This window comes from Mesorhizobium sp. LNHC232B00, assembly GCF_000502435.1.
GTDB lineage: Bacteria > Pseudomonadota > Alphaproteobacteria > Rhizobiales > Rhizobiaceae > Mesorhizobium > Mesorhizobium opportunistum.
Genome location: NZ_AYWP01000040.1, coordinates 1 through 42,063, shown reverse-complemented (window position 1 = coordinate 42,063; position 42,063 = coordinate 1). Strand labels below are relative to the sequence as shown.

Below are 42,063 nucleotides of genomic sequence, written 5' to 3'. Positions count from 1 at the left end.
AGCAGCACGCCGCGGCCGCCATTGGCCTTCTGCAGCGCCGTCGCGCCGGCCTGGATCGACAGGCGGCCGGCGACTTCCGACATCGGCGCCAGCAGCGGCAGGCCGCCACGGTCGTCGGTCACGGTTTCGTAGGCGATCGCCGTCACGCCCGAAGCGAGCAGGCCCTTGGTCTGCTCCGGGTCTGGAGCCAGGTGAAGATAGGTGTACAGGATCTGGCCGTCGCGCAGCTGCACCCACTCATTGGGCTGCGGCTCCTTGACCTTGACGATCATGTCCGACTTGGCGAACACGTCGGCGGCGTTCTTGGCGATGGTGGCGCCGGCGGCACGGTAGGCGTTGTCGTCGGCGCCGATGCCGGCACCGGCGCCGGTCTCGACCAGCACTTCATGGCCATGGGCGACATATTCGCGAACCGCTCCGGGTGTGAGGCCGACGCGGTATTCGTGGTTCTTGATTTCCTTGGGGCAGCCGACGCGCATTTTTCTTCTCCTGATCCGGCCCCTTAGGGGCTCACTCCCTGTATGGACAGAGTGAACCATGAATCGGCCTGTAGGTGTTTGCGAATGCGCTTGCGTGAACCGGCATGTTTCGATAATCGTTGCGCAAAACAGCCGGATATTCGCAGGATTCACGAAAAATGCCGCTCGACAGGATTGATATCGCCATTCTCGAGAGTTTGCAGAAGGATGGCCGGATACCCAACGCGGCGCTTGCCGAGAAGGTTGGCCTGTCGCAATCCGCCTGTTCGCGGCGGCTTGATAATCTGGAGAAGTCCGGAACCATTCGCGGCTACCACGCCCGGCTTTCCAATGCAGCGCTCGGCCATCAGATGACGGCGATCGTGCATATATCGCTGTCAGGGCAGTTCGAGAAGACGCTGTCGGATTTCGAGGCGGCGATCAAGCGTTGCCCCAACGTGCTGTCCTGCCACCTGATGTCGGGCGAATATGACTACATCCTGCGCATCGCGGCGAAGGACCTCGTCGACTATGAGCGCATCCACAAGGAATGGCTGTCGGCCATGCCGCATGTGACCAAGATCAACTCGTCATTCGCCTTGCGTGAGATCGTCGATCGGACAGCCATGGGCATGAAGCCGGAAATGGCCTAGCGCCAAAGGCACACCCGGACGTCCTTGCCGACATAGCATGCGCCTTCGCGGCGAAGGTCGCCCCAATCTCCGGGTTCACCGTGCGTTGCCCGAACGTCCGAGTTCCCATAGCCTTCCCAAAGATCACCGTCCTTGTATACGACGGCCCAGTAATCCTTGGACATTTCACCGGCCCCGCTGTTCGTATCGGGATAGTCGATACCTGCAAAAACTTGCCGAGGCCCCTGGATATTAAAACCGCCGCCCCTCTCGATTTGATAGGAGCATCTTCCGGATATGCGTGTCTGACCGTTAACAGCAAGCAGGCAGCGGCCCCATTTATAACCGCTCGGCAAACGATGCCGTGGTTGCGCATGCAAGGGCGAAACGGAAAACGCAATTGCAAGGGCAGCCGCTACAGTTCGTCCGATCATCGTGTCACTCGTCGTGAACCGGTCTCATTTCCCAAACAGGTTTTTACACCTCCGTCACGATCCGATCCATCGGGACGTCGTGCGGCTGCGGATAGATCGTGGCGATGCGCTGCAGTTCGTAGCCGACGCCGATGACCAGCGGCTTGAACGGCATGGCGGCCAGCGTGCGGTCGAAGAAGCCGCCGCCATAGCCCAGGCGATAGTTTGCCGGATCGATGCCGACGATCGGCGAGATGACGATGTCGGGCAGCACCGGATCGCCCTCGGCCGGGATCGGGATGTTCCAGACGCCCTTTTCCAGCCGGTCGCCCGGTTTGTAGGCGCGGAAGATCAGCGGCTGTCCTTTCTCGATGACAATCGGCAGAGCGGTGCGGCCGCCACGCTCATTGACGGACGCCACCCATGGCCGCAAGTCCGGTTCGCCGCGAAACGGCCAGTAGAGGCTGACCATGCGCCCGGTGATGTCGCCGATGATCGCGTCGAGCCCATCTGCGATGCGTTGCGACATGGCCGTTCGCTCGTCGGCCGAAACCGCGAGTCGGGCGGTGATCAGCCGTTCGCGCTCGGCCTTGCGCCAGCGCCTCACATCGATCCAGTCGGATAGCGGCGCTCGGAACTCCGGGTCGAGTTCGTGCATGAAGCAAGGCGGCGAGGAGTACTGCGCCGGACCCGGGTCGTCATGATCATTGGCCATGCGTTACCTCGTAAGCGTGTTCGATGACGCTATACCTCGCGACACGATACAACATGTGCATTCACGACATGCAACGACGAGTCCCGGGCACTGTCCTTCTGTTGCTGCATTGCACAAAAATACCTACGTCTGGGCTAGTAATCTAGCTGTCAGGGTGAACGAAATGAGCCAAGCCAGCCATCATGTCGTCGTTGTCGGCGCGGGTTTCGGCGGCCTCGAATTCACCCGTGCGCTCGCCGGCGCCCCGGTGCGCATCACCATGATCGACAAGCGCAACCATCATCTGTTCCAGCCGCTGCTCTACCAGGTGGCGACGACGGCACTGGCGACCTCCGAGGTTGCCTGGCCGATCCGCCATCTGCTGCGCAAGCGCAAGGACGTGACGACGCTGCTCGCCAATGTCACAGGGGTCGACCGCCCCGGCAAGCGCGTGCTGCTCGATGACGGCAGCGCCATCGCCTACGACACGCTGGTGCTCGCCACCGGTGCCCGCCACGCCTATTTCGGTCACGATGAGTGGGAGCCGTTCGCTCCAGGCCTGAAGACGCTGGAGGACGCCACCACCATTCGGCGGCGCATTCTCCTGGCCTTCGAACAGGCAGAACGGGAGACCGATCCCGCCAAACGCCAGGCGCTGCTGACCGTCGCAATCGTTGGCGGTGGGCCGACCGGCGTGGAGCTGGCCGGTACCATCGTCGAACTGGCGCATGACACGCTGCGGGGCGAGTTCCGCAACATCGACACGCGGCAAACGCGCGTGGTGCTGATCGAGGCCGGTGACCGCATCCTGGCCAATTTCGCGCCAAAACTCTCCGATTACGCCAGCAAGGCGCTCGAACGGCTTGGCGTGACCGTCGAGCTTGGCCGGGCCGTGACGCGCTGCGACGCCGAAGGTGTTGTGTTTGGCGACAAGCAGCTGGCGGCCCGAACGATCCTGTGGGCAGCCGGCGTTGCCGCTTCGCCAGCCGCCGAATGGCTGGGAGCGAAGGCGGACCGCGCGGGCAGGGTGCTCGTCGAGCCCGACCTCAGTGTGCCCGGCAGCCCCGAGATTTTCGTCATCGGCGACGCCGCGCTTGTGCTGCGGCCCGATGGACGGCCGGTACCCGGCGTGGCGCCTTCCGCCAAGCAGGAGGGCCGACATGTTGCGGCCACCATCAAGGCCAAGCTCGGTGGTGACACGGCAGCGCGTCCTTTCCGCTACAAGCATGCCGGCGATCTGGCGACGATCGGCAAACGCGCCGCCGCGATCGATTTCGGCTGGATCAAGCTCACGGGCTGGCTCGCCTGGTGGCTGTGGGGAATTGCGCACATCTATTTTTTGATCGGTTTCCGCAACCGGCTTGCGGTTTCCCTGAGCTGGCTATGGATCTACGCCACAGGCCAGCGCAGCGCCCGGCTGATCACCCAGGGCGACGACGACAAGACCTGATTTTCTTCACTGCTCCCTTCATCCGCGCGTCATCTGTTGCTGATTGGCTGGCGCTCCAATGCACGCGACTTCTTGAATGGACTTGAGCCGATTTCAGCGCGAAGTTCGCTTCGGGGCAGGGCTTGTTACGTCGAACTAGGAGAAAACATGTCGCAGCTGCTCCATCCCGTCTCTCGTCGTGGTCTCCTCGCGGGCGCCGCCGCCACAGGGGCGCTGATCATGCTCCATCCCTTCTCCGCCCGCGCTCAAGCCAACCAGGCGCATCTTCGGATCATGGAAACCACCGACATCCATGTGAACGTGCTGCCTTATGATTACTACGCCGACAAAGCCAACGACACGATGGGCCTGTCGCGCACGGCATCGCTGATCGACGCGGTGCGCAAGGAAGCCGTCAATTCGATGCTGATCGACAATGGCGACCTGCTGCAGGGCAACCCGATGGGCGACTACATCGCCTATGAGAAGGGCCTGAAGGATGGCGATCTGCACCCGATCATGAAAGGCATGAACCTGCTCGGCTATGAGTGCTCGACGCTCGGCAACCACGAGTTCAACTATGGCCTGTCGTTCCTGGACAAGGTGCTGGCCGGCGCCAACTTTCCCTTCGTCTGCGCAAACCTGATCCGGGGCACCCAACTTGCCGCGAACCCACGCGACGACAAGCTCTACCTCAAGCCGTATGTGATCCTCGACAGGAAGATCGAGGACGGTTCGGGCGCCGAGCACTCGATCAAGATCGGCATCATCGGTTTCGTACCGCCGCAGATCATGGTCTGGGATCTCAAGAATCTCGAAGGCAACGTCAAGACGCGCGACATCGTCGAGACGGCCAAGGCCTGGGTGCCGCAGATGAAGGAGGAAGGCGCCGACATCGTCATCGCGCTCTCGCATTCCGGCATTGATGTGCAGCACGGCGACATGATGGAGAACGCCTCGTTCTTCGTCGCCGGCGTCGACGGCATCGACGCGGTGTTCACCGGTCACCAGCACCTGGTGTTCCCCGGCAAGAAGGATTTCCAGGCGCTCGAAGGCGTCGACACGCAAAAAGGCACGCTGCAGGGCAAACCCGCCGTCATGGGCGGTTTCTGGGGCTCGCATATGGGGCTGATCGACCTGATGCTGGAGCGCGACGGATCGAAATGGAAGGTTGTTTCGGCGACATCCGAGGCGCGGCCGATCTTCGAGCGCGTCGACAACAAGAACAAGCCGACTGTTCCCGACGACAAGCGTGTCATCGCCGCACTCGAACAGGACCATCAGGCGACCCTGGCCTATGTGCGCCGTCCCGTCGGCAAGACGTCCGCGCCGCTCTATTCCTATTTCGCGCTGGTCGCCGACGATCCGTCGGTGCAGGTCGTCAGCCAGGCGCAGACCTGGTACCTCAGGGACATTCTCAAGAGCACGCAGTGGAAGGATGTGCCGCTGCTGTCGGCCGCCGCACCCTTCAAGGCCGGCGGGCGCAACGGCGCCGACTACTATACCGACGTGCCGGCCGGCGATATCGCCATCAAGAACGTCGCCGACCTCTATCTCTATCCCAACACCGTGCGGGCTGTCGAAATCACTGGCGCCGAGGTCAAGGAATGGCTGGAAATGTCGGCCGGCATCTTCAACCGGATCGAGCCGGGCAAGGCCGACCAGGCGCTCATCAACACCGACTTCCCGTCCTACAATTTCGATGTCATCGACGGCGTCACCTACAAGGTCGACCTGTCGCAGCCGCCGAAATACGACGCCAAGGGCGGCGTCGCGAATGCCGGCGCCAATCGCATCGCCGACTTGATGTTTGGTGGCAAACCAATTGATCCCAATCAGAAATTCGTCGTCGCCACCAACAATTACCGCGCCGGCGGCGGCGGCAATTTTCCCGACATCAATGCCTCGAAGATCATCTACGAGGCGCCGGACACCAATCGCGACGTCATCGTCCGCTATATCGTGAGCGAGGGCACGATCAACCCGTCGGCCGACGGCAACTGGTCGTTCGCGCCGCTGCCCGGAACCAGCGTCGTCTTCGAGACCGGCGTCAAGGCCAAGGATTTCATCGCCGATGTGAAATTGCTGAAGATCGAACCGGCGGGCGAGGGTGAAGCCGGATTTGCCAGATATCGCATACTGCTCTGATAGGGCCATTTGAGGCGTTCCAGGCCACGCCGCCGTGTGCGGCGTGAAGCCATGTCATGACGAGATCCGGCGCATCCGTGGAAATGCCGCCGGAATAGCCGTCCGGCAACTGGTCGATGAGCTGTGGGTCGTCCAGTCCTTCCGAAAAGCCGCCGCCCGAATAAGGGCCGAGCAGGTAGACCTGTGTATCGACGGCCTGCATGCGGTCGAGAAACCGGTTGGGCCAACCCCACATCCATTTCGCGATATTGATCGGGATGAGCAATGTCCCCTGGCGGCAAGCATCCGGGACATAACCGCTCCAGCCCAATGCGGCGTATCGTGCGATGCACTGCGTGAGCGACGCGCGGCTCAGTGTATGCATGTCCGCAGCGCCGCCTTGACCGCGGCAATCGGCTTGTCGCCGCCACAGACTGTCCCGGCCCTCGCGTCAGGCGGTTATCGAGCACGCGCAGCGAGTTCCTCGAAAAAGACCTTTAGCGAACGCGGTTCATGCCCGAGTATCGCGCGTAGAGTCAGCGGATTACCGAGCAGGTTGTAGTGGTCGTAATGCTCGAACATAGTCCTTTGACCTGGACCAACTTCGCCGAGCACACCTGGATCACGGCGCTCCCTGATCTCCCGCCCGAGGACCTCACCCAACAGAGTGACCACATCGTGACGATTGTGCCACCCGGGCGCGCATAGCTCGAATGTACCGTAAAGCAGACGATCCTCGGTTAGGGCAATGGCGGCGACCTCCGCGATGTCACGATAGTCTACAAGAGAGAAACGGGTCTCGGCCGACCAGGGCTCGGCCAGCACGCCGGTTTCGATGACCTTCGGCCAGAATGCCTCATAATTCTGATAAAAGCGGGATGGGTGAAGGAAGGTGTATTCCAGCTTCGAAGTCAGAATCGCTTCCTCGACCGGGGCTTTCGCTATGTGGTTGCCCAGCACGGAAAGTACCGGATGGATGACAGACGAGAATACAAGCCGACGGACACCTGCGCGGATCGCGGCGTTGACCAAGCCTTTGCCGACTTCGGCTTCCTCGGCCATGAACGCAGGCGCGATGTAGAACACAGCTTCGATATCTTTCAGAGCTGCGTCCAAGCTGGCCCGGTCCCGAAGGTCGCCGACAGCCGTTTCCGCGGCACCATGCTCTCGTACTTGAGCAATTTCTTCCGGCTTTCGCACAAAGCCGCGCACACGGGCGTTACGCTGGGCGAGAGCCGGGATGACATTGCCGGCAAATCGGCCGGCAGCGCCAACAGCAAGAATCGTCATCGTTATCTCCTGTGTTTTTTCTCGTCTCCTGAGGTTTCGCGTTCCCTGGTCCAGGGTCACCTGCTCCAATAGATTGTTGTGCATCCCAAGCGGTCAAGACGACCGCTGCCGCAGCAGATCGGGCACGGTGGGTCGAGAGCTTAGCGTGGTCGCAAGTGACCTATCGCAACAGCTTTTGCGGGCCTTGGATGGGGCGCGGCGGCTTTTGGAGCCCGGCGACGGAAGTTTCAAAGCGCTTCGCCGGAAAAGCGCATGGCGCTTTTCCTTGGGAATTACGTAAAACAAAGAGATAGGTCTCCGTTTCCGTGAAACGGTGAAATGCTCTAAGCCTTGTAGACCACCTGGCGCACGTCGATGTAGCTGGCACGAAAGCCGGCTTCGCAATAATGCAGGTAGAACTCCCATAGTTTCTTGAAGCGATCGTCGAAGCCGAGCGGCACGATCTTCTCCCACGATACCCAGAAGCGCTGCCGCCATTCGGCGAGCGTGCGCGCATAGTCATCGGGAAACACGCGTTCGCGCAAATGCGCAAGGCCATGATCCTTGCCGAGCGCTTTCAGGATCGACGGCGTCGGCAGCATGCCGCCCGGAAACACATAGCGCTGGATGAAATCCGGCCTGGCACGATAGGTGTCGTAGGCGGATTCGTTGATGGTGATGATCTGCAGCCCCGCGGTACCGCCGGGCTTCAGGCAGGCCTTCATCTTGCCGAAGAACACCGGCCAATATTTCTCGCCGACCGCCTCGAACATCTCGATGGACGCAATGCGGTCGTAAGTGCCTGTTTCGTCGCGATAATCCTGCAATTTGATGTCGACCTTGTCGGCAAGTCCAGCCTTGGCGATGCGCGCCTTGGCGAAGTCGTGCTGCTCGCGGCTGATGGTCAGCCCGGTAACCCGGCAACCGATCTCGCGCGCGGCGAATTCGGCAAAGCCGCCCCAGCCGCAGCCGATCTCCAGCACGTGATCCTTGCGGCCGATGCCGATATCCTTGGCTAGCGCCCGATATTTGGCGGCCTGCGCGCTCTCCAGATCGTTGGCGCCGTTGGCATAGAGCCCCGAGGAATAGGTCATGCTCGGGTCGAGCCACTCCTTGTAGAAGGCGTTGCCGAGGTCGTAATGCGCCGAGATATTGCGTTTCGAACCGGTGCGTGTGTTCTCATTGAACCAGTGGCGGATGCGCTGGATCGTATTGATCAGCCAGCTCGCGCCGCCGGCGACCTTCTCGCCAAGGGCCGAGTTGACCACGAACAGTTCGAGGAAACTGGTCACATCAGGGCTTTCCCAGTCGCCGTCCATGTAGGATTCGGCAACGCCGATCGTGCCGCCGGAAAAGGCGCGGCCCGGCAGGCGCCAGTTCTTGAGCACCAGTTCGGCGTCGGGACCTGGTCCCTTGCCTCCGACCAGGACGGAGCGCCCATCCGGCATCCTGACTTTCAGCGAACCGCGCGGCAGGTTCATCGCCGCCGACAGCACCAGGCGCGCCTTGGCCGGCAGGCCCTTGACGATCTCGGCGAAATTGAACTCGTCGAGCCTGACCGCTTCGGCAGGCATCGTGCCAGACTGTTCGTTGTGACCCATGTCCCGCCCCTGGACTTCCGCGATGCCGGCTGACAATTGCCGGTTCCGTTTCTTGCGGTTCATCGCCGGGTTCGGACGTTGCCTGATCCCCGGATCAGCCACGTACGGATCCGAACAAAAGCGCATCCCTCGAACAGAGTTTCGGCGCTTCCCAGTGAATCCCTGCGACAATCTTCCACGTCATCGCCGGGAACTTCAAGAGGCAAGCTGCGAGCTGGGCTGTGCCACGTGCGCCGGCGGATGTCGAACATATCAAAACGCCTATCGTCCACACCGTGCTTGTGCGATAGCTTTAACCATGCGTTATGTAATCGTCATTGCCGCCATCGCATTCTTCCTGATCTGGGACGGCCTGTACAATCAGGGCCACTACCTCGACCTCTCGGTCAGGGAGCTCAATCACGCCGTCCGCTATGTCACCGGCAAAGCCTGATACCTTCCAGAGGCAGTAGCCCGCGCTGTGCGCGGTGTGCGGCGGCCGAAGCGCGTCGCATGGACGCGTGGCGCCGTGAACGGTTGACGCGAAGAGACCGCCGTCACAAAAGACCCCGCATTCAGATCGAGGAGGCGGGATTGATCCGGCATATCGTTTTCTTCAGCGCGCGGCGCAAAGAGGATGTGGAGGCGGTGCGTACCGGGCTGCTGGCGCTGGGCAACATTCCCCATTCCAGTCTCTTCGAGGTAACCCTCAACACCAAGGTCGACCCGCTGTCCGACGAGATCGATGTCGTCGTCTATGCGGAGTTCGCTGACGACGCGGCGCTGGCCGCCTACAAGGCGCACCCGCTCTACGCGCAGACCACCAGCAAGGTCAGACCCTTGCGCGAGTTGCGCTATTCCGCCGACGTCGTGGCCGGGAGCTGATCCAGGGCCTGTTCCAGCCGGTGCCTTTTTCGACGCCCCACGAAATAGCCGGGTAGCACATGAAGGCCGCCGGGCAGATTGTCGGCTTTCCGCCAGGCCTGCAGTTCCGCCAGCACGATGCTGAAATGGCCTTGCATGGCCGCTTTCAGCGCGCCGCGCACCGTCAGATAGCTGAGGATCGACTCGTAGCCGCTTGATCGGTAATCGGGACAGCGGCCGACGAAATCGTCCAACCCATTGATATAACCGGCATGGGTGCGCGAGATCGAGTTCGCCGACCGGTATTTGAGGACGTCGGTGGCCGTGCCGAAGGCGATGCGATGCTGTCTCGCCAGGCGCAGCAGCAACTCCCGGTCCTGATGGCGGCGCAGATCCGGATCGTAGCCCCCGACCGCGTCGAAGGCCGCGCGGCGAACCGTGACGGTCGAGTTGGTCAGCGGAATGCAATGGCAGAGCAGAAGCTGCCGCAGTGTCTCGCTATCGGGGGTAAGGCGGGGCAATCGGTGTATTCGTTCGCCGCGGTCCGAAATGTCGCTGAAGCCGTCGATGGTGCAGGCGACGTCCGGGTTCTCGTCGAAGAATGTGATCAGCCTGTCCACACGCCCGGGGCGGAAGGCGTCATCCGAATCTAGAAAAGCGATGAGCGGTGCGCTGGACAATGCCGCGCCCTGGTTGCGAGCTTGGTTGGCACCGGCCGCTACCGGTATGCGGCGCCATTTCAGGCGCACATCGTCGAGCGAGGCCAGATAGCTTTCGGTGCTGTCCGTCGATCCGTCATCTATCACCACCAGTTCGATATCGGTTCGCGCGGTGCAAAGCACGGATGCCAGCGTGCGCGGCAGGCTTTCACGGCGATTGCGGGCAGGCACGACCACGGCAAGACGAGGCGTGCCGACAAGGCCCGCTTCCATCGCAAGATTGGTCGGCAGGACTGTCATGGCCGGAACTCGTGCATGGTGGTGCGGGTGCAGCCGAAGTCCGCCTTGAAGGGTTCGTCGCCGATGGTGAAATCGAAGGCTTTGCCGCCCTCGGCGGCCCAGGCCGCCATGACCTGGTCAAGCATCACGCGGCCCGGAGAATGGCGCGCATGGGCGCGATAGTCGCAGGCCAGTAGGATGTAGCGAAAGCAGTCGCCGTCGACCAAGCCGAAGACAATAGCGACCGGACCATCCTTCGAAGCGAGGCGATAGGTTCGTGCAAGGCCGGAGCGTGCGCCGTTCGTAGCGACATCGATGTAGAATTCGAGGCCGTGCGGCGTTTGCATCGGATCATCCGGGAAGCGCCCGGCGCGGAAGTCGCGCGCTGCAACCAGGGCCTGACGCACACTGTCGGGCCCGACCAGCTCCAGCTTCAGCCCGCCAGCTTCGGCAAGCCTGCGCGCCTTACGGTCAAGGCTTCCGGCGCCGCGGCAGCCAAGGTTGGTTTTGCGCCATTCGGCATAGGGAAAGCCGTAGCGCACGGCATGCGCGCCGAAATCGAGCGCGGACGGCTCGGATCCCAGCAACTGGCGCCATTGATGCAGATGGCTGTGATGAACAGGTCCAATTCTCAAATCCGCATGGTGCCCAAGGACATCGCGAAAATGCCGCCTGGTTTGTACGCCGACTGTCACGCCCCTGGCCACGATCGGACAGGCATAATCGGTGACGCCCAGGAAGGCATATTCGATCGCCCGATCGCAGCGCCGCACCAGCGGAACCACCAGTTGGAGTTCGCCGTCGCTGTCGCGGCCGGTGATCACCAGCGGCTCGGCGCCATGCGCCGGAGCGATGTTGCGGTAGAAAGCCGTGAGCCAGTCGGGATGCTGGAAGGCCGATGCCGATGCGCCGCAGAACAGCCGCCGGTATTCCACCGAGCCGAAATCGAAGCTGTCGGACGCCTCGATCACGATCGGCCGATCCGAGATCGGATGTCCTGGCGCGGCGCGGTCAAGCACGCTTCAGCCCCGTGAAAAGTCTCCTGAACGCCTGTTGCGGGAGAAGGGCGGGGTCGTCGAGGCCGATGCGGCCGCCGGCCGGCAGGTCCACGGCCCGCAAGGCGGCGTACAGCCTGTCCTCGGAAAGCTTCTGGGTTTCGACCCGTCCGGGGTGCGTTTCCCGATAGATCGTGCCGTGGGAGCCGTGCGCCGGATTGGTGTTGATCTCGAAGATTTGCGGATGCCCGTCGACCAGCGAGAAGTCGGCCCGCCCATAATCGATGCCGGCGAGTTCGAATGCCCGGCGCAGCACGTCTTCATAAAGGTTGCCAACGACGAACCGGCGCTCGTTTTCGAGGAATGTCGTCAACATGGGATGGGCAAGCAGACGCTGCTTGTCCTGCACGTCCTTGGCCGCCCAGCGGAAATCGACGACATTGTGATGGGCGATCAGCCGATCGCCGACGCGATAGGTGGCAAAGCGCTGCCAGACGCCGGGGCTGACCTCCTGGCCGGCATACTCGATCACCAGCTTGCCGGCCAGCGGTATGCCGTTCGCTTTCATCCGGCTCAGCGCCGCCTCGAGCGCCGGCTGGTCCGCAATCAGCTCGAAGTCCGCGGAAAGGTGATCGAATTCGTTGCGGATGAATACCGGAAAGGCGTTCGGACGCGGCTGGCTTTCGCAACGCCAGGCCGAGAAGCAGTTGATGCCGGCCGCGTGCAGGGCTTTCAGCAGATCATGACGGCCAAGCACACGGGCGGGATGATTGAGAACGTGTGCCCCGCCGCGCTCGAGCCGATTGGCGACCCCGGCGGCCAATGCGATCTCGAAGTGCGAAAGCCGCTCGTGATCCGTGAAGACCCAGGTGCCGGAGCGCAGCTCCTTCTGCCGAAAGAGGCGCTCGTAGCTCCAGTGGCGTGCGTTGCCCAACTGGCGGATCAGATGGCGAACGGTATAGCCGTGGCTGCGCGTGGTGACGAAGTTGATCAACCGCCATCCGGCGAGCCGCCGTCCTCCTGCAAGGTGAGAACACCGGCCGGCTGCCGTGATCCGTTCACCGAGCCTGCGAGGACCGAAGCATAAAGGGCAAGGTTGAGCGCCACCGCCGAATCCAGCGAGAAATCCCGTACGCGCCGGCGCCCTCGCGCGATGAGGGTGTTCCTTTCCTCGCTATCGGCAAGCAACCGAAGCGTCAGGTCGGCGAGCGCTTCGCGCCGTCCTTCCGGTACCAGCGCCAATGCCTCTGGACGACCGGCGACGTCGGTCACGCCGCCGACGCCATAGGCGACCACCGGTACTTCCGCCGCCATCGCTTCGAGCAGGACGCTGCCGAACACTTCGCGCCGGGAGGGCAGGATCATGACGTCGGAGATCTTGAGTGCCTTCTTGACCTCGGCTGGCGAGACGAATCCGGTGATTGCCCAGCAGCCTGGCCTGGAGATCGCGGCGAGCGCCGCTTCAAGCTTTCGGCGGTCGGGACCGTCCCCGCAGATCAGCAGGAACACATTTTTCCCTGACAGGCGCTCGACGAGCGCGGGCAGGTCCTGCCAACCCTTTTCACCGCTGATGCGGCCGATAAAGCTGACGATTGGCCGTTCGTCCGGGATGCCGTGCTCACGGCGAAAGGCCCGAAGCAACCCAGGTGCGACTGGACGGAGGAACGCTTCGACATCAACCGCATCGGGGATCACCTCGATGCGCGAGGCATCGAGCCCCAGCTCCGAGGCCGCGCTCCTGCCATATGTATCTGTGAGCACGACGACCCGATCGGCCGACCTCAAAGCCAGGCGTTCGAGCCACCGGGTGACGTCGTAAGATTTGCCCTTGAGCCGAAGCGCGCTCTGAAGCCCAGACCAGAGCGGCGTGTTCATCGAAACGACATGCGGTATCCTCAGCCTGCCGACAATGACGGCGATGATCCTGCACCAGACCGAGTGGTTGAAATGGATGTGGACCACATCGTAGCGGCGTCGGGCTCGAAGAAGCTCCGGGATCGCGCCCAGAAACCAGCTGAAGCAGAGCATCGGCCCGGCCAGGAACTCGGGCAGCCGGAAGCCTGTGCATGTCACCCGCATGGTCGCGGATATCCGCACATGCCTTGGGCTGCCTGGAATGTAGCTGGTCAGAACCGTCTGGGTCGCGCCGGCCTTGTCCATGGCTTGTGCGATCGTCCATGTCTGGTTCTGCAATCCGCCGACAGGATCGAACGCGATCGGCCAGTTGCCTGGTCGATAGAAATGCGGTGTGATCCGCAAGATCCTGAGCATGCCGTTGCCCGCCATTCGTCGTTCCAGCCATGCACGCAGGGCAATGGGCGCCATTCGACGTCGAATCGCGACGTCACGACAGTCGTCCAAGACGGAATTCGCAGCATCCCCCATGCGGGGGATATCCTTACGTGAAATACTTTCGCTGCAGAAGAGAAAAGCGGGCGGCCATTTCTGGTGGTTTTTGCCATGCTCTGGCGCCAGGGCGCGCAATCACGTCTTGAACGGCTATACGGAATGATGCACATCGCGCCTGCATGACCCGTTCCACAGCCGCCGGAATTCATCCGCTCGACCATCTGGTGCTGCCGACGCGGAGCCTCGACATGGCGCGCGCCCGGCTCACTGCGCTGGGCTTCGTCGTCGCTCCCACCGGCATCCATCCCTTTGGAACGGAGAATTGCTGCGTTTTCCTCGCCGACGGCACCTATCTGGAGCCGCTCGCGATCGGCAGCGAACAAATAGCATTTGACGCGGCCGCCGAGGGCAATGCCTTCGTCACCCGCGACCGCATCTATCGCGACAGCCGCGGCGACGAGGGGTTTTCTGCGGTGGTTCTGGGCACCGACAATGCCGATGCCGACCACGCGCGCTATGTGGAAACCGGCCTCTCGGCGGGCGACACGCTGAGCTTTTCGCGCGCTTTCACCGACACGGCGGGCAAAAGCGATACCGCGTCATTCAAGCTCGCCTTTGCTTCGAGCCGCGGCGCAAAGGATGCTTTTCTTTTTGCCTGCCAGCGGATCAACGCACCGAAAGTGGATCGCGCGGCCTTGCAGGCCCACCCCAATGGGGCCACCGGCATTGTGGAAGTGGTGGCGGTCAGCGACCGACCTGACGAGCAGCGTCGCCTGATCTCCGTGGCGGTGGACGATCCCGCCGCCATTGGGCAGGAGGGTGCGTTCCGCCTGCCGAATGCAGTTTTGAACGTCCTCGATCCCGCGTCTTTCACTGCCCGCTTCGGCATTCCGGCTGGCATGCCCACCGAACTTCGGTTCGCCGCGGTCGTCTTTGCGGTCCGCGATGCCGATGCCGTTTCAAGGCTGCTTGCAGCCAACGCCGTCCCGCACGATATAGCGGGCAATGATATTGTCGTGCAGCCGGCATCAGGCCAGGGCGCGGCTTTCATCTTCCGGGAGATCCCATGAACAAGCCCCCCAATTCGATGGCGCCCAATTCGGCGGTAACCGTCGGCAACGTCGTTTTCGACAACAAGGCGGCCTTGGCGCTGATCGCCGGACCGTGCCAGTTTGAATCGCGTCAGCATGCTTTCGACATGGCCGGTGCGCTCAAGGAATTGACCGGCAAGCTCGGCATAGGCCTCGTCTACAAGACCAGTTACGACAAGGCCAACCGCACCTCGCTGTCGGCGACGCGCGGCGCCGGCATGGAGGCAGCACTCCCTGTCTTCGACGAACTGCGCAAGGAATTCTCGCTTCCCGTGCTGACCGATGTCCACACCGAGGAGCAGTGTGCCATCGTCGCGCCGCATGTCGATGTGCTGCAGATTCCGGCCTTCCTGTCGCGCCAGACCGATATGCTGGTCGCCGCCGCCAGGACCGGCAAGGTGATCAACGTCAAGAAGGGGCAGTTCCTCGCGCCCTGGGACATGAAGAACGTGGTCGCCAAGATCACCGGTTCCGGTAACCCCAATGTCTTGACCACCGAGCGCGGCGCCTCGTTCGGCTACAACACGCTGGTGTCCGACATGCGCGCTCTGCCCATCATGGCCGAGATCGGCGCGCCGGTGATCTTCGATGCCACGCATTCGGTGCAGCAGCCGGGCGGGCAGGGCGGGTCTTCGGGTGGCGAGCGGCGTTTCGTCGAGACCTTGGCCCGCGCGGCGGTTGCTGTCGGCGTTGCCGGCGTCTTCATCGAGACCCACCAGGATCCGGACAATTCGACCTCTTCCGACGGCCCCAACATGGTGCCGCTGAAGGACATGCCGGCACTCCTGGAGCGTTTGATGGCGTTCGACCGCATCGCCAAGGGCCGCTGAGGCGGCGCTTCTCGTCGGTGGCAAGATTGCTGCCTATCGCGTCAACATGAAGGTGACCTTCATTCTCGCGGAGTGATCGGCCGACACCGTAAAAACCCGGGAACTTTCGCCCGCCTCCGTCATTGTCGAAGCAGAGTTTGACGACAATGAGGAGCACATCATGACAACTCAAACAGGCCACACCCAAGCCATTGCCGCTTCGCGCGTCATCGGCACAACAGTTTACAATACCGCGGGCGACAGCATCGGCAGCATCGAGGACGTCATGCTCGACAAGACCTCGAACGGCATCATGTTCGCAGTCATCGGTTTTGGCGGTTTTCTCGGCATGGGCGAGAAGTATCATGCCATTCCTTGGGCAAGTCTCGATTATGATCAGGACAAGGGCGGCTATGTCGTGCCCTTCTCCAAGGAACAGCTGAAAGCGGCGCCCGCCTATTCGATCGATGAATTGACCGGCGAGGATGGCGAGCGCGCGCGCGACGCATCCTACGAGTATTACAACGTCAAGCCATACTGGCATTGATGTGACAAAAAAGGGCCTCGCTTCGGCGGGGCCCTTTTTGATTCAACGCAAGGCCCGATGGGCTTGCCGGGCCTTCGGGGCTATTGGTTGATGCTCAAGGCCGGCAAAGGCGCGACTGCCTTTGGCGGTGACTGCTGGTTGTCGCACGACGTCAGGAACGCCGCCGCGATCAGGAACAAACTCACGATACCGCTCAACTCGGACATGGCGAAACTCCTCCTGTTTCGCCCCGCGCTTCGAAACCATATCTCGAAACGGGCGTCTGGCAGCATGACTTATGATGACAGGAATTTGCGCTTCGTGAATCAGGCGGGCCGCACTATTTGGCCATGGCCCGATTGCCTTTTGCGGCGCTTTGGCTAAGACGGGCGCGACCTTTCTTCATATCAATCGGGGACATCGCAATGACCGCCATCGTCGATATTGTCGGGCGTGAAATCCTGGACAGCCGTGGAAATCCAACCGTCGAGGTCGACGTCGTGCTCGAAGACGGCTCGATGGGCCGCGCCGCGGTGCCCTCGGGCGCATCGACCGGCGCCCATGAGGCCGTCGAGCTGCGCGACGGCGGCGCCCGTTATCTCGGCAAGGGCGTGCTCAAGGCCGTCGAAGCGGTCAATGGCGAGCTGTTCGAGGCGATCGGCGGCATGGAAGCCGAAAACCAGATCCACATCGACCAGACCATGATCGAACTTGACGGCACGCCCAACAAGAGCCGGCTCGGCGCCAACGCCATCCTCGGCGTGTCACTGGCGGTTGCGAAGGCGGCGGCCGATGCCTCCGGCCTGCCGCTCTACCGTTATGTCGGCGGAACCAAGGCACATATCCTGCCGGTGCCGATGATGAACATCATCAACGGCGGCGCGCATGCCGACAATCCGATCGATTTCCAGGAATTCATGATCCTGCCGATCGGCGCGCCGACGCTGCGCGAAGGCGTGCGCTGGGGCTCGGAAATCTTCCATACGCTCAGGAAGAAGCTGAAGGACGCCGGCCACAACACCAATGTCGGCGACGAGGGCGGCTTTGCCCCGAACCTGAAGAGCGCGCCGGTTGCACTCGATTTCATCATGGAATCGATCGAGAAAGCCGGCTTCAAGCCGGGTGAGGAGATCGCGCTCGGCCTCGACTGCGCCGCGACCGAGTTCTTCAAGGACGGCAATTACGTCTATGAGGGCGAGAAGAAGACGCGCGATCCCAAGGCACAGGCCAAGTATCTCGCCAAGCTCGCCGCCGACTATCCGATCATCTCGATCGAGGACGGCCTTGCCGAGGACGACTGGGAAGGCTGGAAGTATCTGACGGACCTGATCGGCAAGAAGACGCAGCTGGTCGGCGATGACCTGTTCGTCACCAACACGGCGCGGCTGCGCGACGGCATCCGCATGGGCGTCGCCAATTCGATCCTGGTCAAGGTCAACCAGATCGGCTCGTTGACGGAAACGCTCGACGCCGTCGAGACCGCGCACAAGGCCGGCTATACCGCCGTCATGTCGCACCGCTCCGGCGAAACCGAGGATTCGACGATCGCCGATCTCGCTGTCGCCACCAACTGCGGACAGATCAAGACGGGGTCGCTGTCACGTTCGGACCGCATGGCCAAGTACAACCAGCTGATCCGCATCGAGGAAGAACTCGGCAAGCAGGCGCGCTACGCCGGCAAGTCGGTCGTTAAGGGCTGATCCGGAACGCGCGGGTCCGCGATATCTGGGAAAGGGCGGGATTATTCCCGCCCTTTTTCATTTGGGCACGGCCTAATGCATGTTGCCCGAAAGTGAACTCGGTTTTGGGAGAACGACATGCATAAAACAAAGGCCTAAAGCCGCTGTCCGTAACCGTCCGTTAAGCACAATCGGGCGAAAAGGTCGTGAGCCGCCTGAGTTCGCGGTCGCGAGGGAACGGGCGATGTGGACGCGTCAGCACAAGCAGAGAAACACCGGCCGGCTGATCATCCCTTCGCTTTGCGTGGTATTCCTGGCCTATTTCGGCTTCCACGCCTATCACGGTGAATTCGGCATCAATTCGAAATATCAGCTCGAGGCCCAGACGGTCGCGCTGCAGGCGCAGCTCGATGCCGTCAAGGCGCGCCGCATGGAGCTTGAACGGCGCGTTCGGCTCATGCATGACGGCACGCTGGAGAAGGATATGCTCGACGAGCAGGCGCGCAAAGCGCTCAACCTGTCCCAGCCTGATGAAATCACCATCATGTTGCCGGCCTCGTCGAAGTAACCGAATTTCAGTTAATCAGCAATATTTCCAACGATTTTAATCGCTTAGGCGCATGCCAGCTATGCAAATTCGTCATGGCGCAACGCTGTAACGCGTGTTAGCCTCCCATAAATCGGTGGGGAGGCTGATCTCCCCGGGAGCAGATTTCCTCTAGCTCCAATGTCCGCAAAGAGACGCCAACAGGGAGTGATGCATGGCCACCGCAGCCAGAAAAGCGCCTGCCAAAACGAAATCCGACGGCAAATCGGGGCTTTCAGCACCCAAGCCTGCTGAATTCACCAAGGACGAAGAGCTTGCCGCCTATCGGCACATGCTGCTCATCCGCCGCTTCGAGGAAAAGGCCGGCCAGCTCTACGGCATGGGCTTCATCGGCGGCTTCTGCCATCTCTATATCGGCCAGGAAGCCGTCGTCACCGGCATGAAGATGGCCCTGATCGACGGCGACCAGATGATCACCGCCTATCGCGATCACGGCCACATGCTGGCGATGGAGCTTTCGCCGCGTGGTGTCATGGCCGAGCTGACCGGACGCCGCGGCGGCCTGTCCAGGGGCAAGGGCGGCTCCATGCACATGTTCTCCAAGGAGAAGCATTTTTACGGCGGCCACGGCATTGTCGGCGCGCAGGTGTCTCTGGGCACGGGCCTTGCCTTCGCCAACCGCTATCGCGAAAACAACAATGTCTCGCTGACTTATTTCGGTGATGGCGCGGCCAACCAGGGCCAGGTCTATGAAAGCTTCAACATGGCCTCGCTGTGGAAGCTGCCGGTGATCTACATCATCGAGAACAACCGTTACGCCATGGGCACCTCGGTCTCGCGCTCGTCGGCGGAAACCAATTTTTCGCATCGCGGCGCTTCGTTCAAGATCCCGGGCATCCAGGTCGACGGCATGGATGTGCGTGCGGTCAAGTCCGCCGGCGACCAGGCGACCGAATGGTGCCGTGCCGGCAACGGGCCGATCATTCTCGAAATGCAGACCTATCGCTATCGCGGTCACTCGATGTCCGACCCGGCGAAATACCGCTCCAAGGAAGAAGTCCAGAAGATGCGCTCCGACCATGACCCGATCGAACAGGTCAAGGCGCGGTTGACGCAGAAGAAGTGGGCGACCGAGGACGAATTGAAGGCCATCGACAAGGAGGTGCGCGACATCGTCGCCGACGCCGCCGAGTTTGCCCAGAACGATGCAGAGCCGGATCCGTCCGAGCTCTGGACCGATATCGTACTGTAAGGGAGGGCGAGGAACATGCCGATCGAAATTCTCATGCCCGCTCTCTCGCCGACCATGGAAGAGGGCAATCTTTCCAAATGGTTGAAGAACGAGGGCGACAAGGTCGTCGCCGGCGACGTCATCGCCGAGATCGAAACCGACAAGGCGACGATGGAAGTCGAAGCCGTCGATGAAGGCACGATTGGAAAGCTCCTGATCGCCGCCGGCACCGAAGGCGTCAAGGTCAACACACCGATCGCGGTTTTGCTGCAGGACGGCGAAAGCGCCAGCTCCATTACCTCCCCCTCTGATGGGGGAGGTCGCGCCGCAGGCGCGGAAGGGGGTGACGCCGCCGCCGCGCTCCCCACCCCGGCCGGCGAGCCGGCCGACCCTCCCCACAAGGGTAAACAAGCACCTGTCGCGGCCGCTCCGAAAACGGAAATCGCCGCCGATCCCGACATTCCGGCCGGCACCGAAATGGTGTCGACCACGGTGCGCGAAGCCTTGCGCGACGCCATGGCCGAGGAAATGCGCCGCGACGGCGATGTCTTCGTCATGGGCGAGGAGGTCGCCGAATACCAGGGCGCCTACAAGATCACCCAAGGGCTGCTGCAGGAGTTCGGGGCAAGGCGCGTCGTCGACACGCCGATCACCGAGCATGGCTTTGCCGGCGTCGGTGTCGGCGCCGCCATGGCCGGCCTGAAGCCGATCGTCGAGTTCATGACCTTCAACTTCGCCATGCAGGCGATCGACCAGATCATCAACTCCGCCGCCAAGACGCTCTATATGTCCGGCGGCCAGATGGGCGCGCCGATCGTGTTCCGTGGTCCGAATGGTGCCGCGGCCCGCGTCGCCGCCCAGCATTCGCAGTGCTACGCCGCCTGGTACAGCCACATTCCCGGCCTGAAAGTGGTGATGCCCTATACGGCCGCCGACGCCAAGGGCTTGCTGAAGGCCGCGATCCGCGATCCGAACCCGATCATCTTCCTCGAGAACGAGATCCTCTACGGCCAGTCCTTCGACGTGCCGAAGCTGGATGATTTCGTGCTGCCGATCGGCAAGGCGCGTATCCACAAGACGGGCAAGGACGTCACCATCGTCTCGTTCGGCATCGGCATGACCTATGCGGTCAAGGCGGAAGCGGAGCTGCGTGGCATGGGCATCGACGCCGAGATCATCGATCTGCGCACGATCCGCCCGATCGACCTCGACACGATCATCGCATCGGTCAAGAAGACCAACCGGCTGGTGGTCGTGGAGGAAGGCTATCCGCAGAACTCGGTCGGCGACCATATTGCCAACCAGGTCTCGCAGCGCGCCTTCGATTTCCTCGACGCCCCGGTCATCACCATTGCCGGCAAGGATGTGCCGATGCCCTATGCGGCCAACCTCGAGAAACTGGCCTTGCCGAATGTCGGCGAGGTCATCGAGGCGGTCAAAGCCGTCGCGTATCGCTGAACCGGGCGGGAGGACAAAATGCCAATCAACATCACCATGCCGGCGCTCTCGCCCACGATGGAAGAGGGCAATCTGTCGAAGTGGCTCGTGAAAGAGGGCGACAAGGTTTCGCCGGGCGATGTCATCGCCGAGATCGAGACCGACAAGGCGACGATGGAAGTCGAGGCTGTCGATGAGGGTACGGTTGCAAAGCTCGTCGTTCCAGCCGGCACCGAAGGCGTCAAGGTCAACGCGCTGATCGCCGTGCTCGCCGCCGAGGGCGAGGATGTGGGGGCGGCGGCGAAAAGCGGTGGTGCTGCGCCCAAGGCGGAAGCCAAGCAAGACGAGGCGCCAATCTCCCCACCCGTGGGGGAGATGTCGGCGAAGCCGACAGAGGGGGGCGCTGTCCCGCCGTCCTCTCAGCGCGAGGCGCCCCCCTCTGGCCTGCCCTCTTTGCCACCACTTGGCATCTCCCCCACAGGGGGGGAGATCAGCCAGTCGCCGGAAGGCCGTACCTTCGCCTCGCCGCTCGCACGGCGCATTGCCAAGGAGGCCGGCCTCGATGTGTCTGTTGTAACCGGCACCGGCCCGCATGGCCGCGTGGTGAAGGCGGATGTCGATGCGGCGATTGCGGGCGGCGGTGCCAAGGCGGCACCTGCGGCCAAGGCTCCGGCTGGCGCGCCTGCTGCAGCCGCTCCGGCGGTGAAGATGTCGGACGAACAGGTACTGAAACTGTTCGAGGAAGGCTCCTACGAACTCGTCCCGCACGACAATATGCGCAAGACCATTGCGCGCCGCCTGGTCGAGGCCAAGACCACCATCCCGCATTTCTACCTGACGCTCGATTGTGAGCTCGATGCGCTCTTGGCATTGCGCACGCAGATCAATGCGGCGGCGCCGGTGAAGAAGACCGAAAAAGGCGAGGCTCCCGTCTACAAGCTGTCGGTCAACGACATGGTGATCAAGGCGATGGCGTTGGCGCTGAAGGCGGTGCCGGATGCCAATGCCTCATGGACCGAAAGCGCCATGGTCAAGCACAAGCATGCCGATGTCGGGGTTGCCGTCTCGATCCCCGGCGGCCTGATCACGCCGATCATTCGCAAAGCGGACGAAAAGACGCTGTCCACCATCTCCAACGAGATGAAGGACCTGGCAAGCCGTGCCCGCAGCCGCAAGCTGAAGCCGGAAGAGTATCAGGGCGGTACGACGGCGGTTTCGAATCTGGGCATGTTCGGCATCAAGGACTTTGCCGCCGTCATCAACCCGCCGCATGCGACGATCCTGGCGGTCGGTGCCGGCGAGGAGCGGGCGGTGGTCAAGAACGGCGAGATCAAAATAGCCACCGTCATGTCGGTAACGCTGTCGACCGACCATCGCGCCGTCGACGGAGCGCTGGGCGCCGAACTGCTCGTCGCCTTCAAGCGGCTGATCGAAAATCCGATGGGCATGCTGGTCTAGGGAAGGAAAAGGGCGGTGCGGAAATTCTTCACCAGCCTTTTCGTCCTGATCATTTCGGGATTCGCCGGCGGGTGAAACACAGCAAGCAGACATGGGCGGGCTGAGCGAATGAAGACGGTGCTTTGCTACGGCGACTCGCTGACCTGGGGCTACAATGCCGAAGGCGGCCGCCACGCCTTTGAGGATCGCTGGCCCAGCGTGCTGCAGGCAGGGCTCGGCGGCGGCGTCCAGGTCATCGCCGATGGTCTCAATGGCCGCACCACCGCCTTCGACGATCACCTTGCCGGTGCCGATCGTAACGGCGCGCGGCTGCTGCCGACGGTGCTGACGACGCACGCGCCGATCGACCTGATCGTCATCATGCTCGGCGCCAACGACATGAAGCCATGGATCCATGGCAATCCCGTCGCCGCCAAGCAAGGCATCCAGCGGCTGATCGACATCATACGCGGCCACGACTATCCATTCGACTGGCCCGCGCCGCAGATCCTGATTATTTCGCCGCCTCTCGTCAGCCGCACCGAAAATGCCGACTTCAAGGAAATGTTTGCCGGCGGCGACGACGCCTCGAAGCTGTTGGCGCCGCAATATGCCGGGCTCGCCGACGAAGCCGGCTGCGGCTTCTTCGACGCCGGCACGGTCGCACAAACCACCCCTCTCGACGGCGTCCACCTCGACGCCGAAAACACGCGGAACATCGGCAAGGCGCTGGCGCCGGTCGTGCGCGTCATGCTGGAACTGTGAATAAGGAGAAAAATCGTGGCTGAGAACTACGACGTCATCATCATCGGCTCCGGTCCCGGTGGCTATGTCACGGCAGTGCGTTCCGCCCAGCTTGGCTTCAAGACGGCGATCGTCGAGCGCGAGCATCTCGGCGGCATCTGCCTCAACTGGGGCTGCATCCCGACCAAGGCGCTGCTGCGCTCGGCCGAGATCATGCACTATTCCGATCATTTGAAGGACTATGGGCTGAAGCTCGACGGCAAGGTAAGCGTCGACACATCGGCTGTCGTCGATCGCTCCCGCAAGGTTTCGCTGCGCCTCAATGGCGGCGTCGGCTTCCTGATGAAGAAGAACAAGGTCGACGTTATCTGGGGCGAGGCCAAGCTTTCGAAACCGGGCGAGATCGTCGTCTCCAAGACGGGCAAGAAGCCGATGGAACCGCAGCCGCCGGTGCCGAAAGGCATCAAGGGCGAGGGCACTTACACCGCCAAGCACATCATCCTGGCGACCGGCGCCCGGCCGCGCGCGCTGCCTGGCATCGAGCCGGACGGCAAGCTGATCTGGACCTATTTCGAGGCCATGGTGCCGAAGGAGATGCCGAAGTCGCTGCTGGTGATGGGCTCGGGCGCCATCGGCATCGAATTCGCGTCCTTCTACCGCACCATGGGCGCCGAGGTGACCGTGGTCGAGCTTCTGCCCGCGGTGATGCCGGTCGAGGACGCCGAGGTCTCGAAGTTCGCGCAAAAACAGTTCGAGAAGCAAGGCATGAAGATCATTCTCGAAGCCAAGGTGACCAAGGTCGAGAAGGGTGCCAACTCGGTCACCGCGCATGTCGAGATGAAGGACGGCAAGGTCGAGAAGATCACCGCCGACCGCATGATCTCGGCCGTCGGCGTGCAAGGCAACATCGAGAACCTTGGCCTGGAGGCGCTTGGTGTGAAGACTGATCGCGGCTGCGTCGTCATCGATGGCTACGGCAAGACCAATGTACCGGGCATCTATGCCATCGGCGATGTCGCCGGCCCGCCCATGCTTGCCCACAAGGCCGAGCATGAAGGCGTGGTGTGCATCGAGAAGATCGCCAATTTCCCCGGCGTGCATGCCACTGACAAACTTAAGATTCCGGGCTGCACCTACTGCAATCCGCAGGTTGCCTCCGTCGGCCTGACGGAAGCGAAAGCCAAGGCCGAAGGCAAGGATATCCGCGTCGGCCGCTTCCAGTTCGCCGCCAACGGCAAGGCCATCGCCCTCGGCGAGGACCAGGGCTTCATCAAGACGATCTTCGACAAGAAGACCGGCCAGTTGCTCGGCGCCCATATGGTCGGCGCTGAAGTCACCGAGCTGATCCAGGGTTTCGTCGTGGCGATGAACCTCGAGACCACCGAGGAAGAGTTGATGCACACCATCTTCCCGCATCCGACGCTGTCGGAGATGATGAAGGAAAGCGTGCTCGACGCCTATGGCCGCGCGCTGAACGCATGATAGATTCGCCGCACGAGACTCAGCCCCGAAGGCTGCGGGAACTCGGCGGCAAGGCAGTTCGTTTCCGGATGCATTTTTACGCACGCGAGGAGAAGGCATATGCACTTGAACGGCGTGGGCTGGATCGCAGCCATTATCATCGGCGGCCTGGCAGGCTGGCTCGCCGAAATGTTCATGAAGAGCAACACCGGCATTTTCATGAACATTATCATGGGCATCGTTGGCGCGGTGGTGCTGAACGCCATCCTGCAGGCGCTCAATTTCGGCCCATTCGGCGTCGGCTGGATCGCCTATCTGATCACCGGCTTCATCGGCGCCTGCCTGCTGATCTGGGTCGGTCGCCTGGTGCGCCGCTAGTCGATATGGTTCCGGCTATGCGAAAACGGCTGTAGCGGCATGCGCTGCTGCAGCCTTTTTCTTTGTGCCGAAAAGTCCTAGATGACGTAAAGGTGACGATCGCCGACGGGCGGTCGCAAGAAAAGCCAGGGTTCAGATGGTCACTGTCCTCGACACGATCGCCAACGCGCCGCGGCTGCGGCATCCCGAGAAGGCGCACAAGCCCGACCAGGAAGTGCTGCGCAAACCCGACTGGATCCGCGTCAAGGCGCCGGTCTCCAAGGGTTACGCCGAGACACGCGAGATCGTGAAATCCCACAAGCTGGTGACGGTCTGCGAAGAGGCCGGCTGCCCCAACATCGGCGAGTGCTGGGAAAAGAAGCACGCCACCTTCATGATCATGGGCGAAATCTGCACACGCGCCTGCGCGTTCTGCAACGTCGCCACCGGAATTCCGACCGCGCTCGACCCCGATGAGCCGGCTCGCGTCGCCCATGCCGTCAAGCAGATGGGCCTCAGCCACGTCGTCATCACCTCGGTCGATCGCGACGATCTTGCCGATGGCGGCGCACAGCATTTCGCCGAAGTCATTCGCGCCATCCGCGCGGCAACGCCTTCGACCACGATCGAAATCCTGACGCCCGATTTCTTGCGCAAGGACGGAGCCCTGGAAATCGTCGTGGCGGCCAAGCCCGACGTCTTCAACCACAATCTGGAAACCGTGCCGTCGAACTATCTGAAGGTTCGGCCGGGCGCCCGCTATTTCCATTCGATCAGGCTGCTGCAGCGTGTCAAGGAACTCGACCCGTCGATCTTCACCAAGTCAGGCATCATGGTGGGTCTGGGCGAGGAGCGGAATGAAATCCTGCAGCTGATGGACGATCTGCGTTCGGCCAATGTCGACTTCATGACCATCGGCCAGTATCTGCAGCCGTCCAAGAAGCACCATCCGGTGATCCGCTTCGTCACCCCGGAAGAGTTCAAATCCTTCGAGACGATCGGCCGGACCAAGGGTTTCCTGCTGGTGGCATCAAGCCCGCTGACGCGCTCGTCGCACCATGCCGGCGACGATTTCGCCCGGCTGCGCGCAGCGCGGGAAGCGCAACTCCAGAAGTCGCTCTAGCCGATCTTATGCCGAAATTCGAAGCCACCCGCCGCGTCGCCCACACGCCGCAGCAGATGTTCGCGCTGGTCGCCGATGTCGAGGCCTATCCGCAGTTCCTGCCGCTGTGCGAAGCGCTGACCGTGCGCTCGCGCAAGGAGCGTGACGGACGCACCGTTCTCCTTGCCGACATGAGCATCGGCTACAAGGCGATCCGCGAAACCTTCACGACGCAGGTGCTCTTGAAGCCCGACGAGAACGCCATCGACGTGAAATACATCGATGGCCCGTTCAAATATCTGAGCAATGTCTGGCGTTTTGAACCCGATGGCGCCGGCTGCGCCGTGCGCTTCTTCATCGACTATGAGTTCAAGAGCCGCATCCTGGGCGCGCTGATGGGCACCATGTTCGACCGCGCCTTTCGCATGTTCGCCGAGGCTTTCGAAAAACGCGCCGACGTCATCTACGGTGTCGCGCGGCAGGCCTAATTCTGACTGAGCGCTTGCAGGCCCAGCTTCAGGGCGTGTCTCACCGTCTCGTGGCGGATGAATTCGCGGCCCTTGTGGCCAAACAGCTGGCGCTCGGCGACAACCGGGTGGCCGGCCAGGGCTAGGCCGAACCAGACGAGACCGACCGGCTTGTCGGCCGAACCTCCGCCTGGACCGGCAATGCCGGTAACGGCAAGAGAAAGGCTTGCGCGTGAATGCGCCAGCGCGCCGGCCGCCATCTCCAGCACCGTTTCGCGCGACACGGCTCCATGCGCGTCGAGCGTTTCGGCGGAAACGCCGAGCATCTCCATCTTGGCTTCGTTGGAATAGGTGATGAAGCCGCGGTCGACCACAGCGGAGGAGCCGGCAATGTCGGTGAGCGCCGCGATGATCAGGCCGCCGGTGCAGCTTTCCGCCGTCGCCAGCATGATGCCACGTTGCTGGCAGGCCAGCAGCAGAGAGTTTGCGAGCTCGGCGTTGTTCATTCCGGGACCTCGCCGGGAAACACCACGCTGGCGGTGGCGATCGCCGCAATGCCTTCCTCGCGGCCGACAAAGCCGAGCTTCTCGTTGGTTGTCGCCTTGATCGAGATGCGGTCGGCGGAAATGCCCAGCATCCGTGAAAGGGCCGATGTCATCGCCTCGCGGTGCGGGCCGACGCGCGGCGCCTCGCAGATCAGCGTGATATCGGCATTGGCGATGCGGCCGCCGCGCTCGCGCACCAGTCTTGCCGCATGTTCGACGAATATCCGGGACGCAGCCCCCTTCCACTGCGGATCGGACGGCGGAAAATGCGTGCCGATGTCGCCGGCGCCGCAGGTCGCCAGCAGCGCGTCCGTCAGGGCATGCAGACCGACATCGGCGTCGGAATGGCCCGACAGTTTCTTCTCATGTGGAATGGCGACGCCGCACAGGGTGACATGGTCGCCCGGCTCGAAGGCGTGGACGTCGTAGCCGTTGCCGGTGCGGATGTCCGGAAAATGTATCCGTTCGCTGGAAAGCCGCTGGTGCGCCATGGCGATGTCCCGTGCCCAGGTGAGTTTGACATTGTCCGGCGAGCCCGGAACGATCTTGACCGGAATATGCGCCCATTCGGCGATGGCCGCGTCGTCGGTGAAATCCAGCCTGCCCAGCTGATGGGCCCTGTCATGCGCGGCAAGGATCGGCCCGTAGGGAAAACCTTGCGGCGTTTGCGCCGCGTGCAATCCGCTGCGGGAAACCGTCTCTGCGACCACGCCGGAGGCCGACTCGCGCTTCAGCGTGTCGGCGACGGGCAGGGCGGGCAACGCCCCCTCATGTTCGCCGATGGCGGCGATGGTGCGGTCGATCAATTCCGTGTCCACGAACGGACGCACGGCATCGTGAATGAGAACCTGGGCCGGTTCGTGGCCTTTCAACGCAAGCAAGCCGAGCCGGACGGACTCCTGCCTGGTCGCGCCGCCGATGACGGCGGTGACGCGCTGGGCGTGTGCCCCCGCCGCTTGACGGAACAGCTCATGATCGTCGGCATGGATGGCAACGACGATCTGGCCGGTTCTCGGATGGGCCAGGAACATCTCCAGCGTATGGGCAATGACGGCACGGCCGCCGATGCTCTGGTACTGCTTGGGCCCATTGGCCTGCCCGGCACGAGCGCCACGGCCGGCGGCGACGATCACCACGGCAACCCCGCCTTGCGCGCTCGAGTTTTCACTTCCCTCGGTCATGCCGATTGGCTTAGCGCACGATCCCGAAAAGTGTAATCGGTTTTCGGAAAAGATCGTGCGCCAAATATGAACATCCAAAGCGTCCTTTGCGGGTCCCGGAGGAATGCGCGGCGCTCTCGTCGCAGCAAAAATCCGGCGGCAGGCATTTTCCCAATTGCGCCTTAATGTGGCGTCATTCCGCGTTGCACATTGCGGCGGTTCTGGCTAGAGAATGTGCAACGAATGGACATGCTTGGTTTTTGTGCATGGTTAATGTGACCCAATTGGCCGCGCCGCTCGACGTCGGCGGCGTGAGTATCCGCAATCGCGTGTTCCTCGCGCCGATGTCCGGCATTACGGACCAGCCGTTCCGGCAGCGCGCCCATGCGCATGGCGCGGGCCTTGTCGTGTCCGAAATGGTGGCCAGCGGCGAACTCGCCAAGGGCCGGGCCGGCTTCGACCTGCGCATACGTCATTCCGGCCTGCCCGTCCATATGGTGCAGCTTGCCGGCCGCGAGGCGATCCATATGGCCGAAGGCGCGCGTATGGCCGCGGGCGAGGGCGCCGATATCATCGACATCAACATGGGCTGCCCGGCCAAGAAGGTCACCGGCGGTTATGCCGGCTCGGCATTGATGCTGGACCTCGACCATGCGCTCTCGCTGGTCGAAGCCGTGGTCGGCGCGGTCAAGGTGCCGGTCACGGTCAAGATGCGGTTGGGCTGGGACGAGGGCGCACTTAACGCGCCGACGCTCGCACGCCGTGCCGAGCAGGCCGGCGTCAGCATGGTCACCGTGCATGGCCGCACGCGCTGCCAGTTCTACCAGGGCAAGGCCGACTGGCGCGCGATTGCCCGCGTCAAGGAAGCCGTATCGATCCCGGTGGTCGCCAATGGCGATGTCTGTTCCTCGGCCGAGGCCGCCGCGATCCTCGATCTATCCGGCGCCGATGCAGTGATGGTCGGCCGTGCGCATTACGGCGCGCCCTGGATCGCCGGCGGCATCGCAGCCGCGGCCGCAGGCGAAATGGCGGTTGGCGTGCCGCAAGATCCCACGGCGCTGGCCGACTATGTCGTCGCCCACTACGAGGACATGCTGGCACTTTATGGCGTCGAGAGCGGCTTGCGGCAGGCGCGCAAGCACCTGGGCTGGTATCTCGATCGCCATGCCGTCGCCGACGACAGCCGGAAGGCAATATTGACCGCGTTTGAACCGCCACGCGTCATTGCCTTGCTGCGGGATGTGTTTTCGCGCGATCCGCAACCCTTGAACCTGCGGAGCGCCGCATGAACGCCACCGCTGGCCAGGGCATTGAAATGACCGATGCCGCGCAGATCGTGCTCAACACCATCCGCCGCCCGGTGATCATGATCAGCGAGGAAGGGTTCATCACCTTCGCCAACGCCGATGCAGAGGACTTCTTCCGCTCCAGCGCCACCATGCTGGCGCGCAACACCCTGTCCAAGCTCATTCCCTTCGGCAGCCCGCTGCTGACGCTGGTCGACCAGGTGCGCGAGCGCCGGGCTCCGGTCAATGAGTACAGGGTCGATGTGTCGTCGCCACGCCTCGGCATCGAGAAGGTCGTCGATCTCTATGTCGCGCCGGTGCCCGAGTTTCCCGGCTCCGTCGTGGTGATGTTCCAGGAACGGTCGATGGCCGACAAGATCGACCGGCAGATGACCCATCGCGGCGCCGCGCGCTCGGTGACCGGCCTGGCGGCGATGCTCGCCCATGAGATCAAGAACCCGCTCTCGGGCATAAGGGGCGCGGCCCAGCTGCTCGAACTGTCCGCGTCCGACGAGGATCGCGCGCTGACGCGGCTGATCACCGACGAGACGGACCGCATCGTCTCCCTGGTCGATCGCATGGAGGTGTTTTCCGACGAGCGGCCGATCGATCGCTACCCCGTCAACATCCATGTCGTGCTCGACCATGTAAAGGCTATCGCCAAGAACGGTTTTGCGAAAAGAATCAAGATCTTGGAGGACTATGATCCATCATTGCCTCCGGTCTTCGCCAACCGCGACCAGTTGATCCAGGTGTTCCTCAACCTGGTCAAGAATGCCGCCGAGGCGATCGGCAGCGACCCGCAGGGCGAGATCGTGCTTTCGACGGCGTTCCGGCCCGGCATTCGCGTTTCGGTTCCGGGCACGCAGGACCGCGTGTCGCTGCCGCTGGAATTTTGCGTGCGCGACAATGGCTCCGGCGTCTCGGAAGATATCCTGCCGATCCTGTTCGACCCCTTCATCACCACCAAGCCGAACGGCTCGGGGCTGGGGCTTGCACTGGTCGCCAAGATCGTCGGCGAACATGGCGGCATCATCGAATGCGAATCGACGCCGCGTGCCACCACGTTTCGCATTTTGATGCCCGCCTGGAAGGAAACCCAGTTCGGTGCCGATGAAGACGGCGAAGGAGACCGCAAATGACCGTTCGCGGCAATATTCTCGTCGCCGACGACGATGCGGCGATTCGCACCGTGCTCAACCAGGCGCTCTCCCGCGTCGGCCACGAGGTGCGCGTCACCTCCAACGCCTCGACATTGTGGCGCTGGGTGGCGGCGGGCGAGGGCGATCTGGTGATCACCGACGTGGTCATGCCGGACGAGAACGCCTTCGACATGCTGCCGCGAATCAAGAAGGCGCGGCCGGAACTGCCCGTCATCGTCATGAGCGCCCAGAATACCTTCATGACGGCGATCCGTGCATCCGAAACCGGCGCTTACGAATATCTGCCGAAGCCCTTCGATCTGACCGAGCTCCTCAACATCGTCAACCGCGCGCTGTCGGAGCCGCGGCGGCCGAAGATCGATGCGCGGCCCGAAGAACAGCCCGACGCGATGCCGCTGGTCGGACGCTCGGCGGCCATGCAGGACATCTACCGCATGCTGGCGCGCATGATGCAGACCGACCTGACGGTGATGATCTCCGGCGAATCGGGCACCGGCAAGGAACTTGTGGCGCGCGCGCTGCATGAATATGGCCGCCGTCGCGGCGGCCCGTTCGTTGCCATCAACATGGCGGCGATCCCGCGCGACCTGATCGAATCGGAACTGTTCGGGCACGAGAAGGGTGCTTTCACCGGCGCCCAGAACCGCTCCACCGGCCGCTTCGAGCAGGCCGAGGGCGGCACGCTGTTCCTCGACGAGATCGGCGACATGCCGATGGAAGCGCAGACGCGCCTGCTGCGTGTGCTTCAGCAGGGCGAGTACACGACCGTTGGCGGCCGCACGCCGATCAAGACCGATGTGCGCATCGTCGCCGCCACCAACAAGGATCTGCGTACGCTGATCAACCAGGGACTGTTCCGCGAGGATCTGTTCTACCGCCTCAACGTCGTGCCGCTCAGGCTGCCGGCGTTGCGCGAGCGCTCGGAGGATGTGCCCGATCTCGTGCGCCATTTCTTCAAGCTCGGCGAGATGGAAGGGCTGCAGACCAAGCGCATCTCGTCCGGCGGCATCGAGCTGATGAAGCGCTATCCCTGGCCGGGCAATGTGCGCGAACTGGAGAATCTCGTCCGCAGGCTCGCCGCGCTCTATTCGCAAGACGAGATTTCGGCCGAGATCATCGAGGCCGAGCTCAAGACCGGCGAGCGTCCCGTGGTACCGGATGGCGGCAACCTCATTCCCGACGACCTGTCGATCGGCCAGGCCGTGGAGCACTTCCTGCAGCGCTATTTCGCCTCGTTTGCCGGTGAATTGCCGCCCGCTGGCCTTTACCAGCGCATTCTGTCCGAAGTCGAATATCCGCTGGTCCTGGCCTCGATGACGGCAACGCGCGGCAACCAGATCAAGGCGGCGGAACTGCTGGGGCTCAACCGCAACACGCTGCGCAAGAAGATTCGCGAACTGGGCGTGAATGTCTACAAATCATCGCGCCCGGGCTGAGCGCTGATCTGACGCGGCCTTTTCAGGGGACGGAACGGCGAAAGATTCCCGTCGTTGTCACACTTGTTGCATAATCGCCACAATGCGTTGCATAGATCGGACGCAATCATTGGCTCCAAACGGCGACATGACTCCGCAGGCACCGAACCTCAACAAGCCGCTTTTCAGCGAACGTGGCACGCGCGACGGACGTCGCTTGCTGGCGCTGCCCGGCGTGGTGGCGGTCGTCGGCGCGCTGATCATGGCGGCCATCTCCTTCACCATCCTGGTCGGGGCGACGCCAATCGCGCCCGACGCCAGGACGACTTGGGCGCTGATCGCGCTCAACGCGGTCTTCGTGCTCTTCCTCATCACGTTGGTTGCACGCGAGGTGCATCGCATCGTCATGGCGCGCCGGCATGGCAAGGCGGCCTCGCGGCTGCATGTGCGCATCGTCGCCATGTTCGCGCTTGTCGCCGCCATTCCGGCCATCATGGTGGCGATCATCGCCTCGATCACACTCGATATCGGCCTTGATCGCTGGTTCGAGATCCGCACCAAGACGATCGTCAATTCCTCGCTGTCTATCGCCGATGCCTATGTTCAGGAGAATGCCCGCAATCTGCAGGGCACGACACTGTCGATGGCCTATGACCTCGATGCGTCGCGCACGCTCTACGGCCTTGATCGCACGGGCTTTCTCGACCTCATGAGCAAGGAGGCCGTGGGCCGCTCGCTGGCTCATGCTGCGCTGATCAGGTCCGACGGCTCGTTCGTCATGAGCGCCAAGACCGATGCCGATTTCGCCATGCCGGAACCGCCGGAAGGCTCCGTCAGCGGCGCCACCGACGGCAGGCCGGTGCTCATCGAGCCGCGTACCCGCAACATCATGGGCGCCATCGTCAAGCTGCGTGAGATCGAGGGCATGTACCTCTACACCATCCGCTTGGTGGACCCGGAGGTGATCAAGGCGAGGCAGATCGTCAGGTCCAATACGGACGAGTATCGCAATCTCGAAGACAACAGGCGCACCTCGCAGGTGGCTTTCGCGCTGCCTTACCTGTCGCTGACGCTGATCATCATCCTGTCCGCGATCTGGACCGGTATTGCCGTCGCCGACCGTCTGGTGCGCCCCATCCGCCAGCTCATCGGTGCCGCCGACGAGGTGGCGACCGGCAATCTCGACGTCGCGGTCGCCGTCAGGCCCTCGGACGGCGATGTCGCCTCGCTTGGCGACACCTTCAACAAGATGCTGCTGGAATTGAAATCGCAACGCAACGAGATCCTGTCGGCAAAGGATCTGATCGACGAGCGGCGGCGCTTTTCGGAAGCGGTGCTGGCCGGCGTCACCGCCGGGGTCATCGGCGTCGATCCCTTCGGCATCGTCACCATCGTCAACCGTTCGGCCGAATCGATGCTGGCCATCTCCGCCAGCGCCGCACTGGGACAAAACCTCTCCGCCATTCTGCCGCATGTCGGCCGCGTCTTCGAGATCGGCCGCCAGTCGGGCAAGCCGGTCTATCGCGAGCAGGTGACATTCTTCCGCGCCGGCACCGAGCGCACCTTCAACGTGCAGATCACCGTCGAGGCTGGCGATGACGGCTCGGAGGAGAAATCCTACGTCGTGACGGTCGACGACATCACCGACCTGGTGCAGGCGCAGCGTTCTTCCGCCTGGGCCGACGTGGCGCGGCGCATCGCCCACGAGATCAAGAACCCGCTGACGCCCATCCAGCTTTCCGCCGAGCGCATCAAGCGCCGCTATGGCAAGGTCATCACCGAGGACCGCGAGGTTTTCGACCAGTGCACCGACACCATCATCCGGCAGGTCGAGGACATCGGCCGCATGGTCGACGAGTTCTCGGCTTTCGCGCGCATGCCCAAACCCGAGATGAAGGCCATCGACTTGCGCGAATCACTGCGCGAGGCTTCGTTCCTGGTCGAAGTCAGCCGCGCCGACATCACCTTCGAGCGGATCTTCGGCAATGAGCCGCTCAAGGGCACTTTCGACAGCCGGCTGATGGCGCAGGCTTTCGGCAATGTGATCAAGAATGCCGCCGAGGCGATCGACGGATCGGAACAAACGGACGGTTCGCACGGCATAATCCGGATTCAAGCCGCCCGTCAGAATGGCGCGATCAGAATCGACGTCATCGACAATGGCAAAGGCCTGCCGCGCGAGAATCGCCAACGACTGCTCGAGCCCTATATGACCACACGCGAGAAGGGTACCGGGCTTGGTCTCGCTATCGTCAAGAAGATCGTGGAGGACCATGGCGGCAAGCTGGAACTCCATGATGCGCCTGCGGACTTCCATGGCGGGCGCGGCGCGATGATCAGCATCATCCTGCCGCCCGCCGCGGCCGCACCATCGCGTGGTGAAGCCAGGACGGAACACGAAAGAGAAACTGAAAAGGTCGGTAATGGCGTCTGATATTCTCATCGTCGATGACGAGGAAGACATCCGCGAGCTCGTCGCAGGCATCCTGAGCGACGAAGGTCACGAAACCCGTACGGCATTCGATGCCGACAGTGCGCTGGCTGCCATAGCTGATCGCGCGCCGAGGCTGATTTTCCTCGACATCTGGCTGCAGGGCTCGCGTCTCGACGGGCTGGCGCTGCTCGACGAGATCAAGACCATGCATCCCACCCTGCCGGTGGTGATGATCTCCGGCCACGGCAACATCGAAACGGCGGTCTCCGCCATCCGCCGCGGCGCCTATGACTTCATCGAGAAGCCGTTCAAGGCCGACAGGCTGATCCTCATTGCCGAGCGTGCGCTCGAGACCTCGAAATTGCGGCGCGAGGTTTCCGACCTCAAGCTGCGCAGCGGCGAAACTTTCGACCTGATCGGCATGTCGTCGGCGATGAGCCAGCTGCGCCAGACCATCGAGCGCGTCGCGCCGACTAACAGCCGCGTCATGATCATCGGCCCCTCGGGCTCGGGCAAGGAACTGGCCGCACGCGCCATTCACACGCTGTCGGCGCGCAAGGGCGCGCCGTTCGTGACGCTGAGCGCCGCCAACATCACGCCCGAACGCATGGAGATCGAGCTGTTCGGCACCGAATCCAACGGTGTCGAACGCAAGGTCGGCGCGCTCGAGGAGGCCCATCGCGGCATCCTCTATATCGACGAAGTGGCCGACATGCCGCGCGAGACGCAGAACAAGATCCTGCGCGTGCTGGTCGAGCAGCAGTTCGAGCGGGTAGGGGGCACCAAGCGGGTCAAGGTCGATGTGCGCATCATTTCCTCGACCTCGCAGAACCTCGAGGCGATGATCGCCGACGGCCGCTTCCGCGAGGATCTCTATCATCGCCTGGCGGTGGTTCCGGTCACGGTGCCGGGGCTGGCCGAGCGGCGCGAGGATATTCCCTATCTGGTCGACAATTTCATGAAGCAGATCGCCCGCCAGGCAGGCATCAAGCCGCGCCGCATCGGCGACGACGCGCTGGCCGTGCTCCAGGCGCACAACTGGCCGGGCAACGTTCGGCAGCTGCGCAACAATGTCGAGCGTTTGATGATCCTGGCGCGCGGCGACGATGTCGATGCGCCGATCACCGCTGACCTTTTGCCCGCCGAGATCGGCGATGTCATGCCGCGCACGCCGAATCAGTCCGACCAGCACATCATGGCGCTGCCGCTGCGCGAGGCGCGCGAACAGTTCGAGAAGGACTATCTGATCGCGCAGATCAACCGGTTTGGCGGCAATATCTCGAAGACCGCCGAATTCATCGGCATGGAGCGCTCCGCCTTGCACCGTAAGCTGAAATCGCTGGGCGTCTGACGAACGACGTCCATTCAGCCGCCTGGGCCAAGCATTTGCCGGTTACGGCGACGCCGGAATCGCATAAGAAACCGTTTCGAAATTCGCTCTGGCGCAGTCAGATGGCCGCCGGAGTAGAATTGCCAAACGGTTTTCAGAAGCCCGAGAGTTATCCCAGGGGTTGCCAATGCCGCGCATTGCTTATGTCAACGGGCGCTACGTCCCCCATGCGGACGCTTCCGTGCATATCGAGGACCGTGGCTATCAATTCGCCGACGGTGTCTACGAGGTCTGCGAGGTGGCGCGCGGCTTCATCGTCGACATGCCGCGCCACCTTGCCCGGCTCAACCGCTCGCTGGCCGAGCTGTCGATCGCCTGGCCGGTCACACGCAACGTGCTGCCGCTCATCCTGCGCGAGGTGGTCGACCGCAATCATGTCGTCAACGGCCTGGTCTATGTCCAGGTGACGCGCGGCGTCGCCAGCCGAGATTTTGTCTTTCCTTCGGCGGACACCAAACCGGCTTTGGTGGTGACCGCCAGGAAGGCGGACCCGGCGGCCGGCGCCAAGCGGGCCGAGAGCGGTATCGCCGTCATCACCGTGCCGGAGAATCGCTGGGACCGCGTCGACATCAAGAGCGTCGGGCTGTTGCCCAACGTGCTGGCCAAGCAGAAGGCCAAGGAGGCCGGTGCGCAGGAAGCCTGGTTCGTGGATGCCGACGGCAACGTCAAGGAAGGCGGCTCGTCGAACGCCTGGATCGTCACCAGGGACGGCGTCCTGGTCACCAGGCCGGCCGACCATGGCATCCTGCGCGGCATCACCCGCACCACCATGTTCGAAGTGGCGGCAAAGCTTGGTTTGAAGATCGAGGAGCGCGGTTTTTCCATCGCCGAGGCCAAGGCGGCACGCGAGGCGTTCATCAGCTCCGCGACGACGATTGCCATGCCTGTCGTGACCATTGACGGCGATCCGATCGCCAACGGCCACCCCGGCTCAATAACACTTTCGTTGCGGCAAGCCTTTTTTGACATTGCGGAAAAAAGTCCAGCCTGATAACCGCTCAGGTGGAATGAACATCAATATATCTCGTTCTGCTTGTCGTTACTGACGGCAAGACGGTGTTTGCGTGCTTGACATGTGCCGGCTAATTTGGCGCATTGGCTGCAAACCGAAGGGGATCGGCGAAAGACAAGAACAATGGCGGAACGATCGCAAAACCTTCAGGACCTGTTCCTGAATTCAGTTCGCAAGAGCAAGAACCCGCTCACCATCTTCCTCATCAACGGCGTGAAGCTGACCGGCGTGGTCACTTCGTTCGACAATTTTTGTGTGCTGCTGCGCCGTGACGGTCACTCCCAGCTCGTCTACAAACACGCCATTTCCACGATCATGCCGAGCCAGCCGGTTCAAATGTTCGATGGCGAGGAAAGCCAGGGCGCCTGATTGGCACGTGAGAAGGACGCGGACGCTACGGTTCGCGGAAAACCAACCCATCATCCCGGGACGGAAGCCGACGGTCCGACCCGGGCCGTCGTCATTGTGCCGGTGCTTACCCGCCAGCATCGCGGCGACGACGAGACCAATCGTCCGCGGCTGACGCGTTCGGCCGATGCGCGCCATGACGAGGCGGTCGGCCTCGCCCGCGCCATCAACCTCGATCCGGTCCATACGGCGGTCGTGACCGTCAACGACCCGCGGCCGGCGACCTTGCTCGGCAGCGGCAAGGTCGAGGAGTTCGCCGAAATCGTCAGGGAGCGCCACGCGGAGCTGGTCATCGTCGACCACCCGCTGACGCCGGTACAGCAGCGCAACCTCGAGAAAGAGCTGAACGCCAAGGTGCTGGATCGCACCGGGCTGATCCTCGAAATCTTCGGCGAGCGTGCCCGCACCAAGGAAGGCACGCTGCAGGTCGAGCTTGCCCATCTCAACTACCAGAAGGGGCGCCTCGTTCGCAGCTGGACCCACCTTGAGCGCCAGCGCGGCGGCGCCGGCTTTCTCGGCGGTCCCGGCGAAACCCAGATCGAGTCCGACCGGCGGCAGTTGCAGGAAAAGATCATCAAGCTGAAGCACGAGCTGGAGACCGTGCGCCGCACGCGCGACCTGCACCGCGCCAAGCGCAAGAAGGTGCCGTTCCCGGTGGTGGCGATCGTCGGCTACACCAATGCCGGCAAGTCGACGCTGTTCAACAGGCTGACCGGAGCGGACGTGCTGGCGCAGGACATGCTGTTCGCCACGCTCGACCCGACGCTTCGCCGCGTGCGCCTGCCGCATGGCACGCCAATCATCCTCTCGGACACGGTCGGCTTTATTTCGGATCTGCCGACGCATCTGATCGCGGCTTTCCGCGCCACGCTGGAAGAGGTGGTCGAGGCCGATCTCGTCATCCATCTGCGCGATATTTCGGACCCCGACACGGCGGCGCAGGCCGAGGACGTCGAGCGCATCCTGGCCGACCTCGGTGTCGATGCCGGTGACGCAAAGCGCGTCATCGAGGTCTGGAACAAGATCGACCAGCTCGACGAAGGCAACAGGAGCCGGCTGCTTACCCCCGATATGGCAAAGGGCGGCGCTGCCGGCAGCAAGGGCCCACCGATCGCGGTATCGGCCGTGACCGGCGAGGGTATCGATGCGCTGAAGGCGATCATCGAGACACGGATGGCAGGCGAGCTGGAGGACCTGACGGTGACGATCGAGCCGGCGCAGTTCGGTCTTGTCGACTGGCTCTACCGCAATGGCGACATCGTTTCGCGAACCGACAATGAAGACGGCAGCGCCACGATCTCGCTCAAGGCTACGCACAGCGCCCGCGAAGAGATCGAAAGCAGATTGCGCCGCAAAAACAACGGCTAGCCCCCAGTAATTCCAGGAAAAGTGTAGAACGGTTTTCCGTCTGGAATTGCCGCTATAGGCTCATTTCGCGCTTTTTGCTTCCTGCCAGAGTGCTTCCATCTCGGGTAGGGTCGCCTTCTCCAGCGTGCTGCCGGATTTATCCAGGGCCTGCTCGACATAGTGGAAGCGCGACCGGAATTTTTCGTTGGTGCCGCTGAGCGCCGCTTCCGAATCGAGCTTGAGGTGACGGCCGAGATTGACGACCGCAAACAGCATGTCGCCGAACTCGTCCTTGATCGACGCCGTGTCGCCCTTGGCCAGCGCCTCGCGCAGCTCGCCGATCTCTTCCTCGATCTTGTCGAGGATGGGCGCCGCCTCGCTCCAGTCGAAGCCGACACGGGCGGCTTTTTCCTGAAGTTTCAGCGCCCGCGTCAGCGCGGGCAGGGCGACCGGAACGCTGTCCAGGAACCCCCTGCCATTGTCTTCCGGGTCGAGGCCGCGCGCCAGGCGGGCGTCTCGTTTCTCGGCCTTCTCCTGCGCCTTGATCTTCTCCCACATGCCCTTGGCCATGCCGGCGCCACGCGCCTTCTCGTCGCCGAAGACATGCGGATGGCGGCGGATCATCTTGGTGGTGATTGCCTGGACCACATCCGGAAAGGCGAACGCGCCGGCCTCCTCGGCCATCTGTGCGTGGTAGACGACCTGCAACAGGAGATCGCCGAGCTCGTCGCGCAGATCGTCGAGGTCGCCGCGCGCGATGGCATCCGCCACCTCATATGCTTCCTCGATCGTATAGGGGGCGATGGTCGCGAAATCCTGCTCGATGTCCCATGGACAGCCGGTCTTCGGCGCACGCAGCGCCGCCATGATCTCGATCAGGCGTGAAATGTCTTTCGATGGCGTCATCTAGAGCTATTCCAGGAAAAGTGTGAAACGGTTTTCCGTCCGGAATTGCGTCAAAACGGAGAGCTAGAACGGTTCTGTGTTTTCGCGAAAACACAGAACCGCTCTATTGGATGCTACCCTGCCGCCGGTCTCGCGGCCAACGCCGTCAGCCGGCGAGGGCGCCTTGTCCACAGCTGAGCCGCTTCAGTCGAGCACGGAAACGATCGCCTTGGCGAGGTCGTCCATGCCGTCCTCCGGCAGGCCGGCGACATTGATGCGGCTGTCGCCGACCATGTAGATGCCATGCTCGGCACGCAGCCGCTCGACTTGCGCTTCCGTGAGGCCAAGCCGCGAGAACATGCCGCGATGGCTGGCGACGAAGTCGAAGCGGTCGGAATTGGACTGCCGGCGCAGCGCCTCGGCGAACTGGACACGCAGCCTCAGCATGCGCAGGCGCATCTCTTCGAGCTCGGCTTCCCAGTCGGCGCGCAAGTCGGCGTCTTCCAGCACGATGCGCACCGCCGCGGCTCCATGGTCCGGCGGCATCGAATACATGGCGCGCGCTGCCGACAGCATCTGGCCCATCGCTACATCGGCCTGGGCGCCATCCTTGGCCAGCACCATCGCCGCGCCGACGCGGTCGCGGTAAACGGCAAAGTTCTTCGAGCAGCTCGACGCGACGACCATTTCCGGAACCTTCGCGGCCAGCAGCCGCAAGCCCAGCGCGTCGGCCTCGAGGCCATCGCCAAAGCCCTGATAGGCAATGTCGACGAACGGCAGCAGGCCGCGCTCGACGACCAGGCCGGTGACGGCCTCCCATTGGGCCATGTCCAGATTGGCGCCGGTCGGGTTGTGGCAGCAGCCATGCAGCAGCACCACATCGCCGCTATTGGCCGTCCGCAGCGCCGCCAGCATATCGTCGAAGCGCACAGCGCCCGACGCGGCATCGAAATAGGGATATTCACGGATCTGCAGGCCGGCGGCGCGCATCACCGGCATATGGTTTGGCCAGGTCGGGTCCGACAGCCAGACCGTTGCATCCGAACGCGTCCGCCTGAGCAATTCCGCCACCAGCCGCAGCGCGCCTGAGCCGCCCGGCGCCTGTGCCGCCCGGATGCGCGTCATGTCCGCGCCGGGGCCGAAGGCGAGCTTGGCCATCACCGTGTTGAAGCCGGTATCCCCGGCAAGGCCGAGATAGGTCTTGGTGTCCTGGCCTTGCAGCAGCCGCCTCTCGGCCTCGCGCACGGCGCGCATCACCGGCGTCTTGCCGTCGCGGTCCTTGTAGACGCCAACGCCGAGGTCGACCTTGTTGGGGCGCGGATCGGCGCGATAGAGGCCGATCAGGGCAAGGATCTTGTCGGTGGGAGCTGGCTGCAGGTCTTCGAACATTACTATGGTTCCGTTGGCGCGGCGGATTGATACTGAAATCGAGCCCGCTTCACCAGCGGTTTCGGTTAAAAACAAAGGCAAAAGTGACATTTGGCGATGCCACTTGTTGCGACGGGAGATCGGCATCGGACAAACAGGACGGTTGCCCGGTTTTGCCGGTGAGGCGAGGGCTGCCGAGAACGATACCCCCAGGCGGACCCAACGAAAAATTGGCAGGGGACCGGATTAAAATCCCCACATGCTCCGTAAACAGGGCATGAAACGCTCGATGCCACGCTTTGACATCATTGGACAGCTCGGCTCGCTGCGACGCTACGCCCGTTCGCTGACGCGCGACGGCGCGGACGCCGAGGATCTGGTGCATGACGCGCTGGTGCGCGCCTATGAGCGGCGCGGCACGTTCCGCTCCGGCGGCAATTTGCGCGGCTGGCTGCTGTCGATCGTCCACAACACGTTCATCGACCGCATGCGCTCGCGCCGCTCCGAAGCCGCACGCATCGAACAGGCCGGATATCTGGCCGACGGCAGCACGCCGGCGCCGCAGGAGCATTCGGTGCGCCTGGCGCAGGTGCGCGACGCCTTTTTCAGCCTGCCGGAAGAGCAGCGTTCGGCGCTGCATCTGGTCGCCATCGAGGGCCTTTCCTATCAACAGGCGGCCGATGCTATCGGGGTGCCGCTGGGAACGCTGATGTCACGTATTGGCAGGGCCCGGGCAGCGCTTCGTCAGATGGAAGACGCAGCCCCGGCGCGCGGCAAAAATCATCTCAGGATCGTGGGAGGCGAGTCATGACGACCGCTGCAGTCGACCCCGTCACCGACATCGATCTCGACGCCTATGTCGACGACCAGATCGACGTCACCCGCCGCATCGAGGTCGAGGCATTTCTGTCGGCCCGTCCGGAAGCGGCGGCGCGCGTGATGTCTGACCTGCGGACCCGCGACGAGCTGCGCGTGGCGCTTGCCGGCTCCAAGCGCATGGCGCGGCCGGCGACG

The 42,063-nt window shown here is 62.8% G+C and carries 40 protein-coding genes and 2 pseudogenes; 28 read left to right on the top strand and 14 right to left on the bottom strand.

What is annotated here, in order from left to right:
- Window positions 1-479 (bottom strand): annotated as a pseudogene (locus X743_RS140445) (alanine dehydrogenase); the annotation flags it as partial.
- A 158-nt stretch (window positions 480-637) separates the two neighbouring features.
- On the opposite strand from X743_RS140445, the gene X743_RS140450 reads away from it, so the two are divergent.
- Window positions 638-1,111 carry an Lrp/AsnC family transcriptional regulator gene (locus X743_RS140450; RefSeq protein WP_013895662.1) on the top strand — a complete coding sequence of 158 codons (474 nt, stop codon included), beginning with the start codon at window positions 638-640 and terminating at the stop codon, window positions 1,109-1,111.
- Between the two features lie 456 nt (window positions 1,112-1,567).
- Here X743_RS140450 and X743_RS140455 read toward each other — a convergent pair whose 3' ends face one another.
- Window positions 1,568-2,218 (bottom strand): 5-formyltetrahydrofolate cyclo-ligase, encoded by a 651-nt coding sequence (locus X743_RS140455; protein WP_023768874.1) that lies wholly within the window; start codon window positions 2,216-2,218, stop codon window positions 1,568-1,570.
- 163 nt (window positions 2,219-2,381) lie between these two features.
- Here X743_RS140455 and X743_RS140460 point away from each other — a divergent pair, with 163 nt between their 5' ends.
- Window positions 2,382-3,647: an NAD(P)/FAD-dependent oxidoreductase gene (locus tag X743_RS140460; protein ID WP_023768873.1), complete on the top strand. Its 1,266-nt coding sequence runs from the start codon at window positions 2,382-2,384 to the stop codon at window positions 3,645-3,647.
- 147 nt (window positions 3,648-3,794) lie between these two features.
- Window positions 3,795-5,774 (top strand): bifunctional 2',3'-cyclic-nucleotide 2'-phosphodiesterase/3'-nucleotidase, encoded by a 1,980-nt coding sequence (locus X743_RS140465; RefSeq protein WP_023768872.1) that lies wholly within the window; start codon window positions 3,795-3,797, stop codon window positions 5,772-5,774.
- Here X743_RS140465 and X743_RS1000000173735 read toward each other — a convergent pair.
- The 3 genes from X743_RS1000000173735 to X743_RS140475 form a co-directional block, all read right to left on the bottom strand.
- Window positions 5,692-6,039, bottom strand: coding sequence for a hypothetical protein (locus X743_RS1000000173735; protein WP_245264336.1), 348 nt, complete (start codon window positions 6,037-6,039; stop codon window positions 5,692-5,694). The two genes, X743_RS140465 and X743_RS1000000173735, sit on opposite strands and share 83 nt — an antisense overlap.
- Window positions 6,040-6,212: 173 nt before the next feature.
- Entirely contained in the window at window positions 6,213-7,043 is an 831-nt protein-coding gene (locus tag X743_RS140470) for an NmrA family NAD(P)-binding protein (protein WP_031258655.1), read from the bottom strand.
- Window positions 7,044-7,366: 323 nt separating this feature from the next.
- Window positions 7,367-8,623 (bottom strand): cyclopropane-fatty-acyl-phospholipid synthase family protein, encoded by a 1,257-nt coding sequence (locus tag X743_RS140475; protein ID WP_031258654.1) that lies wholly within the window; start codon window positions 8,621-8,623, stop codon window positions 7,367-7,369.
- 298 nt (window positions 8,624-8,921) lie between these two features.
- On the opposite strand from X743_RS140475, the gene X743_RS1000000174050 reads away from it, so the two are divergent.
- Both X743_RS1000000174050 and X743_RS140480 read left to right on the top strand, forming a co-directional pair.
- The gene (locus X743_RS1000000174050; RefSeq protein WP_023768869.1) at window positions 8,922-9,056 is read left to right on the top strand and encodes a hypothetical protein; all 135 of its coding nucleotides are present in this window, start codon (window positions 8,922-8,924) and stop codon (window positions 9,054-9,056) included.
- Between the two features lie 140 nt (window positions 9,057-9,196).
- Window positions 9,197-9,487, top strand: coding sequence for a Dabb family protein (locus tag X743_RS140480; protein ID WP_023768868.1), 291 nt, complete (start codon window positions 9,197-9,199; stop codon window positions 9,485-9,487).
- Here X743_RS140480 and X743_RS1000000170070 read toward each other — a convergent pair.
- The 4 genes from X743_RS1000000170070 to X743_RS140495 are packed head-to-tail and all read right to left on the bottom strand — an operon-like array spanning window position 9,457 to window position 13,685.
- Complete coding sequence (locus X743_RS1000000170070; RefSeq protein ID WP_023768867.1) at window positions 9,457-10,425, bottom strand: glycosyltransferase family A protein; 969 nt, start codon at window positions 10,423-10,425, stop codon at window positions 9,457-9,459. The genes X743_RS140480 and X743_RS1000000170070 overlap by 31 nt on opposite strands.
- On the bottom strand, window positions 10,422-11,423 hold the full coding sequence (locus X743_RS140485; protein WP_023768866.1) for a GNAT family N-acetyltransferase: 1,002 nt from the start codon (window positions 11,421-11,423) through the stop codon (window positions 10,422-10,424). Before X743_RS140485 ends, X743_RS1000000170070 begins: the two co-directional genes overlap by 4 nt.
- Window positions 11,416-12,393, bottom strand: a complete 978-nt coding sequence (locus X743_RS140490; protein WP_023768865.1) for a hypothetical protein — start codon at window positions 12,391-12,393, stop codon at window positions 11,416-11,418. The genes X743_RS140485 and X743_RS140490 overlap by 8 nt, the downstream gene beginning before the upstream one ends.
- Window positions 12,390-13,685: a glycosyltransferase family 4 protein gene (locus tag X743_RS140495; protein ID WP_023768864.1), complete on the bottom strand. Its 1,296-nt coding sequence runs from the start codon at window positions 13,683-13,685 to the stop codon at window positions 12,390-12,392. The genes X743_RS140490 and X743_RS140495 overlap by 4 nt, the downstream gene beginning before the upstream one ends.
- Before the next feature lie 242 nt (window positions 13,686-13,927).
- Between X743_RS140495 and X743_RS140500 the strand changes: the two genes are divergently transcribed.
- The 3 genes from X743_RS140500 to X743_RS140510 all read left to right on the top strand — a co-directional run bounded on the left by X743_RS140500 (window position 13,928) and on the right by X743_RS140510 (window position 16,195).
- The gene (locus X743_RS140500) at window positions 13,928-14,818 is read left to right on the top strand and encodes a VOC family protein (RefSeq protein WP_023768863.1); all 891 of its coding nucleotides are present in this window, start codon (window positions 13,928-13,930) and stop codon (window positions 14,816-14,818) included.
- Window positions 14,815-15,669: a 3-deoxy-8-phosphooctulonate synthase gene (kdsA, locus tag X743_RS140505; RefSeq protein WP_023768862.1), complete on the top strand. Its 855-nt coding sequence runs from the start codon at window positions 14,815-14,817 to the stop codon at window positions 15,667-15,669. Before X743_RS140500 ends, kdsA begins: the two co-directional genes overlap by 4 nt.
- 160 nt (window positions 15,670-15,829) lie before the next feature.
- Entirely contained in the window at window positions 15,830-16,195 is a 366-nt protein-coding gene (locus X743_RS140510) for a PRC-barrel domain-containing protein (protein ID WP_023768861.1), read from the top strand.
- A gap of 80 nt (window positions 16,196-16,275) precedes the next feature.
- Here X743_RS140510 and X743_RS1000000174045 read toward each other — a convergent pair whose 3' ends face one another.
- Window positions 16,276-16,401, bottom strand: a complete 126-nt coding sequence (locus X743_RS1000000174045) for a hypothetical protein (protein ID WP_084018256.1) — start codon at window positions 16,399-16,401, stop codon at window positions 16,276-16,278.
- 198 nt (window positions 16,402-16,599) lie between these two features.
- On the opposite strand from X743_RS1000000174045, the gene eno reads away from it, so the two are divergent.
- From eno to X743_RS140565, 10 genes are all read left to right on the top strand, one after another.
- Window positions 16,600-17,874 (top strand): phosphopyruvate hydratase, encoded by a 1,275-nt coding sequence (eno, locus tag X743_RS140520; protein ID WP_023768859.1) that lies wholly within the window; start codon window positions 16,600-16,602, stop codon window positions 17,872-17,874.
- 223 nt (window positions 17,875-18,097) lie between these two features.
- Window positions 18,098-18,421 (top strand): septum formation initiator family protein, encoded by a 324-nt coding sequence (locus X743_RS140525; protein ID WP_023768858.1) that lies wholly within the window; start codon window positions 18,098-18,100, stop codon window positions 18,419-18,421.
- A gap of 193 nt (window positions 18,422-18,614) precedes the next feature.
- A complete protein-coding gene (gene pdhA, locus X743_RS140530; RefSeq protein WP_023768857.1) occupies window positions 18,615-19,652 on the top strand; it encodes a pyruvate dehydrogenase (acetyl-transferring) E1 component subunit alpha in 1,038 nt (345 codons plus the stop codon).
- Between the two features lie 15 nt (window positions 19,653-19,667).
- Window positions 19,668-21,089 carry a pyruvate dehydrogenase complex E1 component subunit beta gene (locus X743_RS140535; RefSeq protein WP_023768856.1) on the top strand — a complete coding sequence of 474 codons (1,422 nt, stop codon included), beginning with the start codon at window positions 19,668-19,670 and terminating at the stop codon, window positions 21,087-21,089.
- 18 nt (window positions 21,090-21,107) lie between these two features.
- Window positions 21,108-22,526: a pyruvate dehydrogenase complex dihydrolipoamide acetyltransferase gene (locus X743_RS140540; RefSeq protein ID WP_023768855.1), complete on the top strand. Its 1,419-nt coding sequence runs from the start codon at window positions 21,108-21,110 to the stop codon at window positions 22,524-22,526.
- A gap of 108 nt (window positions 22,527-22,634) precedes the next feature.
- Window positions 22,635-23,270 (top strand): SGNH/GDSL hydrolase family protein, encoded by a 636-nt coding sequence (locus tag X743_RS140545; RefSeq protein WP_023768854.1) that lies wholly within the window; start codon window positions 22,635-22,637, stop codon window positions 23,268-23,270.
- Between the two features lie 15 nt (window positions 23,271-23,285).
- Entirely contained in the window at window positions 23,286-24,731 is a 1,446-nt protein-coding gene (gene lpdA, locus X743_RS140550) for a dihydrolipoyl dehydrogenase (protein WP_023768853.1), read from the top strand.
- Between the two features lie 99 nt (window positions 24,732-24,830).
- Entirely contained in the window at window positions 24,831-25,088 is a 258-nt protein-coding gene (locus X743_RS140555) for a GlsB/YeaQ/YmgE family stress response membrane protein (protein WP_013895637.1), read from the top strand.
- Between the two features lie 136 nt (window positions 25,089-25,224).
- Window positions 25,225-26,190 carry a lipoyl synthase gene (lipA, locus tag X743_RS140560; RefSeq protein WP_013895636.1) on the top strand — a complete coding sequence of 322 codons (966 nt, stop codon included), beginning with the start codon at window positions 25,225-25,227 and terminating at the stop codon, window positions 26,188-26,190.
- A gap of 8 nt (window positions 26,191-26,198) precedes the next feature.
- Window positions 26,199-26,657 (top strand): type II toxin-antitoxin system RatA family toxin, encoded by a 459-nt coding sequence (locus X743_RS140565; protein ID WP_013895635.1) that lies wholly within the window; start codon window positions 26,199-26,201, stop codon window positions 26,655-26,657.
- Here the strand turns inward: X743_RS140565 and X743_RS140570 are convergent.
- The gene (locus tag X743_RS140570; protein ID WP_023768852.1) at window positions 26,654-27,142 is read right to left on the bottom strand and encodes a CinA family protein; all 489 of its coding nucleotides are present in this window, start codon (window positions 27,140-27,142) and stop codon (window positions 26,654-26,656) included. The genes X743_RS140565 and X743_RS140570 overlap by 4 nt on opposite strands.
- On the bottom strand, window positions 27,139-28,362 hold the full coding sequence (locus tag X743_RS140575) for a bifunctional 2-C-methyl-D-erythritol 4-phosphate cytidylyltransferase/2-C-methyl-D-erythritol 2,4-cyclodiphosphate synthase (RefSeq protein ID WP_023768851.1): 1,224 nt from the start codon (window positions 28,360-28,362) through the stop codon (window positions 27,139-27,141). Before X743_RS140575 ends, X743_RS140570 begins: the two co-directional genes overlap by 4 nt.
- A 245-nt stretch (window positions 28,363-28,607) precedes the next feature.
- Here X743_RS140575 and dusB point away from each other — a divergent pair, with 245 nt between their 5' ends.
- From dusB to hflX, 8 genes are all read left to right on the top strand, one after another.
- On the top strand, window positions 28,608-29,630 hold the full coding sequence (dusB, locus tag X743_RS140580) for a tRNA dihydrouridine synthase DusB (RefSeq protein WP_031258649.1): 1,023 nt from the start codon (window positions 28,608-28,610) through the stop codon (window positions 29,628-29,630).
- Entirely contained in the window at window positions 29,627-30,769 is a 1,143-nt protein-coding gene (locus tag X743_RS140585; protein ID WP_013895631.1) for a nitrogen regulation protein NR(II), read from the top strand. Before dusB ends, X743_RS140585 begins: the two co-directional genes overlap by 4 nt.
- Window positions 30,766-32,226 (top strand): nitrogen regulation protein NR(I), encoded by a 1,461-nt coding sequence (gene ntrC / locus X743_RS140590; protein ID WP_013895630.1) that lies wholly within the window; start codon window positions 30,766-30,768, stop codon window positions 32,224-32,226. The genes X743_RS140585 and ntrC overlap by 4 nt, the downstream gene beginning before the upstream one ends.
- Window positions 32,227-32,353: 127 nt before the next feature.
- Window positions 32,354-34,639, top strand: a complete 2,286-nt coding sequence (locus X743_RS140595) for a PAS domain-containing sensor histidine kinase (RefSeq protein WP_023768849.1) — start codon at window positions 32,354-32,356, stop codon at window positions 34,637-34,639.
- Window positions 34,629-35,990 (top strand): sigma-54 dependent transcriptional regulator, encoded by a 1,362-nt coding sequence (locus X743_RS140600; protein WP_023768848.1) that lies wholly within the window; start codon window positions 34,629-34,631, stop codon window positions 35,988-35,990. The genes X743_RS140595 and X743_RS140600 overlap by 11 nt, the downstream gene beginning before the upstream one ends.
- Before the next feature lie 166 nt (window positions 35,991-36,156).
- A complete protein-coding gene (locus X743_RS140605; RefSeq protein WP_023768847.1) occupies window positions 36,157-37,020 on the top strand; it encodes a D-amino-acid transaminase in 864 nt (287 codons plus the stop codon).
- Between the two features lie 144 nt (window positions 37,021-37,164).
- On the top strand, window positions 37,165-37,410 hold the full coding sequence (hfq, locus tag X743_RS140610; protein WP_006202172.1) for an RNA chaperone Hfq: 246 nt from the start codon (window positions 37,165-37,167) through the stop codon (window positions 37,408-37,410).
- Window positions 37,411-38,817 (top strand): GTPase HflX, encoded by a 1,407-nt coding sequence (gene hflX / locus X743_RS140615; protein WP_023768846.1) that lies wholly within the window; start codon window positions 37,411-37,413, stop codon window positions 38,815-38,817.
- Window positions 38,818-38,877: 60 nt separating this feature from the next.
- Here hflX and mazG read toward each other — a convergent pair whose 3' ends face one another.
- The gene (gene mazG / locus X743_RS140620) at window positions 38,878-39,702 is read right to left on the bottom strand and encodes a nucleoside triphosphate pyrophosphohydrolase (protein ID WP_023768845.1); all 825 of its coding nucleotides are present in this window, start codon (window positions 39,700-39,702) and stop codon (window positions 38,878-38,880) included.
- Window positions 39,703-39,885: 183 nt separating this feature from the next.
- Complete coding sequence (locus X743_RS140625) at window positions 39,886-41,070, bottom strand: amino acid aminotransferase (protein WP_023768844.1); 1,185 nt, start codon at window positions 41,068-41,070, stop codon at window positions 39,886-39,888.
- 268 nt (window positions 41,071-41,338) lie between these two features.
- On the opposite strand from X743_RS140625, the gene X743_RS140630 reads away from it, so the two are divergent.
- Both X743_RS140630 and X743_RS0137340 read left to right on the top strand, forming a co-directional pair.
- On the top strand, window positions 41,339-41,860 hold the full coding sequence (locus tag X743_RS140630; protein ID WP_245264335.1) for a sigma-70 family RNA polymerase sigma factor: 522 nt from the start codon (window positions 41,339-41,341) through the stop codon (window positions 41,858-41,860).
- A pseudogene (locus tag X743_RS0137340) lies at window positions 41,857-42,063 on the top strand (anti-sigma factor); the annotation flags it as partial. The gene X743_RS140630 and the pseudogene X743_RS0137340, both read left to right, overlap by 4 nt.

Bases quoted from the DNA above. Each gene is read 5' to 3' on its own strand.
- X743_RS140450 (WP_013895662.1), top strand. From the start codon at position 638: ATGCCGCTCGACAGGATTGATATCGCCATTCTCGAGAGTTTGCAGAAG.
- X743_RS140455 (WP_023768874.1), bottom strand. From the start codon at position 2,218: ATGGCCAATGATCATGACGACCCGGGTCCGGCGCAGTACTCCTCGCCG.
- X743_RS140460 (WP_023768873.1), top strand. From the start codon at position 2,382: ATGAGCCAAGCCAGCCATCATGTCGTCGTTGTCGGCGCGGGTTTCGGC.
- X743_RS140465 (WP_023768872.1), top strand. From the start codon at position 3,795: ATGTCGCAGCTGCTCCATCCCGTCTCTCGTCGTGGTCTCCTCGCGGGC.
- X743_RS140470 (WP_031258655.1), bottom strand. From the start codon at position 7,043: ATGACGATTCTTGCTGTTGGCGCTGCCGGCCGATTTGCCGGCAATGTC.
- X743_RS140475 (WP_031258654.1), bottom strand. From the start codon at position 8,623: ATGGGTCACAACGAACAGTCTGGCACGATGCCTGCCGAAGCGGTCAGG.
- X743_RS1000000174050 (WP_023768869.1), top strand. From the start codon at position 8,922: ATGCGTTATGTAATCGTCATTGCCGCCATCGCATTCTTCCTGATCTGG.
- X743_RS1000000170070 (WP_023768867.1), bottom strand. From the start codon at position 10,425: ATGACAGTCCTGCCGACCAATCTTGCGATGGAAGCGGGCCTTGTCGGC.
- X743_RS140495 (WP_023768864.1), bottom strand. From the start codon at position 13,685: ATGGCGGGCAACGGCATGCTCAGGATCTTGCGGATCACACCGCATTTC.
- X743_RS140500 (WP_023768863.1), top strand. From the start codon at position 13,928: ATGACCCGTTCCACAGCCGCCGGAATTCATCCGCTCGACCATCTGGTG.
- kdsA (WP_023768862.1), top strand. From the start codon at position 14,815: ATGAACAAGCCCCCCAATTCGATGGCGCCCAATTCGGCGGTAACCGTC.
- X743_RS140510 (WP_023768861.1), top strand. From the start codon at position 15,830: ATGACAACTCAAACAGGCCACACCCAAGCCATTGCCGCTTCGCGCGTC.
- X743_RS1000000174045 (WP_084018256.1), bottom strand. From the start codon at position 16,401: ATGTCCGAGTTGAGCGGTATCGTGAGTTTGTTCCTGATCGCGGCGGCG.
- eno (WP_023768859.1), top strand. From the start codon at position 16,600: ATGACCGCCATCGTCGATATTGTCGGGCGTGAAATCCTGGACAGCCGT.
- X743_RS140525 (WP_023768858.1), top strand. From the start codon at position 18,098: ATGTGGACGCGTCAGCACAAGCAGAGAAACACCGGCCGGCTGATCATC.
- pdhA (WP_023768857.1), top strand. From the start codon at position 18,615: ATGGCCACCGCAGCCAGAAAAGCGCCTGCCAAAACGAAATCCGACGGC.
- X743_RS140535 (WP_023768856.1), top strand. From the start codon at position 19,668: ATGCCGATCGAAATTCTCATGCCCGCTCTCTCGCCGACCATGGAAGAG.
- X743_RS140540 (WP_023768855.1), top strand. From the start codon at position 21,108: ATGCCAATCAACATCACCATGCCGGCGCTCTCGCCCACGATGGAAGAG.
- X743_RS140545 (WP_023768854.1), top strand. From the start codon at position 22,635: ATGAAGACGGTGCTTTGCTACGGCGACTCGCTGACCTGGGGCTACAAT.
- X743_RS140555 (WP_013895637.1), top strand. From the start codon at position 24,831: ATGCACTTGAACGGCGTGGGCTGGATCGCAGCCATTATCATCGGCGGC.
- lipA (WP_013895636.1), top strand. From the start codon at position 25,225: ATGGTCACTGTCCTCGACACGATCGCCAACGCGCCGCGGCTGCGGCAT.
- X743_RS140565 (WP_013895635.1), top strand. From the start codon at position 26,199: ATGCCGAAATTCGAAGCCACCCGCCGCGTCGCCCACACGCCGCAGCAG.
- X743_RS140570 (WP_023768852.1), bottom strand. From the start codon at position 27,142: ATGAACAACGCCGAGCTCGCAAACTCTCTGCTGCTGGCCTGCCAGCAA.
- X743_RS140575 (WP_023768851.1), bottom strand. From the start codon at position 28,362: ATGACCGAGGGAAGTGAAAACTCGAGCGCGCAAGGCGGGGTTGCCGTG.
- dusB (WP_031258649.1), top strand. From the start codon at position 28,608: ATGGTTAATGTGACCCAATTGGCCGCGCCGCTCGACGTCGGCGGCGTG.
- X743_RS140585 (WP_013895631.1), top strand. From the start codon at position 29,627: ATGAACGCCACCGCTGGCCAGGGCATTGAAATGACCGATGCCGCGCAG.
- ntrC (WP_013895630.1), top strand. From the start codon at position 30,766: ATGACCGTTCGCGGCAATATTCTCGTCGCCGACGACGATGCGGCGATT.
- X743_RS140595 (WP_023768849.1), top strand. From the start codon at position 32,354: ATGACTCCGCAGGCACCGAACCTCAACAAGCCGCTTTTCAGCGAACGT.
- X743_RS140600 (WP_023768848.1), top strand. From the start codon at position 34,629: ATGGCGTCTGATATTCTCATCGTCGATGACGAGGAAGACATCCGCGAG.
- X743_RS140605 (WP_023768847.1), top strand. From the start codon at position 36,157: ATGCCGCGCATTGCTTATGTCAACGGGCGCTACGTCCCCCATGCGGAC.
- hfq (WP_006202172.1), top strand. From the start codon at position 37,165: ATGGCGGAACGATCGCAAAACCTTCAGGACCTGTTCCTGAATTCAGTT.
- mazG (WP_023768845.1), bottom strand. From the start codon at position 39,702: ATGACGCCATCGAAAGACATTTCACGCCTGATCGAGATCATGGCGGCG.
- X743_RS140625 (WP_023768844.1), bottom strand. From the start codon at position 41,070: ATGTTCGAAGACCTGCAGCCAGCTCCCACCGACAAGATCCTTGCCCTG.
- X743_RS140630 (WP_245264335.1), top strand. From the start codon at position 41,339: ATGCCACGCTTTGACATCATTGGACAGCTCGGCTCGCTGCGACGCTAC.